The organism is Streptomyces silvisoli (genome assembly GCF_029269905.1).
Classification (GTDB): domain Bacteria; phylum Actinomycetota; class Actinomycetes; order Streptomycetales; family Streptomycetaceae; genus Streptantibioticus_A; species Streptantibioticus_A silvisoli_A.
On sequence record NZ_JARJBC010000006.1, the window covers coordinates 1 to 56753 of the forward strand.

Below are 56753 nucleotides of genomic sequence, written 5' to 3' on the forward strand. Positions count from 1 at the left end.
CGATATCCGCCGCTGGGTCAAAAACTGGAACGAGGACCCCAAGCCGTTCATCTGGACGAAGACCGCCGAGGAGATCCTCGACTCCCTCGCCCGCTTCTGCCGACGGATCTCTGGCGCAGGACACTAGCTGAGAATCGGCGGATGGCCCTGGAACCGACTCCTGCTGGCGAGTCCGAGGTCCTCGCCGCTGCCCTACGCGCGCACGGACAAGCTGCGCGACGAGGCCCTCCGCGGGCGCCCCGCGCTGTGGATCCGCTGGCACGGAGCGCCGCGTGCCGAACTCCCGGCAGGCGTCGCCCGCCTGCATCTGCCGACGCGATCCAGCCGCTCTCCGCTGCCCTCTTCCGGGTAGGGGTTCCGGCTCGGCTGACCGACAGTCTCCCTGCGCGGGCAGTCGTAACCCGACCTTCGCTTTCGGATCAGGTGGCGTGGCCGAATAACGTCAGGTGGTGGCGACCAGCAAGTCCTCTCCGCTTGACGGGCGAAGGCCGTCGGTCCGATCGGCGAAATAGCGGTCGGCCAGCGCAGTTCCCGACACGTGCTGGGCATCCTTGAAGCCGGCGTCACGGGCCAGTGCCAGCATCTCTCGCGGGGTGTAGAAGCTGATGAAAGGCGTTCCGGATGCTTGCGCCTGTGGCTTGGTCGCCTCTAGTGCGACGCGATCGGCGTCCTCGATGAGTTCGGTCGGCAGCATGAACGTCATGGCGAGCGTCGAGCCGGGGGCAAGATCGGCGAGTCGCCGCAGGGTCGCCGCGGTGGCTTCTTTGGTGAGGTACATGGTGACGCCAGTGGATACGACGACCGCCGGCCGGCCGGGATCGAAGCTGGCGTCGGACAACTGCTCCCACCAGTCCCCGCCCGCCTCGAAGTCGACCGGCACCAGTCGCAGCCAGTCGGGGATCCCGTAGCCGAGTTCGATCAGGCGCTGGCGCTTCCAGGCCTGGGTGCCCGGCTGGTCGATCTCGAAGACCCGTAGGCGGGCGGCGATCTCCGGTCTGCGCTGGGCAAAGGTGTCGAGTCCGGCCCCCAAGATGACGTACTGGGGGACACCGTGGTCGACTTGTTCGGCGACCAGGTCCTCGATGAAACGAGCGCGGGACACAATGGCCGCCCGAAACCCGCTGGTGGCGCGCGGGTCCATGTCCGGGCGGCGGCGCCATCCATCGTCAGAGACCGCCAACTGCAGGCCGACCTCGTCCTCGAACACGTGGGGCGGCGCGTCGACCTGCACATGCATCGCCCGCCAGAGGGCGACCCGCACCGCGGTGCTGTCCGGCACCTCGTTCTGCTCGTGTGCCACGATGTCCCTCTCCTTACGGTCAGTTCTTCGCGGGGGCCTGGAGGCTACACAGACGTCCGTCGGGGCACGGACGGTCATCTCCCTCGTCCCGTAATGGGTGTCCTCGAACGGCGTGACCACCTCGACGGCAGGATCGGGACGGAACGCATCCTCATCGACCGCCTTCAGCCACGATCTGCATCTGGGGCTCCCGGTCCTCGGGGACCTCGGCAATGAACATATAGGGACCGTCGCCCTGACAGGGCAGCATGTCCGCCGCTACATCCTCTGGCGAAACCGCCACGCCGACGATCAGCGGCTACGAGCGTGATCGACAGGGCGGACGTTGCCCGATGCGGCACTAGGACGCAATCCCCCCGGAAGATCACACCAGCACTGCGGCCCCGGCCTGGAACAGGCCAGGGTCCGCACCCCTGCCCGCGGATAACACTGTTTCCCCCGCCAGACCTGCCCAGGCAGTCACCGAACGTGTGTGCGCTGGCGCCCCACTGCCCGTTCCAGACTGCCGAGTCGCGGCCGGTAAAACTTCGGTCGGCAGGAAACTACCGGTCGTCAAACCTCAGTTGCAAACGGTCAAGGTTCAGTGGCACACCGGACAGTCGCCAGAGGGGCCACCTGGAGGAGCGGTGTCTGGTTTGAATCTGTGCCTTATCGACAACGGGGCATAACTGTGATTCCTCTTGCTTGTCATGCAGGGAGTTAGTCGACCGAAGGGGCCAGATGTCCTGGTACGAAACGTTCGGAGAACTCGACCTTTGCTACACAATTGATCACGACTACCGGAATGGTTTCTTCTGGTCGTCTTACCAGGTCCCGAATTGGGGCGGGAAGCCGCCGAAGCCGCGGCCGAACGGTGAGGTCAGTGTCTGGCTGTCCTCAGCAGCAGGTGATCCCAATTTTCGGCCGCTGGGGTCCTACGCACGCCATTACAGGTCGGCTCAAGACGCGGGTGACGACGTCGACTTCAGGCGCTTCGGGCGGGTGGCGCAGCTGATGATTGCTCCGGTCTCCGGGCATTCGGGGGTGGTGGCCTCTCCGGTGGACTACCGGCGGTTGTGGCACGACAGCAATACCGGAGCGCACCTCTACGGGTCGGTGTGGCGGCCGATCCCCCCGCAGGGGTACGTAGCTCTGGGGGACGTGTGGATGTCGGGCTGGGACGTCAAACCGCCGCTGAACGCGATCTGGTGCGTGAAGCAGACCGCCGTCGGGGGACACACCTACGTGCGCCGGGCGGAGCTGAGGGAGCGGGTCTGGAGCGACCAGGGGACCGGCGGCAATGCCGGGGATGTGGCCGTGTGGCGGGTCGATGTCCCCCCGATCTCGGAGGACCCCTCCGAGCGGCTGCTCCTCGCCCCCAACACGGTCACCACCGTCACGCACTACAGCACTCCGGCACCGACGGACACGACCTGGATCCTGGACGTGCCGGCCGGGGTCGAGAAGCGGCCGGAGCCGCAGGCACCGCCCCTGACCTCCTACCAGGAGCCGTCCAACCCGCAGCCGGTCACCGACCGGATCGTGCGCGTTCCGTTCACGGGCGTCAACGACGAGGGACGCGACCTGCAATGGAAGGTCCTCAACAGCCCGTTCTACCGGCTGCACCGCCGCGTCGGCTACAACCGGGCGATCTTCACGAACAACCAGCACGGCACTCAGGACGCGCGCGCCTCGGAACAGGTGGTCACCGGCGTCGTCCAGAGTGAGAGCGAGGCGTGGACGACACTGACCCGCATCGTCGTCTCCGCCTCGGCCGGCATCGCGTTCAAGGGTCTCTCGGTGGGCGCGGACGTCAACATCACCCGTGAGACCGGCTACGAGAAGCGCACCTCGCTCACCGAGTTCACCGAGAGTACGAGGACGCAGGAGATGGTCACCCCGCCGCGGGCTTCGGGGGTCCTGTGGGTCAAGTCCCACGAACTCCAGTTGTACCGGGCCGACGGCAGCGCGGTGGCCGAGGGCCTGTCATTCCAGTTCCCGTCCTACGCCATCGCCAACTACCCACCCAACGCCGTCGGCCAGCACATCGAGCCCGCCGCACCGGCCGAGCCGGAGTTCCAGCAGGCACCCGACCTCGACGGGGAGAAAGGCGGTGGCATCCCCGGCTTCGACGCCGAGGAGGTGACGAAGAAGCTGGAGCTGGCCAAGCAGGAGATGTCCAAAAAGCCTTAGCGATTCCAGTGCCCGCGCCGACCGCCGCTGCCCAACGCGGGCAAGGACCGACGCGGGCCATCATCGCGTCCGTCGCCACCGCGATGGTCCTGCCAGCATGCGTGCCCCCGCCCTGTTCCACTGGGAAGGGGGGCTCGGAACGCACACGCCGCCTCTTACAGCGCGCTTGTTCGGGGCGGGCCACCCCGGTGCGTCCGGTGGGAAGGCATGCGGCGTCGGATGACGCCGCCCTCCCGGGGTGGCCCGCCTGCGTGCCCTACTTCTCTTCGGTGACGCAGGTGGTGTGGTTGAGGATTCCGACGGTCTCCGTCCCGCAGTTGTTGCTGAATCCGGAGGTGTTGCGGGAGTCGATGTTGGAGAGCAGACCGCCGCTCGGGCCGGTCACCTGACGGTCCTTGTCGTGGCGGTTGTGGGAGTCGTACCGGACCACGCAGGTTCGGTCGTTGAGGAGGCCGACCCTGTTGGCGCCGCACAGGTTGGAGTGCGTCGAGGAGTTCTTACCACTGATGTTGGACAGCAGACCGCCCGCCCCCAGGTCGATCGTGTCGGCACTCGCGGCCCCGATGCATGCAGGGGAGGCCAGGACCGCCACGAGAACGCCGGACAGAACTGCGAATCGCTTCATTGAACCCACTGGTTCGCCTTTTCCTATTCGATGGGATACGGCACGGTGAGAAGCGCGGCCCGCGTCGTGCGGTACTACCGTCAGCTCTCATCCAGTTGGCCTAACGGAACAGCACGACCAGAGTTACGACCCGAAGAAATACAAAGCAGCAAAATTGCCGTCCAGGGCCGGGAGTCAGCTCCCGTCGGCAGCTTCTGTCAGATCGATCAGGGCCCAGAGGTTCCGCCACCACTGCTCGAGAAAGCCGTAGTGGCGAACGGTGTGCGCCACGAAGTAGAGCCCGAAGCGATTGACGGCCAGGTCCCTGAGGGCGAGGCGGTACCCGGATTCCCACTGGGCCCTGTCGATGGCGGTTTGGGCATGGGCTTCGAGCGACCTGCGGTGGACTTCCGAAAGCTCCTCGACCACCGCGGCATTGATGTCGGCGGGTTCCAGGGCGGTGCAGAGCAGTTCCGCCAGATCGTGCTGGGGAATGTGCAGGGTGGCGAGCTCCCAGTCGTACGCACACAGTCTGCCGTCCGTCCGGATGGCGAGGTTGCGGGGGTTGAAGTCGTTGTGTACGAGGGTCCTCGGCATTTCCTCGATCTGCGGCCACCAGCGGTCGATGGTTCCGATGCAGGACACCAGCCGATCGTGGTGGCGTCCGTGGACGAACTCGGGGAACTCTTGCGCCGAGTGGTCGGCCAGGGCCAGCCACAGCTCCCGCATCTCCACCATGTCCGCGGCGTTCGGAACGTGCCCGATCCACGGCATCCCGCGGAGCACGGATTCCTTGCCGTACCAGATGGAGTGGAGTTGCCCGAGGTCGCGTAGGGCGATGCCGAGATGCCGACGTGACCATCCGCGTGCGTGATCCGACGTGTCCATCAGCTCCATGTCGCCGAGGCACTCCATCACGATGACATACGCCTCCCTCCGGTCATCGCGATGGGTTCGGTACAGCTTCGGCACCAGGCTGGTGAAGCGGGTGTCGGTCTGCTCGTACAAAGCCAATTCCCGTACATCGCATCCCACGAAGCCGAGGCGTTGGTCGAACCTGCGGTAGTGGGTTGCCACCGGACCGCCGCACAGGGCGGCTGCCAGCCCGGCCATCTTGATGACTTCCCGGTCGGTGGGCTTGACCTTGACCATGACGTCAAGCTTCTGTTCCACGTCGTCGTGTTCGACCCTCAGTTGCATCGGAAAGAGTCCGACGGCTTTCTTCACGGTTCGCGATGTCAGCTCCGACAGGACGCTGGGCCCCATGGGGATGTGGGTGGTCTCGACGCTCGTGACCTTGACGCCGGGCATTTCGGAGTGGCCCAGCGCCGATTCGAAGAACTGGGCGTCGAGCTCCTCGGGTTGGAGCCAGCGGACCGGCCTGTTGCGCCCGAGGCGTTCATGGGCGCTGGCGAACTGCCCGGAAACGGCTGCCGATACCGTCGAGAGGTCCAGCGCAAGGGCGAAGCCGGCAATGATTTCCGCCAGGCGGGCCGCGCTTCCCCGGCCCGTACACCCCATCGATTCCAGGAGTTCGTGTTGCGTGGGGAGGTGGGTGCCGCCCCCGACCGTGCCGACCGCCAGGCCGGGGAGGGTGATGCTCGCATAGACGCCGTCCGGCGTCCGTTCGAGGATGAACTGCCCCACGCTCGACTCGTGCACGCAGGCGATGTCCTGGCCCGTCGCGGTGAAGATTGCCGCCACGATGTTGGCGGTGTTCGCGTTCGAGCCCAGCACTCCGCTGTGAACAGCCCCGGCCGCGATGTGCTGGTAGCCCCTGACCAGCTCGTCAGGGGTTGTCTTCAGGACCCGCTCGACAACGCCTCCTGGCAGGAGGCAGTCAGCGGACACCCTGATCCCGCGGCCTTCCGCCATGGCCTGGGACGACGCCTTCTTGTCGCCCGAGGTGTTTCCCTCGATGATGAAGGATTCGAGCTCGCCTCCCGCGATCAGGTGAGGCTGTTCCAGGATCCACTGGCAAGCGTGCCAGGTGCAGGCGGTGGTCATGTTCTGCCCTGCCGCGTCCCCGGTGGTGTACCTGAACCTCAGGTGAACGGTCCTGCCCAGCACCACGGGTTCGATCGAGATGAGTTCGGCATGGTCGGAGACGCGCCGGATGGCCGCGCGCAGGTCGCCGAGGTGCTGGAGAACCGCTGAGGCGAAACGGCCGGCGGCCGACAGCCGGGAAAAGGCGAAGACAGGTGCACGTGTCATCGCCTGTGAGACGGCACGGGTGCTGACGCCACCGGCCATGGTGACGGCCAGGGCTCCCCGCGTCGCCGACGAGACGAGGGCGCCCTCCGTAGTCGCCATAGGGACATAGATCTCACCCTGGACGTTCTCCCCGCAAAACCGCAAGGGCCCCGCCACGCCAACCGGGACCTCGACGGCACCGACGAACCCCTCGATGTTTCCGGTCAGTTTGCTGGCGTCGAGCTGTGTGTGCTGCAAGGAGCCCAGCCCCAGCCGGGTAACGGAACGAAGCCAGTCAAGCCGCTGAAGGCGCGCCGACTCCGTGTAGATACCCCTGACGGGAACGTACCGTCCGACGGGGCGGGATTGACGGGACTGGCCCGGAATTCCCCCAGGGCTCATGCAGCATCACTTTCCTTTTGCGGGCACGCGCTTGCCCGATGGGCTTCTTCGGGGACGGCGAAGCCCTGGGGCACGCCGGGGAGCGAGGCAGATCGCAGTACGAGGAGCGGGATGGCCAAGGCGAGGGTGCCGATGGCCAGGCCGTTCCACAGCCCGAGCCAGGTCCCGGCAGCGCCGGCGAGGAGGGCGGCCACCGGCTGGGAGCCGTAGACGACCCAACGGCTCGTGGCGAGCATGCGGCCCTGAAGTGCGGGGTCGCAGACGGCCTGACGGATGGTGCGTTGGGTGGAGCCCTGAACGACGGCACACCCCAGTTGGACGAACATCCCCACACCGACGGCCACCTGCCAGGCGCGCCCGGGCGTGGCGAGCAGGAGCGGCACCTCGGTGAACGGGGCCAGGGCCAGAGCGGTGAGCATGACGCGCACCGGTCCGTACCGCGCGACCACCCGGCGGACGACGAGCGCGCCGCAGAACCCGCCGAGCGCGGCCACGCTCAGCGTCGCGCCCAATGCCGCACTGGAGTAGTGGAGTTGGCGCAGCAGGTAGACGGACCACAGCGTGCTGAGGAAGGCCATGACGGCGACGTACGCGGTGGCGGCGAGCACCAACGACCGAATCGTGGAATGAGACCACACATAGCGCATTCCCTCGGCGATCTCGGCCCGGAAGGTCGTGTTCCTCGTGGATCGCGCCATGGCCGGTTCGGGGGTGCGGATACGGGTGAGGAGGAGGGCACAGGCCAGGTAGGAAGCGACGTCCAGGCAGATGGCATGGGCGGCGCCGAGGACGGTGACCAAGGCGCCGCCGAGCTGAGCGCCGGCACTGTCGGCCAGGGAATTGATGCCGCCGAGCTTGGAGTTGGCCTCCAGCAGCCGCGAACGGGGCAGCAGCGAAGGAAGGAAACTGATCCGAGCGGTGGAGCCGAACACCTCCGCAACCGCGCTCACCAGCGCCACCCCGTACAGCAGCCCCATGGACAGCCGCCCCGTGACGTCGGCAAGCGGGACGAGGAGGAACACCGCACCGCCGGCCACCGCCGCGCCCACCATCACGGGATGCTTGCGGTGCCGGTCCGCGAGCGCCCCGGCGGGGAGCGACACCAGCAGGGGCGGGAGTTTCTGGGCGAACGACAACAGCGCGACCTGCCAGACGGACGCGTGCAGCGCCACCACCGCGACCAGCGGAAGTGCCACCTGCGTGACACCACTGCCCACGAGGTCAACGGCGTTCGCGCTCCAGTAATGGAGAAAGCCCCGATGCCGCCACAGGCTGCCGTCCGCCATGGCGTCACTCACCACGCCCTGCCCTCCTACTGTCGTACTTCTACGACAACGATCTGCACGGGAAAGGGTTCGGGGGATTCCGTCACCCTGCCCTGACAGGTGGGGAGTTGGACGAAGCTGGGACCTCGCCCCCAGCCTGCGGCTGTGCGAGGGTGTGATCAAATCCAGGTTCCGCCCACGTGCGGGACGGAACCTGGCCAGGCGCTGTCGTGACGCGCAGGCAACTCACCGAGGGTCAGTGGACGTTGATCGGGTCGTACCTACCGGTGGCTCGACCTGCATCCCGGGGGCGCATCAGCGGTTCGCCCGAAGCCCCGCGATCACCGGTATTCCCACTCCGCGGTCACTGTCGCAAGGATTCCGGCAGCCACCCCCGCGCCCGCTGCGCCTCAGTGAAAGGTCGTCGTGGAAACCAGGTAAACGGATGGTTTATCCGGGTTGTCGAGGTTGACGGTGATCTGGTGCTGCGGCTTCTCACCGTGACCGGGCAGGGTGGTGCCCGCCCAGTCGTGCCCCGGCGAGAACTTCCAGCCGACCCGCTTGGACTGGTCGGCCGTGACGGTCACCGCGCCGTTCCTCAGGTCCTCGCGGCCCGCGCCCAACTGCGCCAGGAACGTGTCCAGTCCACCCGCGGTGGTGGTGAACTGCACGTAGAGCGAGCTGGTCTGCCACGAGTTGGACTCGAAGTAGGCGACCTTGGTGGCGTTGTACGGAATCGGCACCTGGTAGATGCTGCGCTGCGTCCGGGCGGGCCAGTCGTCCACCAGCCCGGCCATCTCCGCCTTCAGCGACTTGGCGCCGTCGCTGTCCCGGCTCTGCACGGCGGCGACCGCTCCGTAGCCGGACGGGATCAGGATCAGCAGGGCGACCACGATCCACTGCACCCAGCGGCGCCGCTTCTTCGGCGGGTACTCGGGGAGCATGGCGGGTGCGGTCATCGTTCGTCCTCCCGGCCGCGCGGCACCAGCCGTGTGCTGAGCCCGGCGCGCTCGTACCGTTCCACCCGCCGCCGGTTGGTTCGGCGGAAGCGGCGGGCGACCAGCCGGGCGAGGTCCGCGGCGCCCACCATGCCCGCCTCCGGGCCGAGTTCGGCCTTGACGATGCGGGCCTCCGGCCGGTAGCCGCGACCGGTCAGGGTGCGCCGGAAGGCGTCCCTGGCCGGGCCGATCAGCAGGTCGTCGGCGGCGCTCACGCCGCCGCCGATGACGAAGCAGGACGGGTCGAGCGCGGCGGCCAGGTTGGCGATGCCGACGCCCAGCCACTGTCCGATGTCCTGGAACAGCTCGACGCACATCGCGTCGCCCTCGCGGGCCAGCTCGGTGATCAGCGGTCCGGTGATCTCGGCGATGTTGCCGCCGACCCGGTCGATGATCCCGTACGCCACCGGTGACTCGGCGGCGGCCAGTTCGCGGGCCTCGCGGACCAGGGCGTTGCCCGAGCTGTACTGCTCCCAGCAGCCGCGGTTGCCGCACGGGCAGCGGTGCCCGCCGGGCACCACCTGCATATGGCCGAACTCGCCCGCGACCCCGTACCGGCCGCGCTTGACCTGGCCGTCCTCCAGGATCGCGCCGCCGATGCCGGTGCCCAGCGTGATCATCACCAGGTCGTCCGCGCCCCGCCCGGCACCGAACCGCCACTCGGCCCAGGCCGCGGTGTTGGCGTCGTTGTCCACCATGACCGGCACCAGCAGCCGCTCGGCGAGCTTGTCCCGCAACGGTTCGTCACGCCACGACAGGTGCGGGGCGAACAGCACCCGGGAGCGGTCGGCGTCCACCCAGCCCGCGGCGCCGATGCCCACGGCGTGCACGTCGTGCCGCTCGGACAGGTCCAGTACCAGCTCGACGATGGTGTCCTCGACCACCTTGGGGCTCTTGGACTTGTCCGGGGTCTCGGTACGCACCTTCTCCAGGATGTTGCCGTCGGCGTCCACGACGCCCGCCATCACCTTGGTGCCGCCGATGTCGATGCCCACCGTGGGCACCCGGGGCGCGGTGAGATGGGAGCGGCGTTCGCGGCGGCCGACGGTCTGCAGGACGGTGGCTCGCGCCGCGCCCGTACGGTGGACGCGTTCGCGGTAGGCGCTCAAGGGGCTTCTCCGGGTCGGGGGCTCTACTGGCCGATTCTGCCTCATCACGCGTTCCGGGGGCCAAGCCCGTCCGCCGCGACGCCCGGTCTGCTCAGCTCATGGCTGAGCTGTTCCAGCTCGCTGCCGCCCGCCATCTGGCGGGTCAGCTCGTCCAGGGTGATCTGCGACCTGGTGTGGCTGCCCGCCATCGCACCGCGCTTGAGCAGTACGAAGCGGTCGCCGACCAGGTACGCGTGGTGCGGGTTGTGCGTGATGAGGACCACACCGAGTCCCGCGTCACGTGCCGCGGCCACATATTTGAGCACCACGCCGGACTGCTTGACGCCCAGCGCGGCAGTCGGCTCGTCCAGCACCAGGACCTTCGCGCCGAAGTGCACCGCGCGGGCGATCGCCACGCACTGCCGCTCGCCGCCCGACAGCGTGCCGATGGGCTGGTCGACGTCGCGCAGGTCGATGCCCATCCGCAGCAGTTCGGCGCGGGTGGTCTCGCGCATCGTGCGCACGTCGAGGCGCTTGAAGGGACCGCGGCCCCTGCGCGGCTCGGAGCCGAGGAAGAAGTTCCGCCACACCGGCATCAACGGGACGACCGCGAGGTCCTGGTAGACGGTGGCGATGCCACGGTCCAGGGCCTCCCGCGGCGAGTCGTGCCGGACCTCCTCTCCCTCGATCCGGTAGCTGCCGCCGTCGTGCTGGTGCAGTCCGGCGACGATCTTGATGAGGGTGGACTTGCCGGCGCCGTTGTCGCCCAGCACGCAGGTGATCTCGCCCGCGCGCACTTCGAGCGAGACGCCTTCGAGCGCCTTGATGTTCCCGTAGAACTTGCTGACGTCGGCCAGCTCCACCAGTGGTGCCGTCATGTCGCGGCCTCCGCGCGCTTGCGTACCCAGTGGTTGAGCAGGGTGGCGAGCAGCAGCATCGCCCCGAGGAAGAACTTGAACCAGTCGGGGTTCCACTGCGCGTACACGATGCCCTTGCTGGTCATGCCGAAGATGAACGCGCCGACCGCCGCGCCGATCGCGGAGCCGTAGCCACCGGTCATCAGGCAGCCGCCGATGACGGCCGCGATGATGTAGAGCAGCTCGTTGCCGACGCCCTCACCGGACTGCACCACGTCGAACGAGAGCAGCAGGTGCTGTCCGGAGATCCAGGCGCACAGCGCCACGGCCATGTAGAGGCCGATCTTGGTGCGCGCCACCGGAACGCCGACCGCGCGGGCCGCGTCCGCGCTGCCGCCCACCGCGAACACCCAGTTGCCCGCCCTGGTACGCAGCAGCACCCAGGTGGCCACCGCCACCAGGCCCAGCCACCACAAGATGGTGACCTGGAGGTCGACGGAGCCGATGGTCAGGTGCGAGGCGAAGACCGCGCGGGCCGAGTCGAAGCCCTGCATGTCGGAGATGCTCTTGGTGGCGACCGTACCGCTGATGAGTTTGGTGCAGCCCAGGTTGAGTCCGGTGAGCATCAGGAACGTGCCGAGCGTGATGATGAAGCTCGGCAGCCTGGTACGGGTCAGCACGAAGCCGTTGAAGAATCCGACGGCCAGCGTGACCAGCAGCGAGACGCCCACGCCCACCCAGACGTTGGCGGTCATCTGGTAGCTGAACATCGAGGAGCACAGCGCGGAGGTGGTGACCATCACCCCGGCCGACAGGTCGAACTCGCCGCCGATCATCAGCAGCGCCACCGGAACCGCCATGATCCCGATGGTCGACGAGGCGTACAGCACGGTGCCGAGGCTGGACGGCTGGAGGAAGGCGTCGGCGACGAGGGAGAAGAAGAGGAACACCGCGGTGGCGCCGACCACCGAACCCAGTTCGGGGCGGCCCAGCAGGCGGCGCGGCAGTGAGCGCCCCGTCAGGCGCTCGTCGAGGGTGGCTTCGGTCATCGGGTCCCCCGCTGGGTGTACTGGCGCAGCGCCTCCGCGTCGTCCTTGGTGACGATCTGCGGACCGGTGAGCACCGGCTTGCCGCCACCGAGGGCGTCCCGGTTGTACCGGTACAGCCACATCAGGTCCACCGCCTCGTACCCCTGGAGGTACGGCTGCTGGTCCACGGCGAAGCCGAGACTGCCGTCGGACAGGCCCTGGGCGACCTGGGTGTTGAGGTCGAAGGTGTCGATCTCCGCGCCGCTGCCCGCCTGCTGCTTGGCCTTGACCGCGGTCGCGGCGAACGGCGCGCCCAGGGTGACCACGGCGTCGATCGACTTGTCGGACTGGAGCTTGGCCTGGAGCGCGGACTGGACGTCGGGCATGTTGGTGCCGTTGACGTAGAGGTTGTCCACGGTGCCGTGGAAGGACTGCTTCACTCCGGCGCAGCGCTGCTCGTGGCCGATGTTGCCCTGCTCGTGCAGTACGCACAGGGCGTGCTTCCTGCCGCGCTTGTTGAGCTCGTCGCCGACCGCCTGCCCGGCGATGGTCTCGTCCTGGCCGATGTGGGTGAGGGCGCCGAACGCCTTGGACTCCTCGGCCCCGGAGTTGATGGTGATCACCGGTATTCCGGCCCGCTCCGCCTTGTCGACCACGTCCTTCATCGCGTCCGGCTTGGCGAGGGTGACGATCAGCCCGTCGACGTGCTGGTCGATGGCGGCCTGGACCAGCTGCGCCTGCTGGTCGCTCTGGTCGCTGGCGGAGTACAGGAAGTTGATGTTGTCCTTGACGGCGGCCTGCTTGGCGCCGTTCTGGACGATGTCCCAGAAGGTGTCGCCTGCTCCCGAGTGGGTGACCATGGCCACCGTCCACCGCGGGGTGGTGACCACCTTGCCGTTCGCCGCGGCCTGCTTGGCCCGTTCCTCCGCGCGCAGGCCCCCGGTGCTGCTGCACCCCGCCACGGTCGCGGCCACCACGGCCGCCATGATCGCGCCGAGCGCGCGCAGCCGCCTTTCTACCCTCGCCACTGGTTCCTTTGCCTTCCTCGGGGACCCGCCAGCCGTCCATTGTCCCTGACGGCGGCGGGAACCCGAGATCAGGGGCGGACCAGCAGCTGGAACTCGAACGCGTAGCGGGAGGCGCGGTAGATGTGGGTGCCGTACTCGACCGCGCGGCCGGTGTCGTCGTACGTGGTGCGCTGCATGGTCAGCAGGGCGGCGCCCTCCGGCTCGGTGAGCTGCTCGCCCTCCTGCGCGGAGGCGTTGCGGGCGCCGACCGCCTGGCGGGCGCTGTGCAGGGTGATGCCCGCGGCCCGCATCAGCCGGTACAGGCCGGTCTGCTCAAGGCGTTCGCTGTCCAGGTCCAGCAGTTCGGCGGGCAGGTAGTTGCACAGGTACGCCATCGGCTCGCCGTGGGTGAGCCGGAGCCGCTCGATCGCCTGGACCTCGTCGCCCTCGGCGATGCCGAGGGCGGCGGCGACCTCCGCGGAGGCGGGCTCGGTCTCGTTGCGCAGCACCCGGGTGGCCGGGCTCTGTCCGGCGGCCTGGAGGTCGTCGTAGAGGCTGCTCAGTTCCAGCGGGCGCTTGACCTGGCTGTGCACCACCTGGGTGCCGATGCCGCGGCGGCGGACCAGCAGGCCCTTGTCGACCAGGGACTGGATGGCCTGGCGGACGGTCGGCCGGGACAGGCCGAGCCGTCCGGCCAGTTCGATCTCGTTGCCCAGCAGACTGCCCGGGGCGAGCCGGCCGTGCTCGATGGCGCTCTCCAACTGCTGGGCGAGTTGGTAGTAGAGCGGCACGGGGCTCGACCGGTCCACCGCGAAGTCGAGGCTTGCAGGCTCAGGCTTGGGCACGGGCCGAGAATATCCGCCGGTAAGCCTGACAGGAAAGTCAGACATCACATTGTCCTGACATGCGACCGCCGGGTGGGGCCTCCGATCAGGGAATCGGAGGCCCGGCCCTCACCGGGGCTCACAGGTGGTGGCGCCGGGACGCCCGCTGCCGCTCGTACTCCTCGCGCGCCTTGACGGCGGCGGGCCGGGTCGCGGTCTCGGCCACCGGTACGTCCCACCACGCCTCGGCGCCGGGGGCGGTGGGCGTGGTGTCCGTTTCGACGTACACGCAGGTCGGCCGGGCCGAGGCGCGGGCGCCCGCCAGCGCGGCGCGCAGTTCGCGGACGGTCGCCGCGCGGATCACGTCCATGCCGAGGCTGGCGGCGTTGGCGGCCAGGTCGACGGGCAGCGGATCGCCGTCGTAGGAGCCGTCCGCGGACCTGAACCGGTAGGCGGTGCCGAAGCGTTCGGCGCCGATCTGCTCGGACAGCCCGCCGATGGAGGCGTAGCCGTGGTTCTGGATCAGCACGATGTTGACGTTGACGCCTTCCTGGACGGCGGTGACGATCTCGGTGGGCATCATCAGGTACGTGCCGTCGCCGACCAGCGACCACACCGGCCGGTCCGGCGCCGCCAGCCGTACTCCGATGGCGGCCGGGATCTCGTAGCCCATGCAGGAGTAGCCGTACTCCAGGTGGTACTGGCGAGGGGAGCGGGCGCGCCACAGCTTGTGCAGGTCGCCCGGGAGCGAACCGGCCGCGTTGATGATCACGTCGTCGTCGCCGACCACCGAGTCCAGCACGCCCAGCACCTGGGTCTGGGTGGGCCGGGAGTCCTCGTCGTCGGCCGCGTAGGCGGCGTCCACGACCAGTTCCCAACGGGCCTTGCCGGTACGGTATTCGGCCTCGTACGCCGCGTCGACGCGGTGGCCGCCGAGGGCCTCGGTGAGCGCCTGGAGTCCGGCCCGGGCGTCGGCGACAAGTGTGGTGCCGCTCAGCTTGTGGGCGTCGAAGGCCGCGACGTTGAGGTTGACGAAGCGCACCGCGTCCGCGGCGAACAGGGTGCGGGAGGCGGTGGTGAAGTCGGTGTACCGGGTGCCCACGCCGATCACCAGGTCGGCGCTTCGGGCCAGTTCGTCGGCGACCGCGGTGCCGGTGTGGCCGATGCCGCCCACGTCGGCCGGGTGGTCGTGGCGCAGCGAGCCCTTGCCGGCCTGGGTGGACGCCACAGGGATGCCGGTGGCGTCCACCAGCGCCCGCAACGCCTCCTCCGCCTCGCTGTGGTGGACGCCGCCGCCCGCCACGATCAACGGCCGCCGGGCGCCGCGGATTTCGGTGACCGCCGCCGCCAACTCCACCGGATCGGGGGCCGCTCGGCGCACCCGCCACACCCGGTCGGCGAGGAACTCCTCGGGCCAGTCGAACGCCTCGGCCTGTACGTCCTGCGGCAGCGCCAGGGTGACCGCGCCGGTCTCGGCCGGGTCGGTGAGCACCCGCATCGCCTCAAGCGCCGCCGGGACCAGCGCCTCCGGGCGGGTCACCCGGTCGAAGTAGCGGGACACCGGCCGCAGCGTGTCGTTGACCGAGACGTCCCCCGCGTACGGCACCTCGAGTTGCTGGAGCACCGGGTCGACGGCGCGGGTGGCGAAGACGTCGCCGGGCAGCAGCAGTACCGGGATGCGGTTGACGGTGGCCAGTGCCGCGCCGGTGACCAGGTTGGTGGCGCCCGGGCCGATGGAGGTGGTGACCGCCTGGGTGGACAGCCGGTTGGACTGCCGGGCGTAGCCGACCGCCGCGTGCACCATGGCCTGCTCGTTGCGGCCCTGGAGGTACGGCATGGCCGAGCGGCCGGACTCCAGCAGCGCCTGGCCGAGTCCTGCCACGTTGCCGTGCCCGAAGATGCCCCAACAGGCGTTGATGAGACGGGACTTGCGGCCGTCGCGCTCGGTGTACTGGTGGGCCAGGAACTCCACCAGGGCCTGGGCGACGGTGAGCCGTCGTGTGGTCATCGCTCTTGCGCTCCTTCGGAAGCGGCGGTGTAGAGGGGTAGCCGGGAGTCGACGGGCCGGCCTTCCCAACTGCCGCGGATCCAGGCGTGGTCGGGGTGGTCGCAGATCAGCCACTCCCGCTCGGCGCCGGGTCCGGCCATCACGTTGAGGTAGTACATGTGGTGGCCGGGTGCGGCGATCGAGGGCCCGTGCCAGCCGTCGGGGATCAGTACCGTGTCGCCGTCGCGGACCTCGGCGAGCACATCGGGGCCGCGGCCGTGTCCGGAGGGGGTCACCCGCTGGTAGCCGACTCCTTCCGTGCCGTGTGCGGCGGCGATCTCGAAGTAGTAGATCTCCTCCAGTCGCGACTCCTCACCCGGTCGGCACTCGTCGTGCTTGTGCGGCGGGTACGAGGACCAGTTGCCGCCGGGGGTGAGCACCTCGACGGCGATGAGCCTGTCGCACTCGAAGACACCGGCCGCGGCGAAGTTGTTGACCTGGCGGGAGCAGTTGCCGGTGCCGCGCAGTTCCACCGGCACGTCCGAGGCGGGGCCGTAGCGGGCTGGGAGCCTGCGCTCGCAGCGGGCGCCGGTGAGGGCGAAGCGGCCGCCCGCGCCGCTGGCGATCCGGGCGTGCGCGTCGCGCGGCAGATAGGCGAAGTCGGTGACGGAGCCGAAGACGCTGCCCCTGCCGTGCAGTTCGAAGTCGCGCCCCTCGGTCACCACGGTGCAGCCGCCGCTGAGCGGCAGCACGATCCACTCGCTGTCACCGGTGACCAGCGAGTGCGAACCGCCCGGCGGCAGTTCGAGCACCCGTAGCGAGGAGTAGCCCCAACCGGCCCGCTTGGGGTCGATGTCCACCGTGTACGGGCCGTCGGCGGCGGATCCGGCGGGGAGGTGGAATTCCTGGGAGTACGAGGTCATGGTCTCAAGTCTCCTGACCGCTGGGCGGATTCACAGCAGGCCGACGGCGGTGTCGACGGCGGACTCCACACTGCCCCGCGCCGGGTAGAGCAGTGAGCGGCCTACGACCAGGCCCTGCACGGTGGGCAGCCGCAGGGCCTTGCGCCACTTCTCGTACAACCCTTCCTGGTCCCCGCCCACCTCGCCACCGAGCAGTACGGCGGGCAGCGTCGAGGTCTCCATGACGGCGGCCATGTCGTCCACGTTCTCGGTGACCGGCACCTTCAGCCAGGTGTAGGCGGAGGTCCCGGCGAGGCCCGAGGCGATGGCGATGGATCTGGTGACGGCCGCCGCGCTCAGGTCGTTGGCGACCCTGCCGCCCACCCGGCGGGAGATGAACGGCTCCACGAAGACCGGCAGCCGCCGCTCCGCCATCTCGTCGATGGCCCGGGCGGTGGAGTGCAGGGTGCTCAGCGACCCGGCGTCGGCGTAGTCGATGCGCAGCAGCAGCTTGCCCGCGTCGAAGCCCAACCGGGCGATGTCCTGGGCGCGGTGGCCGGTGAACCGGTCGTCCAGTTCGAACGAGGCGCCGGCCAGGCCGCCGCGGTTCATCGAGCCCATGACGACCTTGCCGTCGAGCGCGCCGAGCAGCAGCAGGTCCTCCAGGATGTCGGCGGTGCCGAGCACCCCGTCCACTCCTGGCCTGGCGAGCGCGGTGCACAACCGCTCCAGCAGGTCGACCCGGTTGGCCATGGCCAGCTCGCGCTCACCGATGGCGAGCGCGCCGCGCGCCGGATGGTCGGCGGCGACGATCATCAGCCGGCCGCCGGGCCCGATCAGAGGCCGTCGGACTCGGCGCGCGGCGGCCTCGGCGATGGCCTCGGGATGCTGGGCCCGCACCTTGACGAGGTCGCTGATGCTGATGCTCAAGGGGTGCTCTCCTTCACCGGGATCTCACCGGAGTTCACGGGGCGGCGGTAGGTCAGCCATGCGCGAGGAGGTCCTCGACCTCGGACTCGGTGGGCATGGCGGAGGAGCAGGCGAGCCGGGCGGCGACCAGTGCTCCGGCGGCGTTGGCGTACCGCGTCACACGGTCCAACTCCCAACCGGCGAGCAGCCCGTGGCACAGCGCGCCGCCGAACGCGTCGCCCGCGCCAAGGCCGTTGACCACTTCCACCCGCACCGGTGGCACCTCGGCGGACCGGCCGTCGCGGTGCACGGCCAGCACGCCCTCGGGGCCCCGCTTGACCACCGCCAGTTCGACCCCGGCCGCCAGCAGGGCGCGGGCGCAGGCCCACGGCTCGCGCACGCCGGTGGCGATCTCGCACTCGTCGAGGTTGCCCACGGCGACGGTGGCGTGCGCCAGCGCCTCGGTGTAGTGCGGCCGGGCTGTTTCCGCGGCGTCCGGGCCGTCCCAGAACATCGGCCGCCAGTCGAGGTCGAAGACCGTGGTACCGCTCTTGCCGCGGGCGCGCAGCGCGGTGAGCGTGGCCGAGCGGCTGGGTTCGGCGCACAGCCCGGTGCCGGTCATCCAGAAGATCCGGGCCTCGCGCACGGCGTCCAGGTCGAGTTCGGCCGGGTGGATCTCCAGGTCGGGGGCCTTGGGCTGGCGGTAGAAGTACAGCGGGAAGTCGTCGGGCGGGAAGATCTCGCAGAAGGTGACCGGGGTCGGGTACCGCTCCACCGGGGTCACCCAGCGGTCGTCCACCCCGAACTCCTTCAGCGCCTGGTGGATGTACGTGCCGAACGGGTCCTGCCCGGTGCGGCTGATCACCGCGCTGCTGCGGCCGAGCCGGGCGGCGGCCACCGCCACGTTGGTCGCCGAGCCGCCCAGGAACTTGCCGAAGGTCTCGACCTGCGGCAGCGGCACGCCGACCTGCAGTGGATAGATGTCCACTCCGACCCGGCCCATCGTGATCAGGTCGTACGGCTCGGTCATGGGCATGGCTCCTTGGGGTCCGTCATGCGCCGGTCCGAACGCCCGGCCGAGACAGGTCTAACGGCTGCGCACGGACATTGTCAACGCTTTGTCCTTACATTCGAACGTCCTAACCCGCGGGGAGGTGTGGAGATCCGGGGCGACCCTCCGGGCCCCATGCGACGGGGGTTTCGGGGACTCACCCCCGGCCCCCGATCCCTCCGCGCGCTCCGCGCGGCCCATCACGGTGGCGTTATCGCGTCGTTACGTCGAGATGAACTGATGTCATAACAAACCCTTGACAGGGCTGTCGGCAAGAGGTTGGCTCCGCTGTGCAACAGGCCGCGTTGCCCCGATCCGCCTCCCCTCCCCGCAGCTCCCCATTCCCCGCAGCGAGGTATCAGGACCGATGGAAAGTTCCGCCAAACCCCGCAGAGCAGCCGCAGTCGCCGTGCTCACGGCGAGCAGCCTCCTCCTCGCCGGATGTGCCAGCGGCTCCGGCGGCAAGAAGGCCGCCGAAGCCGCCAACGGCATATCGGCGGGCCACGCCGACACCCCCCGGATGAAGGTCGCGATGATCACCCATCAGGCCCCGGGCGACACCTTTTGGGATCTGGTGCGCAAGGGCGCCCAGGCCGCCGCCGCCAAGGACAACGTCCAGCTCGTCTACTCCGCCGACCCCAGCGCCGCCAACCAGGCCAACCTGGTGCAGAACGCGATCGACCAGAAGGTGGACGGCATCGCGGTCACCCTGGCCAAGCCCGACGCGCTGAAGAACGTGGTCGCCAAGGCCGAGCAGAGCGGCATCCCGGTGGTCGGACTGAACGCGGGGATCGACGTCTGGAAGCAGCAGGGCCTGCTGGAGTACTTCGGGCAGGATGAGACCATCGCGGGCCAGGCGGTCGGCGACAAGCTCAACCAGCTCGGCGCCCACCACGCGGTGTGCGTCGTCCACGAGCAGGGCAACGTCTCGCTTGAGGACCGCTGCGCGGGAGTGAAGAAGGACTTCAAGGGCACCACCGACCTGCTGTACGTCAACGGCCAGGACATGCCGTCGGTGAAGGCGACCATCACCGCCAAGCTCCAGCAGGACCACTCGATCGACGAGGTCGTCACCCTCGGCGCGCCGTTCGCGCTCACCGCCACCCAGTCGGTGTCCGACGCGGGCAGCAAGGCCAAGGTGGCCACCTTCGACCTCAACAAGGACCTGGTCGGCGCCGTGCAGGACGGCAAGGTCCAGTTCGCCGTCGACCAGCAGCCGTACCTGCAGGGCTACCTGGCCGTCGACGGGCTGTGGCTGTACAAGAACAACGGCAACTTCAGCGGTGGCGGCGCCTCCCCGGTGCTGACCGGCCCGGCGTTCGTGGACAAGGGCAACGTCGCGGCCATCGCCAAGTTCGCGCAGAACGGGACCCGGTGATGACGATGACCGAGCAGGCCGCGTCGGCGGCCGACCCGCAGTCGGCCCCCGTTCCGCCCGGTACCGACGGCCGAACGGCCCAGCGCTCACCGGCCCGCAGGCTGCTGGCCCGGCCGGAGGTCGGCGTGGCGGTCGGCGCCATCGCCGTGTTCCTCTTCTTCTTCGCCGTCGCGCCCACCTTCCGGCAGGCCGACTCGCTGGCCACGGTGCTCTACCAGGCCTCGACCATCGGCATCATGGCGCTGCCCGTGGCGCTGCTGATGATCGGCGGCGAGTTCGACCTCTCGGCCGGGGTCGGGGTGGTCAGCTCGGCGCTGACCGCCAGCATGGTCAGCTACCAACTCACCCAGAACGTCTGGGTGGGCGTGGTCGTGGCGCTGGTGTTCTCGCTGGCGGTCGGCGCGTTCAACGGCTACCTGCTGGTGAAGACCGGACTGCCGAGCTTCCTCGTCACGTTGGGCACCTTCCTGATGCTCCAGGGCCTCAATCTGGCGGTCACCAAAATGATCACCGGCAACGTAGCGACCGACTCGATCAGCGACATGGACGGCTTCAACCAGGCCAAGGCGGTCTTCTCCTCCGACATCACCGTCGCGGGGGTGTCGGTCAAGATCACCGTGTTGTGGTGGCTGGTCTTCGCCGCCCTCGCCACCTGGGTGCTGCTGCGCACCAGGTACGGCAACTGGGTGTTCGCCGTCGGAGGCGACAAGGAGAGCGCGCGGGCGGTCGGCGTACCGGTGACGTTCACGAAGATCACGCTGTTCATGGCGGTGGGCTTCGGCGCCTGGTTCGTCGGCATGCACCAGTTGTTCGCCTTCGACACCGTGCAGTCCGGTGAGGGCGTCGGCAACGAACTGCTCTACATCGCCGCGGCGGTGATCGGCGGCTGTCTGCTCACCGGCGGCTACGGTTCGGCGATCGGCACGGTCATCGGCGCGTTCATGTTCGGCATGGTCACCCAGGGCATCGTCTACGCCGACTGGAACCCCGACTGGTTCAAGCTGTTCCTGGGGGTCATGCTCCTGGGCGCCACCCTCATCAACCTGTGGATCCGCCGTCAGGCAACCCGGAAGTGATCACCATGGCAACCAAGGAAACCTCCGGCACTTCGGGGCCCGTCGTCGAGCTGAGCGGCGTCGGCAAGTCGTACGGCAACATCCGCGCCCTGCACGGGGTGGACCTGGCGGTCAGCCCCGGCCAGGTGACCTGCGTGCTGGGCGACAACGGCGCGGGCAAGTCCACCCTCATCAAGATCATCTCCGGGCTGCACCAGCACACCGAGGGCGAGTTCCGCATCGACGGCGAACCGGTACGGCTGGGCTCCCCGCGCGACGCGCTGGACCGCGGCATCGCCACCGTCTACCAGGACCTGGCCACCGTGCCGCTGATGCCGGTGTGGCGGAACTTCTTCCTCGGCTCGGAACTGACCCGGGGGCGCTGGCCGCTGCGCCGGTTGGACATCGCCCTGATGAAGAAGACCGCCGACGAGGAACTGCGCGCGATGGGCATCGTCCTGGACGACCTGGAGCAGCCCATCGGCAGTCTGTCCGGCGGCCAGCGCCAGTCCGTGGCGATCGCCCGCGCGGTGCACTTCGGAGCCCGGGTGTTGATCCTGGACGAGCCGACCGCCGCGCTCGGCGTCAAGCAGTCCGGCGTCGTCCTCAAGTACATCGCCGCCGCCCGGGAACGTGGCCTGGGCGTCATCTTCATCACCCACAATCCGCACCACGCCTACATGGTCGGCGACCACTTCACCGTGCTGCGGCTGGGCACGCTGGAGCTGAGCGCGGCCCGTGCCGAGGTCAGCCTTGAGGAGCTGACCAACCACATGGCGGGCGGCGCCGAACTGGCCGCGCTCAAGCACGAGTTGGCCCAGGTACGCGGCGTCGACACCGACGTGCTGCCGTCCGCCTCCCGCGGGGCGGGTGAATCATCGGGGGACCTCGTCCCCTGACGTGTGCCCCGGGGCCGTGCCGCCGGCCCCCGCGTCCTGAACGCCCTTCACCACCGGCCACCTCCACAACCGGCAAGGAGACCACCGCAGATGACCACCAGCTCCGCCCCCGTACTGGACCGCATCCGGGTCGGTTCGGCACCAGACTCCTGGGGGGTGTGGTTCCCCGACGACCCGCAGCAGGTTCCCTGGGCCCGCTTCCTGGACGAGGTCAGCCAAGCCGGTTACGAATGGATCGAGTTGGGGCCGTACGGCTATCTGCCGACCGATCCGAAGCGGCTCACCGACGAACTCGCCCGCCGCTCACTGAAGGTCTCCGCCGGAACCGTCTTCACCGCACTGCACCGCGGCCCGGCGGTCTGGGACGCCACCTGGGCGCATGTCGCGCAGGTGGCCGAGCTGACCAGGGCGATGGGCGCACGGCACCTGGTGGTCATCCCGTCCTTCTGGCGGGACGACAAGACCGCCGAGCTGATCGAGAGCAGCGAGCTGACCGGCGCGCAGTGGGGCCATCTGGCCAGCGGCATGCAGCGGCTCGCCCATGAGGTGCGGGAGCGCTACGGGCTGGACATCGTGGTCCACCCGCACGCCGACACCCACATCGACACCGAGGAGCACGTCGTCCGCTTCCTCGACTCCACCGACTCCGACCTGGTCAACCTCTGCCTGGACACCGGCCACTACGCCTACTGCGGCGGCGACAGCGTCAAGCTGATCAGGACCTACGGCGAGCGGATCGGCTATCTGCACCTGAAGCAGGTGGACCCGGAGATCCTCGCCGATGTCGTCGCCAACGAGGTGCCGTTCGGCCCCGCGGTCCGGCGCGGGGTGATGTGCGAGCCGCCGCGCGGGGTGCCGGATCTGCCGCCGGTACTGGCGGCGGCGCAGGATCTCGGCGTGGATCTGTTCGCGATCGTGGAGCAGGACATGTATCCGTGTCCCGCGGACCAGCCGCTGCCGATCGCCCAGCGCACCCGGCGCTTCCTGCGCGGCTGCGGAGCGTAGGCCTCGCCGGCCGGGCCGGAGCGGAGGTGGATGTTTTCCCGGGGGCAAGCCCCCGAACCCCCACTGACGCCTAGACCTCGCCAGCCGGGCCGAAGCGGAGGTGGATGTTTTCCCGGGGGCAAGCCCCCGAACCCCCGCTGACGCCTAGACCTCGCCGGCCGGGCCGGGGCGGAGGTGGGTGTTCTCCCGGGGGCAAGCCCCCGAACCCCCACTGACGCCTAGACCTCGCCAGCCGGGCCGAAGCGGAGGTGGATGTTTTCCCGGGGGCAAGCCCCCGAACCCCCACTGACGCCTAGACCTCGCCGGCCGGGCCGAAGCGGAGGTGAATGATTTCCCGGGGGCAAGCCCCCGAACCCCCACTGACGCCTAGACCTCGCCAGCCGGGCCGAAGCGGAGGTGAATGATTTCCCGGGGGCAAGCCCCCGAACCCCCACTGACGCCTAGACCTCGCCAGCCGGGCCGAAGCGGAGGTGGGTGTTCTCCCGGGGGCAAGCCCCCGAATCCCCACGGGCCGGAGTGGCGGCAAGGTCGCTTCCGGGGGGCGGGCCCAGGATCTGTCAACGAGCTTGCCGGGGTGAGGCCCCGGTCCAGGAAGGGACGAGACAGCGATGCACGAGACACTCGGCGTAGCCGTGATCGGCACCGGGCGGATGGGGGCCGACCACGTACGCCGCATCCACGAAATGATCAGCGGAGCGCGGGTCGCCGCCGTGGTGGACATCGACGCCGAACGCGCCAAGCGGATCGCCGACGGCATCGAGGGGTGTACCGCCTACACCGATCCGGCCACCGCCATGGCCGCTCCCACCGTCGACGCGGTGCTGATCGCCTCGCCCGGACCGGCGCACGAGGCCGCGCTGCTGACCGCGTTCGACCGCGATCTGCCCGTCCTGTGCGAGAAGCCGCTGACCCCGGACGCCGCCTCCGCACTGCGGGTGCTGGAGGCCGAGCAGCGGCTGGGCCACCGCAGGGTGCAGGTCGGCTTCATGCGCCGCTACGACGCGGAGTACCTGCGGCTGAAGTCGCTGCTGGCCGATGGTGGACTCGGCCGCCCGCTGATGCTGCACAACCGGCACCGCAACGCCTCCACCCCGCCCGGCTTCACCAACGCCATGCTGATCAACGACTCGGTCGTCCATGAGATGGACGTGACGCGCTGGCTGCTCGACCAGGAGATCACCGCGGTCACCGTGCTGCGCCCCACCCCGTCCGGCAACGCCCCGGAGGGCCTGGACGACCCGCAGTTCGTCATCTTCGAGACCGACGGCGGGGCACTGGTGGACGTGGAGATCAACGTCAACTGCCGCTTCGGCTACCAGGTTCAGGCCGAGGTGGTCTGTGAGCGGGGCACCGCCCGGATCGGCGAGGCGCACTCCCTGCTCACCAACGCCGAGGGCCGCTGGGGAGGCACCATCGCCCGGGACTTCGTGGAGCGGTTCGAGGAGGCGTACGACCGCGAAGTGCAGAGCTGGGTCAACGCCACCCGGCGCGGCGAGGTCGAGGGCCCCAGCGCCTGGGACGGCTATGCCGCGGCGGCGGTATGCGAGGCCGGGGTGAGGGCGCAGAGCGAGGGCCGCAGGGTGGCGGTGGAGATGATCGAACGCCCGGCCCTGTACCGCTGAACTCCGCCTTCCAGAGAACCTATTGAGCCAGAGAACTGATTGAGGACCGCCATGCGAATCGGACTTGTGGGTGCCGGCCGTATCGGCTCGTTCCACGCCGAAGCCCTGCAAGCGCTGCCCACCGTGGGCGAGTTGGTGGTGGCCGACGTCGATCCGGCCCGGGCCGTCGAAGTCGCCGCGCGCATTGGCGCCCGGGCGACCGGGTCGGTGGACGGCCTGTTCGCCTCCGGCGTGGACGCGGTGGTGATCGCCTCGGCCACCTCGGCGCACGCCGACCTGATCACCCGCGCCGCCCGCGCCGGGCTGCCCGCGTACTGCGAGAAGCCCATCGCACTGGACCTGGCGGGCACACTGCGCGCGCTGCGCGAGGTCGAGGCCGCCGGAACCATGTTGCAGATGGGCTTCCAGCGGCGCTTCGACGCCGGGTATCTGGCCGCCCGGGAAGCCTATAGGGACGGTCGGCTGGGCCGGGTGCACACCATCCGGGCCATCACCTCGGACCCCGCTCCGCCGCCGCCGGAGTTCCTGCCGCTGTCCGGTGGGCTGATCAGGGACTGCCTGGTCCATGACTTCGACGCGGTGCGTTGGCTGACCGGGCGCGAGGTGGTGGAGGTCTTCGCCCGCGGCTCCGCCGGAGGCGCGGCGTTCTTCCGGGAGGCGGGCGATGTGGACACCGCCGCCGCGCTGCTCACCCTGGACGACGGCACCCTGGTCACGGCGACGGCCACCCGCTACAACGGCGCGGGCTACGACGTACGGATGGAACTGTCCGGGGAACGGGACCAGTTGGTCGTCGGCCTGGACCACCGCACCCCTTTCACCTCCGCGGAACCCGGCGGTCCGCAGGGGCCCGAACGGCCCTGGACCGGCTTCCTGGAGCGCTTCGACAGCGCGTACCGGGCCGAGCTGGCCGCGTTCGTCGAGGCCGCCCAGGGCAGGGCCGCGAATCCCTGCTCGGGCCGCGAGGCACTGCACGCCCTGCTCGTGGCGGAGGCGTGTGAACTGTCCCGGGCGGAAGGCCGCCCGGTGTGGCTGGAGGAGATCGCCAAGGACATGTGAGCAGTCGGCCACCTCGCCGCCCTAGCGAGGAAGCAACTCCTCGATCGCCGCCACGAGTTCCGCGGCCTCCGGCTCGGTACGCGGCCGGAAGCGGCCGGACACCGTGCCGTCAGGAGCGATGAGGAACTTCTCGAAGTTCCACTGGATGGGACCCGCTTCGCCCTGCGCATCGCCGAACCGGGTCAGTTCGGCGTACAGCGGCTGCTGGTCCGCGCCGTTGACGTCGGCCTTGGCGTAGAGCGGGAAGCTCACACCGTAGGTGGTGGAGCAGAAGGTCTCGATCTCCTCGGCGGTACCCGGCTCCTGGCCGCCGAACTGGTTGCAGGGAAAGCCGAGGACCGTGAAACCACGCTCGGCGTAACGCTCCTGCAAGCGCTCAAGGCCCGCGTACTGCGGAGTGAGCCCGCACTTCGAGGCGACGTTGACGATGAGCAGCGCCTTGCCCCGGTGGTCGGCGAGCGAACCGGCTTCGCCGCCGAGGGTCCGCAGCGGAATGTCGTAGAGGTTGGCCATGTCGCGATCCTAGGACCTTTCCGCAGGTGTGAAGCGGACCAGCAACTGGTGCGGGCCGCGGATCAGCATGCCCTCGCGCCAGGTGAGGGCCGCCGGGTCGGCGTCCAGCGCCAGGTCGGGGCAGCGTTCCAGCAGCGTACGGATGGCGATCCGGGCCTCAAGCCGGGCCAGCGGCGCCCCCAGGCAGTAGTGGATGCCATGGCCGAAGGCCACATGGCCACCGGCGGGCCGGCGGATGTCGAAGCGGTTCGGCTCGGGGAAGCGGTCCGGGTCGCGGTCGGCGTCGGCGAGCGCCACCAGCACGAGTTCCCCGCCACCCGGGATGACCGTGCCACCCACCTCGTACGGCTCGGTGGTGAAACGATACGTCGGAGTCTCCACCGGGCCGTCCCAGCGCAGCATCTCCTCCACCGCGTTGTCGATCAGTGTGAAGTCGGCGCGCAGCGCGGCCAGTTGCTCGGGATGGGTGACCAGGGCCAGTACGCCGTTGGAGATGAGGTTGACCGTGGTCTCGTGCCCGGCGACCAGCAACAGCCAGGCGGTGCCGCGCAGTTCGTCGGCGGAGAGCCGGTCGCCGTCCTCGTCGGTGGTGCGGATCAGCGCGCTCATCAGGTCGTCGCCGGGGTGCCGCCGCTTGTCGTCCAGCAACCGGTCGAGGTAGCCGCTGACCTCCTGGACGGCCGCGTAGCGTACGGCGGGGTCGGTGGCCGACAGCGCGTTGTTGGACCAGTCGCGGAACGCCGCCCGGTCGAGCATCGGCACACCGAGCAGTTCGCAGATCACCGCGATCGGCAGCGGGAAGGACAGTGCCTCCACCAGGTTGGCCCTGCCGTCCGGCGCGGCCAGCATGGCGTCCAGCAGGCCGTCGGTGATCTCCTGGACGCGCGGGGCGAGGCCCTGGACCCGGCGCGCGGTGAACTCCCTGACCACCAGGTTGCGCAGCCGGGCGTGGTCCGGCGGGTCGGAGTTGAGCATATGAGGTCCGGCCGACGGGCTGGTGAGCGGGAAGTCGGCGGCGGCCTTCTTCCACTGCTTGGACAGCCGCGGGTCGGTCAGCGCCGCGCGCCCCGCCTCGTAGCCGACGACCAGCCAGGCCTCGGCGCCCTCGGGTATTCGCACGCGGTGTACCGGCCCGCGTGCGCGTAGCGCCGCGTAGACGGGATAGGGATCGCGGACGAAGTCCGCACCCAGCGCGGTCAGATCGATCACTTCGTGTTCCCCCACCACACGCCCTCTCATCCGGAACTTACGACACGCTATCGGGCAACGCCGCTGCGGCGAACAGGAGTTCCGGCCGAATCCAGATCATGGGCAGCGGTCCGACGCGCTACTCCCCGTGGTCGGCGATGCGGTCGAGCAGATCGGCTACCCGCTTGGCGACGGTCTCACGGTCGCCCTCGACCAGCGGTGCGCCCAGGCCGCAGGCCACCGCACCGGCGGCGAGCCAGCGCGGCGCGCTGTCCGGGGTGATGCCCGCTGTGGGCAGCAGCGGCGCCTGCGGCAGCGCGGTACGGACGTCTTCCAGCCACTCGGGACCCACGGCGGAGGCGGGGAACAGCATGACCGCGTCGGCACCGAGTTCGAGGGAACGCACGATCTCGTTCACCGTCGCCGCGCCGGGGAAGACCGGTATGCCGTAGCGGTGGCCGGTGGATATCACCTCGGCGTCGAGGTTCGGCGCGGCCAGGAAGCGGGCCCCGGCGTCCACCGCCATCCGGGCCGAGGCGGCGTCCAGCACCGTACCGGCGCCGATGATCGCGTCGTCGCCCACCTCCCGCACCAGCGTGGTGACCGCCTCCAGCGCGAAGGGGGTGGTCAGGGAGATCTCCAGGGTGGTGATCCCGGCGGAGAGCAGGGTGTCGGCCATCCCGGCGGCCTGGTCGTAGCTGTCGGTGCGGATGGTGGCGAAGACCCGCTGGGCCAGCGCGGCCCGGGTGATCTCCCAGCGGTACACGGCGGTTCGCCGTCCTTTCCTGTTCGGCCCAAGGGCTGGTGGTCGCCAAGAACCGGCCCCCGTACGCGGGACCGCCTCGTCAAGAAGGCTATCGGTCGCCACCGACAGCGCCCCGGCCGGAAGCGGCCCGCGGCAGCCTGGCCGGGCGGACGCGGGGGGCGCCCCCGTCGTACTCCCCAACGGACCTCGCCCGCACCGGAGTTCCCGGTACCGGCGGCCGTCCGCCGTGGTCCAGGAAGCGGGCCAGCGGCAGGGTCGCCGCACCTACGGTGACCGCGTCGGCACCGAGTCGGCCGAGGTCGATCGCGGCGTGCCCACCGGGGTGCCGCAGCGCGTACTCGGCGGCGGCGGCGCGGACGGCGGGCAGCAGCCGGGGGCCGAGCAGCAGGCCCGCCCAGCCGCCGATGACGATGCGTTCGGGGTTGAACAGGTTGACCAGATCGGCGATGCCCGCGCCGAGGTACTCGGCGGTCTCGTCCAACAGGGCCGCCGCCTCCCGGTCGTGCTTCGCGCGCTCCAACAGGGCGGCCAGCGCCGCCTCCTCGCCGACTCCGGCCGGCGCGCCGCCCCACCGCTCAAGCAGCGACGCGGCGCCGACGTACGCCTCAAGACAGCCGCGGGAGCCGCAGCGGCAGCGGCGGCCACCCACCCGCATCGTGGTGTGCCCCCACTCGCCCGCACTGGAGGTGGTTCCCCGGTACGGTTTGCCGTCGGCCACCACACAGGCGCCGACGCCGGAGCCGATCAGCGCGATCACCGCGTCCCGCGCGCCACGGCCCGCGCCGAACCACATCTCGGCCTGACCGAGGGTCTTGGCGCCGTTCTCTATGTACAGCGGAAGGCTGGTTCCGGCGCGCAGCAGCCTGCCCAGCGGCACGGCCTCCCAGCCGATGGTCTGGCCGTGCACGACAGCGCTGTCCCAGCCCTGTTCGACGATGCCGGGCACGCCCACGCCGACGCCCAGGACACGGGACGGATCGACGCCGGACTCGGCGATCACGGTGCGCAGCCCGTCCAGGACCAGGTGGACGAGGTGCGCCACATCCCGTGCGCTGTCGGCCAACGGGTGCTCGGCGAATGCGAGTTCGGTCAGGTCGAGGTCGAACAGCCCCACCCGGACCCGGGTCTCGCCGATGTCCACGCCGATCAGACGGCCGTAGTCGGCGGCCACCTTCAGCAGGATGCGCGGGCGCCCGCCGTCGGAGTCGGCCACCCCGGCGCGCTCGACCAGGCCGTCCGCGATGAGTTCGGCCATGACGTTGCTCACCGAACCGGCGCTCAGCCCGGTGTCCCGTCCCAACTCCAGGCGGCTGAGCGGCCCTTCGAAGTACAGATGCCGCAGCAGCGCGGAGCGGTTGCCCCGACGCAGGTCACGTACGGTCCGCTGGGTCCTGTCCGGCATGCCGTGCCAACTCCCCTCCCCCGACACGCCGAACCTATCGCTGCGTGAAGCCTTGACGCCGGGTTTTCACACAGTTTAAATCACGACTTGAATTAAGGCGTAAAGGTGTTCATTTCCCGAACAGGGGTAACCGTGCCGAACCGTAGGGGCCTCGCGGCCCTCACCGCCGCCGTCAGCCTCACCGCCAGCGCCTGCGGGGGCGGTGCCGCGATCGGCGCCGACGGCGGCAACGCACACCCCAGGACACTCACTTACTGGGCCAGCAACCAGGGCGCAAGCCTGGCCGACGACCGCCGCGTACTGGCCCCGGAACTGGCGAGGTTCCAGCGGCGGACCGGCATCAAGGTCAAGCTCGAAGTCATCGGCTGGCCCGACCTGTTGAACCGCGTGCTCGCCGCCACCATTTCCGGCCAGGGCCCGGACGTGCTCAACATCGGGAACACCTGGTCCGCCTCGCTCCAGGCGACCGGCGCCCTGCTCCCGTTCGACGCCCGGCTGCTCACGGCCATCGGCGGCCGGAACCGCTTCGCCCCCGCCGCACTGGCGGCCACCGGCGCGGCCGGCCGGGACCCGGCGGCCGTACCGCTGTACTCCCTGTCGTACGGCCTGTACTGGAACCGCGCGCTGTTCCGCCGGGCGGGCATCCCCCGGCCGCCCACCACCTGGGCCGAGTTGACCGCCGACGGCAGGCGGCTGACCGGCGGCGGCCACTACGGCCTGGCCATCGAGGGCGGCAACTACGCGGAGAACGCCCACCACGCCTTCATCCTCGGCCGACAGCACGGCGCCGACTTCTTCACCGCCGACGGCAGGCCGCGCTTCAACACCCCGCAGGCCGTCGCCGCCGTCAAGCAGTACGTCGACTTCATGGCGAAGGACAGGATCACCGCGCCCGATGACGCCGAGTACGCCGCCCAGCAGTCCCTACAGGACTTCGCGACCGGCAGGGCCGCCATGCTGATGTGGCAGTCGGCCGCATCCTCCCTGAAGGCCCACGGGATGCCCGGCGACGCGTACGGCGTGGCTCCGATACCGTTCCAGACCGCCAACGCCTCGGGTCCCGCCCGGGTGGACTCCATGGTCGCCGGGATCAACCTCGCGGTCTTCCGGAACAGCCAGAACCATGACGGCGCGGTGAAGTTCGTCCGGTTCATGACCAGCACCGCGGAGCAGAAGACGCTCAACGCCGCCTTCGGCTCCATTCCGCCGGTCAAGGACGCCCAGGACGATCCCGCCTTCGCCACACCGGACCTGACCACCCTGCGCCAGGTGCTGGCGCACGGCGCCGCACCGCTCCCCCAGGTTCCCGACGAGAGCCAGTTCGAGACGCTGGTCGGCACCGCCATGAAGGACCTGTTCGCCGACGCGGCGGCGGGCCGTCCGGTCACCGACGCGAGCGTGCGCGCCGCCCTCACCAAGGCCCAGCAGCAACTCCCGACGAGTTGAGGTGACGTCAGATGACGGTCACGGCCTCCACCACACCGCCCCCGGCCGCCGAAGTGCCCGCGACGACCAGCCTCCGCCCCCGGAGACGTTCGCGCGGTGCCGCGCTGCCGTATCTCCTGCTGCTGCCCGCGCTCCTGCTCGAACTGCTGGTCCATCTGGTGCCGATGGTCATCGGCGTGGTGATGAGCTTCAAGGAACTGACCCAGTTCTTCGTCCGCGACTGGGGATCGGCGCCCTGGACGGGGCTGGGCAACTACCGGGTGGCGGTGCGGTTCGACGCGCCCGTCGGGCAGGCGCTGCTCCACTCGTTCCTGATCACCTGCGGCTTCACGGCGCTGTCGGTCGGGCTGTCCTGGCTGCTGGGCACGGCGGCGGCGATCCTGACGCAGCAGGGCTTCCGCGGCCGGGCACTGCTGCGCGGGGTCTTCCTCGTCCCGTACGCGCTGCCCGTCTACGCGGCGGTCATCACCTGGTCGTTCGTGTTCCAGCGGGACAACGGCCTGGTGAACCATGTCCTCCACGACCAGTTGCGCCTCGCCTCGGGACACCCGTTCTGGCTGATCGGCGGCAACAGCTTCGCGGCACTGGTCACGGTGTCGGTGTGGCGCTCCTGGCCGTTCGCCTTCCTGTGCCTGACCGCCGGGCTGCAGAACATCCCGCGGGAACTGTACGAGGCGGCGGCGATGGACGGCGCGGGGACCTGGCAGCAGGTCCGGCGGATCACCCTGCCGTCGCTGCGGCCGGTCAACCAGGTGCTGGTGCTGGTGCTGTTCCTGTGGACGTTCAACGACTTCAACACGCCGTACGTGCTGTTCGGCAAGTCGGCACCGGCCGCCGCCGACGTGATCTCTATCCACATCTACCAGTCGTCGTTCATCACCTGGAACTTCGGTTCCGGCGCGGCGATGTCCGTGCTCCTGCTGCTGTTCCTGCTGTTGGTGACGGTCGGCTACCTGGTCGCCACCGCACGTGGAAGGGATGCCGATGCGTGAGACCCCCGGTTTCGTGTGGACCCGGCGGATCGTGCTCACGGCGCTCGCCGCCTTCGCCCTCGCGCCGGTCTACGTGATGCTCAGTTCCTCGCTCAAACCGCTGGCCGAGGTGCAGGACGCCTTCCACTGGCTGCCGGGCAGGCTGACGCTGCGGCCGTACGCCGACATCTGGCACACGGTCCCGCTCGCGCACTACTTCGTCAACTCACTCATCGTCGCGGCGAGTTCGACGGTGGCGTCGGTGCTGGTCGCGGTCTTCGCGGCGTACGGGGTGAGCCGCTTCAGGTTCCGGGGCCGGCGGCTGTTCACGGTGACCGTGCTGTCCACGCAGATGTTCCCGGGGATCCTGTTCCTGCTGCCGCTGTTCCTGATCTTCGTGGACATCGGGAACGCGACCGGCGTCGCCCTGTACGGCAGCCGCGGCGGTCTCGTCCTGACCTACCTCACGTTCTCGCTGCCGTTCTCGATCTGGATGCTGGTCGGCTACTTCGACTCCATCCCGCGCGAGTTGGACGAGGCGGCGCTCACCGACGGCTGCGGGCCGTTGGGGGCACTGCTGCGGGTGGTGGTCCCGGCCGCCGTGCCGGGCATCGTCGCGGTGGGGGTCTACGCGTTCATGACCGCGTGGGGCGAGGTGCTGTTCGCCTCCGTGATGACCAACGACACCACCCGCACCCTGGCCGTGGGACTCCAGGGATACGCCAGCCAGACCGATGTCTACTGGAACCAGGTCATGGCGGCCGCGCTGGTGGTCAGCGTGCCCGTCGTCGCCGGGTTCCTGCTGTTGCAGCGCTATCTCGTCGCCGGCCTGACCGCCGGGGCCGTCAAGTGAGCTTTCCGGAAGGGATGTTGTGACCGAACACCGAGTGGACGACCTCGCCGCCTTCCCCGCCGACTTCCTGTGGGGCGTCGCGACCTCCGCGTACCAGATCGAGGGCGCGGCGGGGGACGAGGGGCGGGCGCCGTCGATCTGGGACACCTTCTGCCGCACACCCGGCAAGGTGGCGAACGGCGACACCGGCGACGTGGCCTGCGACCACTACCACCGCTGGCGCGAGGACATCGCGCTGATGCGGGAGCTGGGCGTCACCGCGTACCGCTTCTCCGTCGCCTGGCCGCGGGTGGTGCCGCTCGGTGACGGTCGGGTCAACCGGGCGGGGCTCGACTTCTACGACCGGCTGGTCGACGCGCTGCTCGAAGTGGGCGTCACGCCTTTTCCGACGCTCTACCACTGGGACCTGCCGCAGGCGCTCCAGGACCGGGGCGGCTGGCCGAGCCGGGACACCGCGGAGCGGTTCGGCGAGTACGCGGCCGTGGTGGCGGGGGCGCTCGGTGACCGGGTGCGGGACTGGGCGACACTCAACGAGCCGTTGTGCTCGGCCTGGATCGGGCACCTGCAAGGAGACATGGCGCCGGGCCTCACCGATCTGACGGCGGCGGTGCGCGCCTCGTACCACCTGCATCTGGGGCACGGGCGGGCGGTCGCCGCGATCCGGGCGGCAGCGCCCGAGGCGCGGGTGGGCATCGTCAACAACCTGAGCCCCTGCGAGCCCGCCACCGACCGCGAGGCGGACCGGGCGGCGGCGGTACGCGCCGACGGGCACGGCAACCGCTGGTGGCTGGATCCGCTGCACGGCCGCGGCTATCCGCAGGACATGGTCGAGCTGTACGGGGTGGAACTGCCCACCCGGACGGGGGACTTGGCGGCGATCGCGGCGCCACTGGACTGGCTGGGGCTCAACTACTACTTCCGGACCGTGGTCGCCGACGATCCGACCGGAGCACCGCCGTACGCCCGCCAGGTGTACCTGCCCGGGGTGCCGCGCACCGCCATGGACTGGGAGGTGCACCCGGGCGGCCTTGAGACGATGCTGATGCGGTTGACCGAGGAGTACGGCGCCCGCCGCATCCTGGTGACGGAGAACGGATCCGCGTACCCGGACACCGTCGGCCCGGACGACCAGGTCGACGACCCCGAGCGCGCGGCCTATCTGAGCGCCCACCTGGCGGCCTGCGCCCGGGCGGTGCGGCGCGGCGCACCGCTCGCGGGGTACTTCGCCTGGTCGTTGCTGGACAACTTCGAGTGGGCGTACGGCTACGAGAAGCGGTTCGGACTGGTGCATGTGGACTACGGCACGCAGCGGCGGACGGTGAAGGCCTCCGGGCGGCGGTACGCCGAGACGGTCGCCGCGCACCAACGGCGTGCGCAACGGGTGTTGCGGTGAGCTCGCCACCGCGGGCGGGGCGGCCGGAGGACACCTCACGCCGACCGCCCCTGAGTCGGCGCCCCTTACAGTCGCGCGGTGCGCTCGCGCAATCGCTGGGCGCCGGTCTCGGTGAGGGATCCGTACAGGTGCAGCCGGGCGATGCCGCCGTCCGGGAAGGTGTCCAGGCGGACGTGCGTGGTGGCCGGTGCGGTCACCAGGAACCGGTGCACGGTGTCCGGCTGGAGCCGTGTGCGCGGCAGGATCTCGAACCACTCGTCGCGGCCGGCCGTCGCGTCCAGCCCGTAAAGCGCCACCCAGCCGGCCGAGTTGCCCTTGTAGCAGCCGGTGTCGATCTCCACGGCCCGGATCTCCGCGTGCTCGGTGAGCCGGTAGCGGACCCAGTCGTGGCCCTTGTCGCGCCGCCGCCGGGTCTCCCAGCCGTCGTCCATCTTGCGGGAGCGGCCGGGCAGGATGGTGTTGGCGGGCGGTGAGTAGAAGCGGTCGGAGGCGTCCTCGGCGAGGCCGCCGTTCTCCAGCGCGACCACGTCGAACGTGCCGAGCGCGGCAAGCCATTCCGGGTCGGGCGCCACCTCGCCGTACACCCGCAGCCGGGCGATGCCGCCGTCCGGATGCTGGTTCAACCGCAGGTGGGTGAAGCGGCGTTCGACGTCCACCTCGAAGACGTTGGCGGCATGGCCGCCGACGGGAGTGCGCGCGACGATCTCGGTCCACCGGGTGGACGGCGCCAGCAGTTCCTCGGGCGACGCGGACAGCGGCGCGGAGGTGGCCTCGACGCTGACGCTCTGCGGGTAGTTGCCGCGGAAGTGCGCGGTGTCCACGACGAGCCCGCGGATCACACCGGGGGCGCCCAGGCGGATCAGCGCCCAGTCGTGGTCGGCGTCCACCGGATGCGGGGAGTCCGCGCCGGCGCCCCGGCGGCGCCGGGTCTCCCAGCCGTCCATGACCTTGCCCTTGTGCCCGAAGTGCTCGGGGTCGAACACGGGGCGCTCGGGGACCAGCAGGTTCTCCCGCTCGGCGAAGAACTCGTCGCTGGCGGCGATGACTCCGGCGCCGAGGCGGCGGTCCGCGAGGTCGACCAGGTGGTCGAAGGGAACCTCGGCACCGCGGTAGTCGGCATACGGATCGCCGCCACCGTACGGCTTGGCGTCGCCGGTGAAGCGAGTGACCTGCGTCATGCATGCTCCTCGTGTCGTTCGCGTGCGATGAGCCGGCCCCGGGGCCGGGTGGTCACCCCGCGGTCGGCGATGAGTTGTCCGCGCAGCCAGGTGGCGCGTACCACGCCGTGCAGGGTGCGGCCCGCGTAGGCGGTGACCTGGTTGCGGTGGTGCAGGGCGGCCGGGTCGACGGTGAAGGTCTCCTCGGGGGCGAGCACCGCGAAGTCGGCGTCCCGGCCGGGCGCGATGGCACCCTTGCCGCTGAGCCCGACGAGCCGGGCGGGTCCGGTGGACATCCAGCGGGCCACATCGCTGAGGCTGTGGCCGCGCCTTCTGGCCTCGGTCCAGATCGCGGGCAGTCCGAGCTGGAGCGAGGAGATGCCGCCCCACGCCTGGCCGAAGTCGCCGGTGTCCAGGCGCTTGAGGTCGACGGTGGACGGCGAGTGGTCGGAGACCACGCAGTCGATCGTGCCGTCGGCCAGCCCCCGCCAGAGCGCGTCCTGGTTGCCCGCCTCGCGGATCGGCGGACAGCACTTGAACTCCGTCGCCCCGTCCGGGACCTCCTCCGCCGTCAGGGTCAGGTAGTGCGGGCACGACTCGACGGTCAGCCGTACCCCGTCGCGCCTCGCCGCGGCGATCAGCGGCAGCGCGTCACTGGACGACAGGTGCAGTACGTGGACCCGCGCGTCGAGCCGTTTGGCGAGGGCGATCAGCTGCCCGATGGCGGTGTCCTCGGCGGCGCGCGGCCGGGAGGCCAGGAAGTCCGCGTACTTGCGCCCGTGCGGGCGCGGGGCCGAGTCGATCAGCTGCGGATCCTCGGCATGCACGATCAGCAGGCCGCCGAACGAGGCGATCTCCCCCATCGCCGCTTCCAGTTCGGCCGGGGACAGTTGCGGGAACTCGTCCACGCCGGAGTGCAGTAGGAAGCACTTGAACCCGAACACGCCCGCGTCGTGGAGGGGTTGGAGGTCCTTGACGTTGCCGGGTACGGCGCCGCCCCAGAAGCCGACGTCGACATGGACCTTGTCGAAGGCGGTGTTCCGCTTGATGTCCAGCGCTGCCACCGTGGTGGTGGGCGGGATGCTGTTGAGCGGCATGTCGACCAGGGTGGTGACGCCACCGGCCGCGGCGGCGCGGGTGGCCGTCTCGAAGCCCTCCCACTCGGTGCGGCCCGGGTCGTTGACATGGACGTGGGTGTCCACCAGCCCGGGCAGCAGCGCGTCGTCGCCGATGTCCACCAGGCGTGCGCCCGCGGGCACCTCCGCCTCGTACGGCAGGACGTCGGCGATCCGGCCGCCGCTGACCGCGACCGCGGCCGGGCGCTCCCCCTCGGGCGTGACGACCCGCGTCGAACGCAGCACCAGCTCCACGTCGGCCACGCGTTCCCCTCCTCTTCCGCCCACCGGACTTCAACGTTCTGTTGAACGCACTGTTGGACGAATCTTCATCCGCCGAGCAGGGAGCGTCAAGGGTTCACCGGAGGGGTGGCGGAGGTAGTGCGGAAGTTTCAGCTGATTCCACAAAATGGAATCAGCTTTCCGTAGAGTAGAATGTAGCAATGCCCAGTCACGGGCCACCGGCAGCGATCGAAGCGTCGGCGCCCGGTAGGCTGCGGTACTGCCGACGGGCTGCCACCCGGCGGCCCAGCGGCTTCGAGAGGACCGGACGTGCCGTCGATCAGCTCCAGCAGCTCCGCCAACACCCCGAGCGCGACCAGGGCCGCCAACGGGGGCGCCGGAGGCGTGCAGTCACTGGAGCGCGCCTTCGACCTGCTGGAGCGGATGGCCGACGCGGGCGGCGAGGTGGGGCTCAGCGAGCTGTCCGCCAGCAGCGGGCTGCCGCTGCCGACCATCCACCGGTTGATGCGCACCCTGGTCTCCTGCGGCTACGTCCGCCAGCAGCCCAACCGCCGCTATGCGCTGGGTCCCCGGCTGATCCGGCTCGGCGAGAGCGCCTCACGACTGCTCGGCACCTGGGCCAGGCCGTATCTGGCGGAGCTGGTGGAGGCCACCGGCGAGACCGCGAACATGGCGCTGCTCGACGGCGACGAGGTCGTCTATGTGGCGCAGGTGCCCTCACGGCACTCGATGCGGATGTTCACCGAGGTCGGCCGGCGGGTGCTGCCGCACTCCACGGGCGTGGGCAAGGCGCTGCTCGCCGACGTACCGGCGGACGAGGTGCGGGCGCTGCTGGCCCGCACCGGGATGCCCGCGGCGACCGAGAAGACGATCACCGATCCGGACGCGTTCGTCGCGGAGCTGGAGCGGATCCGGGCCGCCGGGTACGCGGTGGACGACAGCGAGCAGGAGATCGGCGTGCGGTGCCTGGCGGTGACGGTGCCGGACTCACCCACGGCTGCCGCCATCTCGATCTCCGGTCCGGCGGGGCGGGTGACCGAGGCGGCACAGGAGCGGATCATTCCGGTACTGCGGGACATCGCCCGGCAGTTGTCGGTCGCCCTGGCCCGACCGGCCTGACACAACGGGTTCGCTAGGGGGCGACACCCCATGGCGGCACCGTCGGGCGGGGAGCCAACGGGCCGAAGAGGTCTATCGCGTTGCGCAGTTCGCGCAGCGCGGGGGAGAGCGCGCTCACCGAGCCCAGCGCACCCGTGATGAGCAGCAGTGAGTAGCGCAGCCGGTCCGCCGCGGGTGCGCCGGTGGAGGTCTGACCGTCGAGCGCGGTCAGTTCCTCCTCGGCTATCTCGCGGTCGGACAAGTGGCCGCGGTAGCCCGCCAGTTCGCGACGCAGCCGGGTGACGGCGGTGCGCAGTTCCGCCACCCGCGGGTCCTCGGGGCCCACCCCGGTCCGGTGGTTCGACACTAGGCACTCCCCTTCGAGCGCAGTAGGCCGGACCAGTAAAGGCGACGCTCCGCACACCGCGCCACACAGAGCGCTAAATACGTCCTAAAAACCTTTGCGTGCGGGGTGATTCGCGGCCTTGTGCACCGCGAATCTCACGCAGGGTCGCATTTTCCGGCGCTGTGCTCACTCGCCGTCACGTCGTGTGATCGTCCATCAAATCCCTGTTCCCCACACCGCACAGAGGTCTCCCGTTTTCACCCCGGGCCGGAAGGGGGTATGCAGGGGGCATGGTGGAACATAACGGCGCCGCTTCCCCGGTGCCCGGTCTGGTACTGGCCGCCGGGACCGGCCGGCGGTTGGGCGGCCGCCCCAAGGCCCTGCTGGCGTACCGCGGCGGCCTGCTGGTGGAGCACGCGGCACGGGTCCTGCGGGACGGCGGCTGCGATCCGGTCCATGTGGTGCTGGGCGCGGCGGCGCGGGAGGTACGGGACCGGGCGAGGGGTCTTGAGCGGTGCGTCCTGGTGGACAACCCCTCCTGGCCGGAGGGCATGGGCTCCTCACTGCGCGTCGGGCTGGAGTCCCTGGCCCCGCTGGGCGCGCCCGCGGCGCTGGTCTCACTGGTGGACCAGCCGGGCATCGGCTCCGATGCCGTCGCCCGGGTCCTCGCCGGGGCGGCGCCGGCGTCACCGGGCACGCTGGCCGCCGCCGCGTACGGCGGCCGGCGCGGCCATCCGGTACTGTTCGGCGCCGATCACTGGCCCGCGATCACCGCCTCCGCGACCGGCGACCAGGGCGCCCGGGCCTATCTAAAAGCCCACGAGAGCGGCATCACACTCGTCGAGTGCGGGGACATCGCCGCGCCCTACGACATCGACACCCCCGCCGACCTGCGGCTCCTCTTGGACGATCTTCCCGGCGCCGAGCGGACCTGACGCCCCCCCCTGCACTCGGTGCCACAAACCGTTGATCTTCCACTATGCAGAAACTATGCTCCACCCAGCAGAAGCCTCGGCCGGGCCGCACACCTCGCCGCGGCCGCACTGCCGCCGTACCCACGATGCACGGCACCCCGTGCCGCCACCGCGCCACCGCCGCACACGGTCCGCGCGGGAAGGAGTGACCGCCATGTCCGCAGCAGCGCCACAGGAACCGGCCGTCGTCGTCGCCGCCGGAACCGTCCCGCGATCCGAGGAGGTGCTGACCGACGAGGCGCTGACGTTCGTCGCCGCCTTGCACCGCCGGTTCACGCCGCGCCGGTCCGAACTGCTGGCCCGCCGCAGGGAGCGCCGCGACGAGATCGCCCGCACCGCCCGCCTGGACTTCCTTCCGGAGACCGCCGCGATCCGCGACGGCGACTGGCGGGTGGCCCCCGCACCGGAGGCGCTGAACGACCGTCGGGTGGAGATCACCGGCCCCACCGACCGCAAGATGACGATCAACGCGCTGAACTCCGGCGCCAGGGTGTGGCTCGCGGACTTCGAGGACGCGTCCGCGCCCACCTGGGAGAACGTCGTACTGGGCCAGCTCAACCTGATCGACGCCTACGAGCGGCGGATCGACTTCACCACCCCCGAGGGCAAGTCCTACGCGCTGCGCCCCGACGAGGAGCTGGCCACCGTGGTCATGCGCCCGCGCGGCTGGCACCTGGACGAGCGCCACCTGGTGGTGGACGGCGAGCCGGTGCCGGGCGCGTTCGTGGACTTCGGCCTGTACTTCTTCCACAACGCCCAGCGGCTGCTGGCCAAGGGCAAGGGGCCCTACTTCTACCTGCCGAAGACCGAGTCGCACCTGGAAGCCCGGCTGTGGAACGACGTCTTCGTCTTCGCCCAGGACTACCTGGGCGTTCCGCAGGGCACCATCCGGGCCACCGTGCTGATCGAGACCATCACCGCGGCGTTCGAGATGGAGGAGATCCTCTACGAACTGCGCGACCACGCCAGCGGGTTGAACGCGGGGCGCTGGGACTACCTGTTCTCGATCGTGAAGAACTTCCGTGACGGCGGGGAGAAGTTCGTCCTCCCGGACCGCAACGCGGTCACCATGACCGCGCCGTTCATGCGCGCCTACACCGAACTGCTGGTCCGCACCTGCCACAAGCGCGGCGCGCACGCCATCGGCGGCATGGCCGCGTTCATCCCCTCGCGCCGCGATCCGGAGGTCAACGCCAAGGCGCTGGAGAAGGTCAAGGCCGACAAGGACCGTGAGGCGGCCGACGGCTTCGACGGTTCCTGGGTCGCCCACCCCGACCTGGTGCCGGTGGCCCGCGCCAGCTTCGACGCGGTGCTCGGCGACCGGCCCAACCAGAAGGACCGGCTGCGCGAGGACGTCCATGTCACCGCCGGTCAGCTGCTCGCCATCGACTCGCTGGACGCCAGGCCGACGTACGAGGGGCTGCGCAACGCGGTGCAGGTCGGCATCCGCTACATCGAGGCCTGGCTGCGCGGGCTCGGCGCGGTGGCCATCTTCAACCTGATGGAGGACGCGGCGACCGCCGAGATCTCCCGCTCGCAGATCTGGCAGTGGATCAACGCGGGCGTCGTCCTCGACAACGGCGAGAAGGCCACCGCCGAGCTGGCCCGCCGGGTCGCCGCCGAGGAACTGGCCGCGATCCGCGCGGAGATCGGCGACGAGTCGTTCGCCGCCGGCAGCTGGCAGCAGGCCCACGACCTGCTGCTGCAGGTCGCCCTGGACGAACGGTACGTGGACTTCCTGACCCTTCCCGCCTACGAGTTGCTCGGCTGACGCTCGGCGGCGGCGGGGTTACGGAACATCAGTCCCGCAGCCGTACGACGCGGTGCATACCGAGGAAGGCGTGCGGCGCGCCGCCGCCGTCGTCGGGGACGAAGCACAGCAACGCGTAGGTGCCGCGCCGCAGATGGCGCGGATGGACCAGGACGGTACGGCCGGGCGCGATGGCGCCGAGTCCGGACGGCTCGCCGGTGAACGGTGACCGTCCGGACACCGGGCCGTGCGCCAGCGCGTTGAAGTACCTGGCCAGTTCGGCGTCGGTGGTGCCGTACCGGACGCGCTGGATCTGCATCTCGTGGATCTCGGTCGAGATGTTGCGCACCAGGAACGTGCCGTGCGCGTTGTCCACGTCCTGCGGGCGGAAGCGCGGACCGGCGTCGGTGTCCACGGCGAGCACCCGTCCGGTCGGGGTGCGCCGCAGCTGCCCATAGCGGCAGGGGCCGTGCAGCCGCAGTGCCTCCACCTCGGCGTCGGGGCCGGGGTGGCGGCGGAAGGCGGTGAGGTCCAGCAGGTAGACCCAGCCCGCGGTGATCGACTCGGTGAACTCCACCGGCACCCCCCGGGTGACGAAGGCGCCGCCCAGCGGCTCGGCGTCGCCCCGTACCGCGTGGATACCGGCGGCCGCGGTCCGCGGATCGCTGCTGACCGCGTTCACCAGGTCCTCCAGCACCCGCCGGGGCCGCACCCCGCGCTTGGGCCGGAACAGTTGGAGCTGCCGCCCGCGCCGGTCGCTGGTGTGCGCCTGGAACGTGACGTTTCCGCACTGGTGGTGCCGGGGCGCCCGGATGCCCGAACGGCTGATCCGTACGTCGATCCCGTGGTGCCGGAGCTGGGGGCGCGCGCCGACCGGGTGGGCCCCGGCGACGGTGGCGGCGAGCGCCACAGCGGTGACGGCGGCGGCTCTGGCGCCGCGCCGCAACGGTTCGATGCCCATGACAGCCCCTTCTGGTGTGGCTCGCGTCACATCAGAACACCGACCAGGGCGGATGCCAATCGACCATGCGGGCGGATCTTCGCGGGCGGCGGCCTCAGGACGGCACCGGCTCACTGACCGGGTCCACCGGGTCCACCGGCTCCACCGGCTGCGCCGGTGTGCGGCCCAGATGGTGGAAGACCACGTTGAGCACGACGGCCACCAGACAGCCCATGCTGACACCGGAGTTGAGCACGATCCGCAGATGCGGATCCACCCCGTCGTAGAAGTCGGGGGCGACGATCGGGATGATGCCGATGCCCAGGGCGACGGCCATGATCAGCAGATTGTCGCCGTTGTCCAGGTCCGCCTCGGCGAGCGTCTTGACACCACTGGCCGCGACCGTGCCGAACAGCACGACGCCCGCACCGCCCAGCACCGGCCCCGGCACCAGGGCGATCAGCGAGGCCAGCACCGGGCACAGTCCCATCAGGAGCAGGATGAGGCCGCCGGCGGCGACCACGAACCGACTGCGCACCCGGGTGATCGCCACCAGGCCGATGTTCTGCGCGAAGGCGCTGTTGGCGAAGCCGTTGAAGAGCGGGCTGATGGCGCTGCCGAGCGTGTCGGCACGCAAGCCCGCCGCCAACACCGCCTCGTCCGCGGGCTTTTCCACCACCTTGCCCAACGCCAGGATGTCCGCCGTCGACTCGGTCAGGCAGACAAGCATGACCACGCACATCGAGACGATGGCCGGAAGCTGGAACTGCGGCGCACCGAAGTGGAACGGGGTGGGGAAGCCGATGAGGCCCGCCCTGCCGAGCGGGCTGAAGTCGGTGGCGCCGAACGGAATCGCGATCAGGGTTCCGGCGACCAGCCCGATGAGCACCGCGATCTGCCGGAGGAAGCCGGTCAGCGTCCGCCGCAGCACGAGCACGATGGCCAGGGTGATGACGGCCAGCGCGATGTCGGAGACGCTGGCCGCGGGGTGCGCCGGATCGTTTCCTGCGGCCCATCCGATGGCGACCGGCAGCAGCGAGACGCCTATCAGGGTGATCACCGAGCCGGTGACCACGGGCGGGAAGAACCGGACGAGCCTGCTGAAGTACGGGGCGACGAAGAAGCCGAGGACTCCGGCGACCATCACCGCGCCGAACATCACCGGCAGGCTGTCACGGTGCGGTGTGGTGTTGGCGATCGCCACCAGCGGTGCCACACCGGCGAACGAGACACCGTTGACGAACGGCAGCCTGGCACCGACCTTCCAGAAGCCGAGGGTCTGCAACAGCGTGGCGATGCCCGCCGTGAACAGGCTGGCGCCGACCAGGAAGGTCAACTGGGCGCCCGACAGTCCACACGCCTTGCCGACCACCAACGGTGGCGCGACCACCCCGGCGTACATGGCGGCGACATGCTGCAGACCGCTGGTGACGAGCTTGAGTGGGGGGAGGGTCTGATCGACCGGATGTTTGCGCTCTGCGATTGCTGGAGCCGGGTTGGCGACCACGGTGCTCCTCCTGTCGGTTACACGCTCTCGCGCGGGTTTCAGGGAGGTGGTGCGGGTCGAGGGGTTGGGGGTAGAAATGCGCCGCCCCCTGCCGTGACCATCCGGCACGGGGGCGGCGCGGCCGACCGGGGACCGTCCTCCTCAGTCGGTGTCGTGGCGGGCGTCAGTCGGTGAGCCCGGCGATCCTCGCCAGGCGTTGGGCCTCGGCGCGGGTGGTGCGGGCGATGGCGTCCTCGTCGACGGTCACGAGTCGACCGTGCTCCACCACCGGCTTGCCGTCGGTGAGCAGCAGGGTCAGTGGTGCGGCGGCGCCGAAGACCAGCGCCGCGACCGGGTCGGCGATGGACGAGTGGAGCACTCCGTCGAGCTTCCACAGCGCCAGGTCCGCGAGCTTGCCCGGTTCGATGGAGCCGATCTCCCGCTCCCGGCCCAGCACCCGGGCGCCGCCCATGGTGCCAAGCCGCAGCGCCTGGCGGGCGTTGAGCGCCTTCTCGCGGTGCTCGCCGAGCCGGTTGACCAGCAGGGCGTTGCGCAGTTCGGTGCCCAGTTCGCCGGACTCGTTGGAGGCGGTGCCGTCCACGCCGAGGCCGACCGGCACTCCGGCTGCCAGCATGTCGGGCACCCTGGCGATCCCGGCGGCCAGCCGGGCGTTGGAGGACGGGCAGTGGGCGACACCGGTACCGGTCTCGGCGAACTTGGCGATGTCGGAGTCGTTCATGTGCACGCAGTGCGCCATCCACACGTCCTCCCCCAACCACCCGGTGGACTCCAGGTAGTCGGTGGGCCCCATGCCGAACAGCTCGTGGCAGAACTTCTCCTCCTCCACCGTCTCGCTGCCGTGGGTGTGCAGCCGCACGCCCTTGGCACGGGCCAACACGGCGGCCTCGCGCAGCAGTTCGGTGGAGACCGAGAACGGCGAGCAGGGCGCCACGCCGATCCGCAGCATCGAGTCGAAGGACGCGTCGTGCCAGCGGTCGATCGCCTCCTCGGTCGCGGCCAGCGCGGCCTCGGTGGACTCCACGGCGAAGTCCGGGGGCAGGCCGCCGTCCGAGATGCCGCGGTCCATCGAGCCTCGGGTCGGCGAGAACCGCACTCCCATCTCGGCGGCGGCGCGGATCTCGGCACCGAGCAGATCGCCGGCGCCGCGCGGGAAGACGTAGTGGTGGTCCATCGCGGTGGTGGTGCCGGACAGTGCCAGCGCGGCCAGTGAGCCCTGGGCCGCCGCGTGGACCATCGGCTCGTCGATCCGCGCCCAGACGGGGTAGAGGGTGACCAGCCAGTCGAACAGGTTGCAGTCCTGGGCCAGGCCGCGGGTGATCCACTGGTAGAAGTGGTGGTGGGTGTTGACCAGGCCGGGGGTGAGCAGATGGCCTTCGCCGTCGACGCGCCGTACCACGTCGCCCAGACCGGCCGGGGCGGGTCCCGCGCCGACCGACTCGATGCGGTTGCCCGCGATGACCACATGGCCTCGGGCGTACTCGCTGCCGTGCTGGTCGACGGTGGCGATGGCGCAGTTCTCGATGACGATGCGCGCCGTCGCGCCGCCTTGGGCTGCCGGTGCTGCCATGGTGCTTCCTCGTTCTGTTCGTTGGCGGTCGGGCACGGCATGGCCCTGGGGATTTGAGTGCCGGAGCCGGGCGGGGCGGTCGAGGAGGCCGCCCCACCCGTCGGGTGCTCCGGGTGCCGAGTGTGCGGAGGGTCTGTCAGAGGTTGGTCATGTCCATCGGTATCCGGGCTTCGACGCCGTCACGCAGCACGGTCGCCTCGATCAGGCCGTACGGGCGGTCCGCGGCGAAGTACACCTCGTTGTCGTTCTTGAGGCCGAACGGCGCCAAGTCCACCAGGAAATGGTGGTTGTTGGGCAGCGAGAAGCGGATCTCGTCCACCTCCGAGCGGCTGTTGATCACGCGCGAGCCCATCTGGTACAGCGTCTGCTGCAGCGAGAGGCTGTAGGTCTCGGCGAAGGCCTGGAGTATGTGCTTCCTTGCCTGGGCGTACGAACGCTCCCAGTTGGGCGCGCGGTCCTCGTCGCTGGTCCAGTTGTAGCGCCACCAGGCGCTGACGTCGGTGGCCAGGATGCGGTCGTTGGTCTCTTTGAGCGTGGTGTACTTGTCCTTCACATAGCCCCAGAACTCCGAGTGGGTGGAGTTCAGCACGGTGAGGTCCTTGAGTCCGGCCAGCACCTCCCACCGCTCGCCGTCGAAGGTGATCTGGGCGGTGCGGACCTCCTGGCCCTTGCGGACGAAGGAATGCTTCACCTCGTCGGCGCCGATGAAACGCGAGTTGCCGTCCGCGGTCTCGATCCGCTCCCAGGCGTACTCCTCTATCCGGATGCGCGCCCGCCTGATCGGCTGCTGGCTGGTGACGAAGTGCCGGGCGAGGTGGATGCCGAACTGCTCGGCGGAGTCGATCCCGTACTCCTTCGCGAAGGCGAAGACCGTGTTCTTGGTGGTGTCCGTGGGCAGTACGTTGGCGTTGCTGCCCGAGTAGTGGACCTCCTCCATGTCACCGGACAGGGCGACGGAGACGTTGAGGTCCTTGATGTGGTGGGTGTCGCCGTCCCGCGTGATCCTTACGACGCGGTTCTCCGCTTTGCCGTACTGGTTCTGGCCGAGAATCGTGGGCATTGTCTGCTAGCTCCCTCGGTAAACGGAGTAGCCGAACGGGTTGAGCAGCAGCGGTACGTGATGGTGCTCGCCCGGTCGTACGGCGAAGGTGACCGTCACTTCGGGGAAGAACGGACCGCTGTCCCGATTCGCGGGGGCGTCCTGCTGCACATCGGCTTGCTTCTTCTCGAAGTACGGCTCGACCTCGAAGAGGAGCCGTACATGGGTGGTGCCCTCGGGGAGGGCGGGCAGGTCCTTGCAGCGCCCGTCGGCGTCCGTGCTGGAGGCGCCGTGCACGGTCCAGTCGGCGTGGGCGCCGCCGCGGACCGACAGCCGCACGGGTACGCCCTCGGCCGGGCGGCCGACGCTGGTGTCCAGGACGTGCGTGGACACGGAGGTGTCCGTCATGACGGGTCTCCTTCCGCCGATGCCAGGCGGGTCAGCCGGATACGGTTGATCTTCCCCAGTTCGCCGCGGACGATCTCCCGCTCCTGTTCCGAAGTGTTGCCGATCCGGGCCCTGGCCGCGTCCCTCATCTGCTCGCCGGTAAGCCCGGTGGCGCAGATCAGGAAGACATGCCCGAACCGCTCCTGGTAGGCCAGGTTGAGTTCGAGCAGTTCGGCCCTCAGCCGGTCCGACGCCCCGGCCATACCGCGCTGTTCACGCGCCGAGGCGGGGTCGCCGGGCTTGGGGCGGCCGATCGGCGGATGGCCGGCCATCGCCTCGCCGAGGTCCTCGGCGGTCATCTCGCGCAGCGCGGAGTCGCTCGCCGCGAACAACGCCTCCGCGTCGGGGTACGGGCGCTCGGCGAGTACCGCGGCCGCCCAGGCGGTGGAGGCGCAGACCTCGCGCAGCAGTCGGGCGGCGGTCTCGTCGTCGACGGCGTTGAGGCGGGCGAGGCCCGCGGTGGAACGAGAAGTCATCTGCGGCCTCCAGGGCCTGCTGGACCGGGCTTGCCGGAAAGCTAGATCCAGCCGACACGCGCCGTCAACACTTTGTTGAACTTTCTGCGACAGAAAGAGCCGCCACCCGGGACAAAACCGGGCGGCGGCTCCAGAATCGCTGGTCACGCGGCGTGTACGGGCGGTTACTCGCCGCCCTTCGCGGCGTTCTCGCGGTTGAGGTAGTTGTACACGGTGAAGCGGCTGACCCCGAGCGCGGAGGCCACCGTCTCCACTCCGTGCCGCACCGAGAAGGCGCCGCGCTCCTCCAGGATCCGCACCACCGTCTGCTTCTCCTTGCGGTCCAGTGCGGCGAGCGGGCGGCCCTGGCGGCGCTCCAGGTCGGCCAGGATGTGATCGAGCGAGTCGGCTATGTGCGGCAGCCGCACGGCGACCACCTGCTCACCCTCCCAGCTGAGCACCACGTCGTCACCCCGCGCGGCGTCCGGCGGGACCATCTCGCCACCCATGGCGTCGACCAGCGGCTTGACGGCGTCGACCAGCGGGTGGGAACCGGGCGCGGTCATGCTCACCCCTCCCCCTCGTCCACCACGTTGAGCTGGAGGGACACCCGGGTCGCGCCCGCGTCCAGACTGCGCTCCAGCAGGTCGCGGACGGCGGCCAGCACCGCCTCGGCCGATCCCTCCGCGGTGTTGCCGAACGGACCGACGTCCACCCGGTCCAGATCGGCCGCCTGCACCACCTCGCGCGCCACCACCGCATGTCGCGGGGCCTCGTCGAGGTCGAACGGCTCCGTTGTGAACTCAACCCTCAATCGCACGCCCTCAACCTAACCGGTTCCGTGCGCGGCTCGACGCCGGCACTTGACACTCGCCGCACCCATCCCCCACTCTTCCAATACGCAGAAACTAACTTCCGCGATACGAAATAGATCGCAATGGAAGACAGTGCGATTCCGGAAAGGGGCGCATCCCGGTGGGTTTCCCTGACACGCGCTTCGATGTGAACCTGTCGATCCTCTTCACCGAACTCCCGTTGCTGGAGCGCCCCGCGGCCGCGGCGGCGGCCGGGTTCACCGCGGTGGAGCTGTGGTGGCCGTGGGTCGACGCGCCCACTCCCGACCAGGCGCAACTCGACGCCCTGCGGGACGCGTTGCGCACCGCGGGCACCCGGTTGGTCGGCCTGAACTTCTACGCCGGACAGCTTCCCGGCCCGGACCGCGGAGCGCTGTCGATCCCCGGCGCCGAGTCGGACCGCTTCCGCGACAACGTCGACGTGGCCGCCGAGTTCGCGCGGTCGGTCGGCTGCACGGCGCTCAACGCGCTCTACGGCAACCGGATGGACGGCGTCGATCCGGCCGTCCAGGACGAACTCGCCCTGGAGAACCTGGTGTTGGCGGCCCGCGCCGCCGACCGGGTGGGCGCGGTGCTGCTGATCGAGGCGCTCAACGCCCCCGAGTCCCCGCGCTGCCCGATCGTCAGCGCACCGCGGGCGATCGAGGTGGTGGACCGGGTCAACGCCGCCACCGGCCTGGGGAACGCCAGGTTCCTGATGGACCTGTACCACCTGTCGATGAACGGCGAGGACCTGCACGAGGTCATCGACCGCTACACCGACAAGACCGGTCACGTACAGATCGCCGACAACCCGGGCCGAGGCTTCCCCGGCACCGGCGAACTCGACTTCGACGACCTGCTGGGCCGTCTGCGCAAGGCCGGATACGACGGCTGGGTCGGCCTTGAGTACAAGCCGGGCGACGGCCCGAGCGCGGACGCGTTCGAGTGGCTGCCCAGGTCGCGGCGCGCCGCACACCACTGACTTCCCGTAACACCCGAAGGGCACCCCCAAATGACCAACGCACTCGCGGCCTCCGCCCGACCGACCCGCCCGACGATCGGCTGGATCGGGCTGGGCATCATGGGCTCCCCCATGGCCGAGAACCTCATCAAGGCCGGGTACCAGGTGACCGGCTACACGCTGGAGCAGGCCAAGCTGGAACGGCTGGCGGCGAACGGCGGCACCGCCGCCGCCTCGATCGCCGAGGCGGTCCGGGAGGCCGACGTCATCATCACCATGGTCCCGGCCTCCCCGCAGGTGGAGGCGATCGCCTACGGCGAGCACGGGATCCTGGAGAACGCCAGGCCCGGAGCGCTGCTGATCGACATGTCGTCGATCACCCCGCAGACCTCCGTCGACCTGGCCGAGAAGGCCGCCGAGAAGGGCATCCGGGTGCTGGACGCCCCGGTCTCCGGCGGTGAGGCCGGGGCCATCGAGGCGGTGCTGTCCATCATGGTCGGCGGCGAGCAGGCCGACTTCGAGCAGGCCAAGCCCATCTTCGAGGCGCTCGGCAAGACGATCGTGCTGTGCGGTCCGCACGGCGCCGGCCAGACGGTCAAGGCCGCCAACCAGCTCATCGTCGCCGTCAACATCCAGGCGTGCGCCGAGGCGGTGGTCTTCCTGGAGAAGTCGGGAGTGGACCTCGCGGCCGCGCTCGACGTGCTCAACGGCGGCCTGGCGGGCTCGACCGTACTGACCCGCAAGAAGGGCAACTTCCTCAACCGGGACTTCAAGCCGGGCTTCCGGATCGACCTGCACCACAAGGACATGGGCATCGTCACCGACGCCGCCCGCAACGTGGGCGCCGCGCTGCCGGTCGGCGCGGTCGTCGCCCAGCTGATCGCCTCGCTGCGCACCCAGGGCGACGGCGGCCTGGACCACTCCGCGCTGCTGCGCTGCGTGGAGCGGCTGTCCGGCCAGAAGGTGGAGGGCTGACCGCCATGGTTGCCAAGAAGATCCCCGCCATGCAGGCGGCCGTCCAGATCATGAAGGACGAGGGTGTCGACATCGCCTTCGGCTGCCCCGGCGCCGCGATCCTCCCGCTGTACAAGGCGATGGAGGTGGTGGGCGGTATCGACCACCTGACGGTCCGCCACGAAGAGGGCGCGACCCACATGGCGGACGGCTGGGCGCGCACCAACGGCAGGGTCGGGGTGGCGATCGCCACTTCGGGCCCCGGCGCCACCAACCTGATCACCGGTCTGTACACCGCGCAGGCCGACTCGATCCCGATGGTCTGCATCACCGGCCAGGCGGTCTCCCCCAAGCTGCACCAGGAGGCCTTCCAGGCGGTCGACATCGTGGAGATCGCCAAGCCGGTCACCAAGTGGGCGGTGCAGGTCAAGGAGGCGGCGCAGATCCCGTGGATCTTCCGCGAGGCCTTCCGGACCGCCCGTGAGGGCCGTCCCGGGCCGGTGCTGATCGACATCCCGCTGGACAAGGGCCGGCAGGAGATCTGGTACGACGCCGAGATCGACGCACCGCTGCCGGTCACGGCCGTCGCGCCCCACGCGCCGCGCGTCGAGGCCGCGTTGGACCTGCTGCTGGCCGCCGAGCGGCCGCTGATCCTGGCGGGCGGCGGCGTGATCCTGTCCGAAGCGTGCGAAGTGCTAAGGGAGTTGGTGGAGCACCTGCGGGTGCCGTTCCAGGTGACCCTGATGGGCAAGGGTGCCATCGCGGACGACCACGAGCTGAACCTGGGCACCACCGGCATCCAGACCTCGCAGAAGTACGCCAACGCGTCCTTCCTGGAAGCGGACTTCGTGCTCGCTGTCGGCGCCCGGTTCGGCGACCGGCACACCGGCGCGAACATCGACACCTACAAGGGCGACCGCACGTTCGTCCATGTGGACATCGAACCGGGCCAGTTGGGCCGGGTCATCGAACCGGACCTTGGCATCGTCTCGGACGCCCGGCTGTTCCTCGAAGCGCTGCTGGCCACCGCGAAGCGGCGGGCCGCCAAGGCCGACGTGGAGCCGTGGATCGAGCGGTGCCAGGAGCTCAAGCGCACCCTGGTGCGCCGGGAGGACTTCGACACCACCCCGATCAAGGCGCCCCGGGTCTACAAGGAGATCAACGAGATCTTCGACGAGGACACCTACTTCGTCACCGCCATCGGCCTGTACCAGATCTGGGGCGGCCAGCACCAGAAGGCCCACCGCCCGCGGCACTACCAGGTCTGCGGCCAGGCGGGACCGCTGGGCTGGGAGATTCCGGCCGCGATCGGCGTCAAGAAGGCGCTGCTGAGCGAGGGCCGGGACAACGAGGTGGTCGGCATCGTCGGCGACTACGGCTTCCAGTACATGGTCGAGGAACTCGCGGTCGCCGCCCAGTACAACGTGCCGTACGTGCTGATCATGCTCAACAACGAGTACCTGGGCCTGATCCGCCAGGCGTCGATCGGTTACGACATGAACTACCAGGTCGACATCCACTACGACGAGTACGGCTCCGACAACGTCAAGCTCATGGAGGCGTACGGCTGTTCCGGACGCCGGGTCTGGGAGCCCGGTGACATCCGCTCGGCCATCGAGTGGGCCCGCAAGGAGGCCGTCTCGACCTCCCGGCCGGTGCTGGTCGAGATCATGATCGAGCGCGAGGCCAACACCCCGCACGGCCCGAACATCGACTCCGTCAAGGAGTTCGAGCCCGCGCCGTAGTGCGCACAGAGCTCCGTCCGGCGGCGCGCCGACCTGTCCTGTCGCGCCCAAGCGCGCCGCCGGGCGGAACCATTGACATTTTGTTGAAGCCGTTCGTAATGTCCCGGGACACCTGACCCACGGACCCCCATCGGAAGGTCCCCATGCCCAAGCCCACACTCACCACCGAGTCCGGCGCCCCGGTCGCCGACAACCAGAACTCCGCCACCGCGGGCGTCGGCGGACCGCTGCTCCTCCAGGACCAGCACCTGCTGGAGAAGCTCGCCCGCTTCAACCGCGAGCGGATACCGGAGCGAGTCGTACACGCCCGAGGCTCGGGCGCGCACGGCCACTTCGAGGTGACCGACGACGTCACCGGCTTCACCCGGGCCGCGTTCCTGTCCGAGGTCGGCAAGCGCACCGACATCTTCATCCGCTTCTCCACGGTCGCGGGCAACCTCGGCGCCGCGGACGCGGTACGCGACCCGCGCGGTTTCGCCGTGAAGTTCTACACCGAGGAGGGCAACTACGACCTCGTCGGCAACAACACCCCGGTGTTCTTCATCAAGGACCCGGTGAAGTTCCCCGACTTCATCCACTCGCAGAAGCGCGACCCGTTCACCGGCATCCAGGAGCCGGACAACGTGTGGGACTTCTGGGCGCACGCCCCCGAGGCGACGCACCAGGTGACCTGGCTGTTCGGGGACCGCGGCATCCCGGCCTCGTACCGGCACATGAACGGCTACGGCTCGCACACCTACCAGTGGGTCAACGAGGCGGGTGCGGCGTTCTGGGTGAAGTACCACTTCAAGACCAACCAGGGCATCCGCTGCCTGTCCGGCGAGCAGGCCGCCGAATTGGCCGGAAAGGACCCGGACAGCCACCAGCGCGACCTGGTGCAGGCGATCGAACGCGGCGTCAAGCCGTCCTGGACGCTCTACGTGCAGATCATGCCGGTGGCCGAGGCGGCCGACTACCGCTTCAACCCGTTCGACCTGACCAAGGTCTGGCCGCACGCCGACTACCCACTGCACCGCGTCGGCCGCCTGGTGCTGGACCGCAACCCGGACAACGTTTTCGCCGAGGTCGAGCAGTCGGCGTTCTCCCCGAACAACTTCGTGCCCGGCATCGGCCCGTCCCCGGACAAGATGCTCCAGGGACGGCTGTTCGCCTACGCCGACGCGCACCGCTACCGACTGGGCGTCAACCACACCCAACTGCCCGTCAACGCACCGAGGAACCCGGCGCTCAACTACGGCCGGGACGGCTTCATGGCGACCAACCCGCAGGGGCGGCGGGCCAAGAACTACGAGCCCAACTCCTATGACGGCCCGGTGCAGACCGACCAGCCGCTGGCCGCCGCCCTCGCCGTGTCCGGCCACACCGGTACGCACCCGGCACCCGAGCACACCAAGGACGACCACTTCTTCCAGGCCGGCGAGCTGTACCGGCTGATGTCGCCGGAGGAGCGGTCCCGGCTGGTGGCCAACATCGCCGGAAGCCTCTCCCAGGTCAGCCGGGACGATGTGATCGAGGCCAACCTCGCCCACTTCCACGCCGCCGACCCGGAGTACGGCAAGCGGGTCGAGGCCGCCGTGCGCGAACTGCGCGAAGGCTGATCCCCGAGGGGGACCAGATAGAGGGGGGCACCAACTCGCCCGCGCCGTCGGCCTCTTCTGAGGGGTGGAGGACCGGCGGTGCGGGCGTACCGCTCCGCCCCCGACCAGAAGCCGCCCTGGCGGCCGGCGTCTGTGCGGGCGTCAGCCGCCGGGGCCGCCTGCCGGGACCGCGAGCGCGGCCCCGGATATGGTGGTAACACGACCGCCCTCCGGATCGGATCCGCCTGGAGCTCCGCAATGGCCGAAAGCGTGCCCGTCCGCTGCCCCGCCTGCCGCCGTGAACACGGGTTCACCCCGCCGACCTACCCGTGTCCGTGCGGCGCCCCGGTGAACATCGCCGTGCTGCGCGGCGGCGTGCCCACCCTGGTGCTGCACCGGACCTGGAAGGACTCCTGGGTGACGCTGCGCTGCCCGTCGTGCGGGCGGGACGACGACTGGCCGCAGCCCGAACTCGGGTGCTCCTGCGGCGCCGTGATCCGGCTCCCGATCGACCGGGGCCCGTCCGACCTGGCGTCCGGCGAGTCGCAGCCGGCCGCCCTCCAGCACACCGGCACCTCCGGCGCCGCGCACACCGGCGTACCGCAGCCGGTGCGGCGGCCTCCGTTCCGCCCGGTGACCATCCGCACCGGCGGTGACGCGGTCACCGCCGCGTCGCAGTACCTGAAGTGGCTTGGCTTCGCCGATGTGGCCGTGGCCGCCGACCGTTCGGCGACCGGGATCGACCTGCGCGGCGACGGTGTGGTGGCGCAGATCGATCCGGCCACCCGGCCGACTCCGCTGCGGGACGTCGAGACGCTCTGGCTCAACTCGCTGAACGAGGACCGCGCCGGGGCGTTCTTCTCGTTGGCCGGTTACGCGCACGACGCCCGGCTGCGCGCCGACCAGCTCGGGGTTCCGCTGTTCGTGATGGACCTGACCGGCACCCCGCAACCGGTCAACGACGCCGCCGACCACCTGATCCGCACCGCGCCCGGCGGCAGACCGGCGTGAGCGGACCGGCCCGAGCGGGCCGGTACAAGCGGACCGGCCTGGCACGGTGGGCCGCTCCCCACCGTGCCAGGCCGGTGTCTGTCCGCGCCGGTCAGTCACCGGTGTTGGTGGCCCAGATCGGCGATCCCGCCTTGTCGTAGACGACCGCGTTGCCGTCGTCCTGCACGGCCAGGTACGCACCGTCGTTGCCGTCGGTGTTGGACGCCCACACCGGGCGCTCGCTCTCGTCGTACAGCACGACGTTGCCGTCGCCCTGCACCTTCAGGATGTTCCCGTGCGACCAGGCGTTCTCCGCCTGCCACGCGGGCTTGTTGTCCTTGTAGAGCACCAGGTTGCGGTCCTCCTGTAGCCGCAGCAGGGTCCGGCCGTTGCCCGAGGTCAGCGCTTCGTTCAGGGTGATCTGCGTGCCCGCGTGGAAGATGGCGTCGCTCATCGTCTCCCCCTTCGACTCGGCTTGCCCGATGGCCCGTGTGGGCCGCGGTGGAAACGTACGCGGGCCGAACGCGCCACCGACAGACAGGAATCCGTCACCTCACCATGAACAGGTGCCAACGGCGCACTTCGGGCGCGGTGTTGGCCCGTGCGCGCCGGGGGCGCTCAGCGCAGGTCCTGTTCACGGAACTCGCGGTCCGACACCACCCCGCCCGCCGCCCGTTCGCGCAGCTCGATCCGGCGGATCTTGCCGGAAACGGTCTTCGGCAGCTCGGCGAACTCCAGCACCCGGATCCGCTTGTACGGCGCCAGCACCGCCCGCGAGTGGGCGAAGACGGCCTTCGCCGTCGCCGCGTCCGGCGCCCAGCCCTCGGCCAGCACCACATACGCCTTCGGCACGGCGAGCCGCACCGGGTCCGGTGACGGCACGACGGCGGCCTCGGCCACCGCCTCGTGCTCCAGCAGCGCACTCTCCAGCTCGAACGGGCTGATCTTGTAGTCGGACGCCTTGAACACGTCGTCGGCGCGCCCGATGTAGGTGATGTAGCCGTCGGCGTCCCGGGATCCGATGTCACCGGTGCGGTAGTAGCCTCCCTCGGTGGCCGCCGCGGTGCGCTCCTCGTCGCCCGCGTAGCCGGTCATCAGGCCGACCGGCCGCCGGGTCGACAGGTCCAGGCAGATCTCGCCCTCCTCGCCCGGCTCGCCGCTGACCGGATCGACCAGCGCCACCGCGTAGCCGGGTACCGGGCGGCCCATCGAGCCCGGCTTGAGCGGCTGACCGGGGGTGTTGCCGATCTGCAGGGTGGTCTCGGTCTGCCCGAAGCCGTCCCGGACCGTCACTCCCCATACCCGCCTCACATGCTCGATCACCTCGGGGTTGAGCGGCTCACCGGCGGCCACCACCTCCCGTGGCGGCGTGCCCAACTGCCGCAGGTCGGCCTGGATCAGCATCCGCCACACGGTGGGCGGGGCGCAGAAGCCGGTCACCCCCGCGCGGTCCATCTCGGCCATCAGCCGGGCCGGGTCGAAGCGGGTGTAGTTGTGCACGAACACCGTCGCCTCGGCGTTCCACGGCGCGAACAGGCTGCTCCAGGCGTGCTTGGCCCAGCCCGGCGAGGAGATGTTCAGATGCACGTCGCCCGGCCGCAGTCCGATCCAGTACATCGTCGTCAGGTGACCCACGGGATAGGACACATGGCTGTGCTCGACCAGCTTGGGCAGTGCGGTGGTGCCCGAGGTGAAGTAGAGCATCAGGGTGTCGTCGGCACTGGTCGGCCCGTCCGGCCGGAACGCGCGGTCGGCGCCGTACGCGTCCTCGTAGGCGAGCCACCCGGCGGGCGCGCCGCCGACCGCGATACGGGTGTAGTCGCCGGGCACACCGTCGAACTTCCCGGTGTCCGCGGCGCGTACCAGCACATGGCGGGCGGCGCCGCGCACGACGCGGTCGGTGAGGTCGGCCGGGCCGAGCAGCGGGGTGGCCGGGATGACGACCGCGCGCAGCTTCATCGCGGCCAGCACGGTCTCCCACAACTCGGTCTGGTTGCCGAGCATCACCACGATCCGGTCACCGGCCCGGACGCCCACCGACCGCAGCCAGTTGGCGACCTGGTTGGAGCGTTCGGCCAACTCCCTGAACGTGTGGCGTACTTCGCCGCCGTCCTCCTCCACGATCCACAGCGCGGTGCGCTCGCCCGTCTCCCCTTCGGCCAGCCGGTCGAACCAGTCGAGCGCCCAGTTGAAGTGCTCCGCCTTGGGCCAGCGGAAGCCGTCGTAGGCCGCGCGGTAGTCGTCCCTGTGCCGCAGCAGGAAGTCCCGGGCCGCCCGGAACTCCTCCGTCGCCGCGCTGTCCGCCATGTGTTCCCTCCCTGGGATCGGTGCCGGTCCGGATCACATGGTGGCACCAGGCGCGCCCGGCCGCGTCCCGCGGTGTGCGGCGATCAGCTCCCGGTACCAGCGGTAGGAGGTCCTCGGGGTGCGGGTCTGGGTGGTGTGGTCGACGTGGACCAGACCGAAGCGCTGGGTGTAGCCCTCGGCCCACTCGAAGTTGTCGATCAGCGTCCACACGAAGTAGCCGCGTACGTCGATGCCCTCGGCGACCGCGTCGGCCACGGCGCGGATGTGCCCGTCGAGGAAGTCGACGCGCTCGGTGTCGTCGAGGGCGGGGTACGAGCAGCCGTTCTCGGTGATGGTGATGGGGACCAGCGCCTGGCCGTAGCGACGGCCCAGTCGTAGCAGCAGTTCGCGCAGGCCGTCGGGGACGACCGGCCACCCGAAGGCGGTGCGCGGCACACCCTCGATCGGGACCAGGTCGAAGGGCAGGCCGCCGGCGTCGGCCGGGGCGCTGACGTGGGTGGGGTTGTAGTAGTTGACGCCCAGGCCGTCGACGCTTTGGTGGATCAGCGCGAGGTCGCCGTCGAGCACCGCGCCGCCGAGTTCCTCGTCCACGGCGTAGCCGGACAGAT

51 protein-coding genes and 1 pseudogene (1 of these 52 running past the window's edge) are annotated in these 56753 nt (G+C 70.1%); 19 read left to right on the top strand and 33 right to left on the bottom strand.

Features of this window, described 5'->3' with window-relative positions:
- Positions 1–442: 442 nt before the first annotated feature.
- Together P3G67_RS11710 and P3G67_RS11715 are read right to left on the bottom strand one after the other, a co-directional pair.
- Complete coding sequence (locus P3G67_RS11710) at positions 443–1300, bottom strand: class I SAM-dependent methyltransferase (RefSeq protein ID WP_276093400.1); 858 nt, start codon at positions 1298–1300, stop codon at positions 443–445.
- A gap of 19 nt (positions 1301–1319) precedes the next feature.
- Positions 1320–1535 (bottom strand): annotated as a pseudogene (locus P3G67_RS11715) (VOC family protein); the annotation flags it as partial.
- 746 nt (positions 1536–2281) lie between these two features.
- Between P3G67_RS11715 and P3G67_RS11720 the strand changes: the two are divergent.
- Positions 2282–3472, top strand: coding sequence for a Vps62-related protein (locus P3G67_RS11720; RefSeq protein WP_276093401.1), 1191 nt, complete (start codon positions 2282–2284; stop codon positions 3470–3472).
- A gap of 256 nt (positions 3473–3728) precedes the next feature.
- Here P3G67_RS11720 and P3G67_RS11725 read toward each other — a convergent pair whose 3' ends face one another.
- The 13 genes from P3G67_RS11725 to iolC form a co-directional block, all read right to left on the bottom strand.
- Complete coding sequence (locus P3G67_RS11725; RefSeq protein ID WP_276093402.1) at positions 3729–4097, bottom strand: hypothetical protein; 369 nt, start codon at positions 4095–4097, stop codon at positions 3729–3731.
- A 174-nt stretch (positions 4098–4271) separates the two neighbouring features.
- Entirely contained in the window at positions 4272–6671 is a 2400-nt protein-coding gene (locus P3G67_RS11730) for a phosphotransferase (protein ID WP_276093403.1), read from the bottom strand.
- The gene (locus tag P3G67_RS11735) at positions 6668–7969 is read right to left on the bottom strand and encodes an MFS transporter (RefSeq protein ID WP_276093404.1); all 1302 of its coding nucleotides are present in this window, start codon (positions 7967–7969) and stop codon (positions 6668–6670) included. The genes P3G67_RS11730 and P3G67_RS11735 overlap by 4 nt, the downstream gene beginning before the upstream one ends.
- Positions 7970–8346: 377 nt before the next feature.
- Entirely contained in the window at positions 8347–8895 is a 549-nt protein-coding gene (locus P3G67_RS11740; protein WP_269858811.1) for a hypothetical protein, read from the bottom strand.
- Positions 8892–10043: an ROK family glucokinase gene (locus P3G67_RS11745; RefSeq protein ID WP_269858812.1), complete on the bottom strand. Its 1152-nt coding sequence runs from the start codon at positions 10041–10043 to the stop codon at positions 8892–8894. The genes P3G67_RS11740 and P3G67_RS11745 overlap by 4 nt, the downstream gene beginning before the upstream one ends.
- A 44-nt stretch (positions 10044–10087) precedes the next feature.
- Positions 10088–10900 carry an ATP-binding cassette domain-containing protein gene (locus P3G67_RS11750; RefSeq protein WP_276093405.1) on the bottom strand — a complete coding sequence of 271 codons (813 nt, stop codon included), beginning with the start codon at positions 10898–10900 and terminating at the stop codon, positions 10088–10090.
- Entirely contained in the window at positions 10897–11928 is a 1032-nt protein-coding gene (locus tag P3G67_RS11755) for an ABC transporter permease (protein ID WP_276093406.1), read from the bottom strand. The genes P3G67_RS11750 and P3G67_RS11755 overlap by 4 nt, the downstream gene beginning before the upstream one ends.
- A complete protein-coding gene (locus P3G67_RS11760) occupies positions 11925–12893 on the bottom strand; it encodes a sugar ABC transporter substrate-binding protein (protein WP_276093628.1) in 969 nt (322 codons plus the stop codon). The genes P3G67_RS11755 and P3G67_RS11760 overlap by 4 nt, the downstream gene beginning before the upstream one ends.
- Before the next feature lie 110 nt (positions 12894–13003).
- Complete coding sequence (locus P3G67_RS11765; protein ID WP_276093407.1) at positions 13004–13759, bottom strand: GntR family transcriptional regulator; 756 nt, start codon at positions 13757–13759, stop codon at positions 13004–13006.
- A 118-nt stretch (positions 13760–13877) separates the two neighbouring features.
- Complete coding sequence (gene iolD / locus P3G67_RS11770) at positions 13878–15746, bottom strand: 3D-(3,5/4)-trihydroxycyclohexane-1,2-dione acylhydrolase (decyclizing) (RefSeq protein ID WP_276093408.1); 1869 nt, start codon at positions 15744–15746, stop codon at positions 13878–13880.
- The gene (gene iolB, locus P3G67_RS11775; RefSeq protein WP_276093409.1) at positions 15743–16648 is read right to left on the bottom strand and encodes a 5-deoxy-glucuronate isomerase; all 906 of its coding nucleotides are present in this window, start codon (positions 16646–16648) and stop codon (positions 15743–15745) included. The genes iolD and iolB overlap by 4 nt, the downstream gene beginning before the upstream one ends.
- Before the next feature lie 30 nt (positions 16649–16678).
- Complete coding sequence (locus tag P3G67_RS11780) at positions 16679–17557, bottom strand: Cgl0159 family (beta/alpha)8-fold protein (RefSeq protein WP_269858818.1); 879 nt, start codon at positions 17555–17557, stop codon at positions 16679–16681.
- 52 nt (positions 17558–17609) lie between these two features.
- Positions 17610–18566: a 5-dehydro-2-deoxygluconokinase gene (gene iolC, locus P3G67_RS11785; protein WP_276093410.1), complete on the bottom strand. Its 957-nt coding sequence runs from the start codon at positions 18564–18566 to the stop codon at positions 17610–17612.
- A gap of 388 nt (positions 18567–18954) precedes the next feature.
- Here iolC and P3G67_RS11790 point away from each other — a divergent pair, with 388 nt between their 5' ends.
- The 6 genes from P3G67_RS11790 to P3G67_RS11815 all read left to right on the top strand — a co-directional run bounded on the left by P3G67_RS11790 (position 18955) and on the right by P3G67_RS11815 (position 25605).
- Entirely contained in the window at positions 18955–19965 is a 1011-nt protein-coding gene (locus P3G67_RS11790) for a substrate-binding domain-containing protein (RefSeq protein WP_276093411.1), read from the top strand.
- Positions 19965–21041, top strand: a complete 1077-nt coding sequence (locus tag P3G67_RS11795; protein WP_276093412.1) for an ABC transporter permease — start codon at positions 19965–19967, stop codon at positions 21039–21041. Before P3G67_RS11790 ends, P3G67_RS11795 begins: the two co-directional genes overlap by 1 nt.
- Before the next feature lie 5 nt (positions 21042–21046).
- Entirely contained in the window at positions 21047–21919 is an 873-nt protein-coding gene (locus P3G67_RS11800; RefSeq protein ID WP_276093413.1) for an ATP-binding cassette domain-containing protein, read from the top strand.
- 90 nt (positions 21920–22009) lie between these two features.
- On the top strand, positions 22010–22924 hold the full coding sequence (locus tag P3G67_RS11805; protein ID WP_269858823.1) for a sugar phosphate isomerase/epimerase family protein: 915 nt from the start codon (positions 22010–22012) through the stop codon (positions 22922–22924).
- A gap of 608 nt (positions 22925–23532) precedes the next feature.
- On the top strand, positions 23533–24546 hold the full coding sequence (locus P3G67_RS11810) for a Gfo/Idh/MocA family protein (protein WP_276093414.1): 1014 nt from the start codon (positions 23533–23535) through the stop codon (positions 24544–24546).
- A gap of 51 nt (positions 24547–24597) precedes the next feature.
- Positions 24598–25605: a Gfo/Idh/MocA family protein gene (locus tag P3G67_RS11815; RefSeq protein WP_276093415.1), complete on the top strand. Its 1008-nt coding sequence runs from the start codon at positions 24598–24600 to the stop codon at positions 25603–25605.
- A gap of 21 nt (positions 25606–25626) precedes the next feature.
- Here P3G67_RS11815 and P3G67_RS11820 read toward each other — a convergent pair whose 3' ends face one another.
- From P3G67_RS11820 to P3G67_RS11835, 4 genes are all read right to left on the bottom strand, one after another.
- On the bottom strand, positions 25627–26118 hold the full coding sequence (locus tag P3G67_RS11820) for a glutathione peroxidase (RefSeq protein WP_269856421.1): 492 nt from the start codon (positions 26116–26118) through the stop codon (positions 25627–25629).
- Positions 26119–26127: 9 nt separating this feature from the next.
- On the bottom strand, positions 26128–27357 hold the full coding sequence (locus P3G67_RS11825; protein ID WP_276093416.1) for a cytochrome P450 family protein: 1230 nt from the start codon (positions 27355–27357) through the stop codon (positions 26128–26130).
- Between the two features lie 88 nt (positions 27358–27445).
- Positions 27446–28072 (bottom strand): bifunctional 4-hydroxy-2-oxoglutarate aldolase/2-dehydro-3-deoxy-phosphogluconate aldolase, encoded by a 627-nt coding sequence (locus P3G67_RS11830; RefSeq protein ID WP_269856423.1) that lies wholly within the window; start codon positions 28070–28072, stop codon positions 27446–27448.
- A gap of 88 nt (positions 28073–28160) precedes the next feature.
- Positions 28161–29474, bottom strand: coding sequence for an ROK family transcriptional regulator (locus P3G67_RS11835; protein WP_276093417.1), 1314 nt, complete (start codon positions 29472–29474; stop codon positions 28161–28163).
- 132 nt (positions 29475–29606) lie between these two features.
- On the opposite strand from P3G67_RS11835, the gene P3G67_RS11840 reads away from it, so the two are divergent.
- From P3G67_RS11840 to P3G67_RS11855, 4 genes are read left to right on the top strand one after another with little or no spacing between them, the layout of a single operon-like run.
- Positions 29607–30920 carry an ABC transporter substrate-binding protein gene (locus P3G67_RS11840; protein WP_276093418.1) on the top strand — a complete coding sequence of 438 codons (1314 nt, stop codon included), beginning with the start codon at positions 29607–29609 and terminating at the stop codon, positions 30918–30920.
- Between the two features lie 11 nt (positions 30921–30931).
- Entirely contained in the window at positions 30932–31912 is a 981-nt protein-coding gene (locus tag P3G67_RS11845) for a carbohydrate ABC transporter permease (RefSeq protein ID WP_276093419.1), read from the top strand.
- Positions 31905–32744, top strand: a complete 840-nt coding sequence (locus tag P3G67_RS11850; protein ID WP_276093420.1) for a carbohydrate ABC transporter permease — start codon at positions 31905–31907, stop codon at positions 32742–32744. The genes P3G67_RS11845 and P3G67_RS11850 overlap by 8 nt, the downstream gene beginning before the upstream one ends.
- Before the next feature lie 34 nt (positions 32745–32778).
- Entirely contained in the window at positions 32779–34137 is a 1359-nt protein-coding gene (locus P3G67_RS11855; RefSeq protein WP_391858248.1) for a GH1 family beta-glucosidase, read from the top strand.
- A 65-nt stretch (positions 34138–34202) separates the two neighbouring features.
- Here P3G67_RS11855 and alc read toward each other — a convergent pair whose 3' ends face one another.
- A complete protein-coding gene (gene alc / locus P3G67_RS11860) occupies positions 34203–35315 on the bottom strand; it encodes an allantoicase (RefSeq protein ID WP_276093422.1) in 1113 nt (370 codons plus the stop codon).
- Positions 35312–36673, bottom strand: a complete 1362-nt coding sequence (allB, locus tag P3G67_RS11865) for an allantoinase AllB (protein ID WP_276093423.1) — start codon at positions 36671–36673, stop codon at positions 35312–35314. The genes alc and allB overlap by 4 nt, the downstream gene beginning before the upstream one ends.
- A gap of 297 nt (positions 36674–36970) precedes the next feature.
- Here allB and P3G67_RS11870 point away from each other — a divergent pair, with 297 nt between their 5' ends.
- The gene (locus P3G67_RS11870) at positions 36971–37771 is read left to right on the top strand and encodes an IclR family transcriptional regulator (RefSeq protein ID WP_276093629.1); all 801 of its coding nucleotides are present in this window, start codon (positions 36971–36973) and stop codon (positions 37769–37771) included.
- Between the two features lie 13 nt (positions 37772–37784).
- On the opposite strand, the gene P3G67_RS11875 is transcribed toward P3G67_RS11870, so the two are convergent.
- On the bottom strand, positions 37785–38117 hold the full coding sequence (locus P3G67_RS11875) for a DUF5955 family protein (RefSeq protein ID WP_269856431.1): 333 nt from the start codon (positions 38115–38117) through the stop codon (positions 37785–37787).
- Between the two features lie 269 nt (positions 38118–38386).
- On the opposite strand from P3G67_RS11875, the gene P3G67_RS11880 reads away from it, so the two are divergent.
- Positions 38387–39031 carry a nucleotidyltransferase family protein gene (locus P3G67_RS11880; RefSeq protein WP_276093424.1) on the top strand — a complete coding sequence of 215 codons (645 nt, stop codon included), beginning with the start codon at positions 38387–38389 and terminating at the stop codon, positions 39029–39031.
- A gap of 193 nt (positions 39032–39224) precedes the next feature.
- Complete coding sequence (gene aceB, locus P3G67_RS11885) at positions 39225–40841, top strand: malate synthase A (RefSeq protein WP_276093425.1); 1617 nt, start codon at positions 39225–39227, stop codon at positions 40839–40841.
- A gap of 28 nt (positions 40842–40869) precedes the next feature.
- Here the strand turns inward: aceB and P3G67_RS11890 are convergent, their stop codons facing one another.
- From P3G67_RS11890 to P3G67_RS11925, 8 genes are all read right to left on the bottom strand, one after another.
- Positions 40870–41781 carry a hypothetical protein gene (locus P3G67_RS11890; protein WP_276093426.1) on the bottom strand — a complete coding sequence of 304 codons (912 nt, stop codon included), beginning with the start codon at positions 41779–41781 and terminating at the stop codon, positions 40870–40872.
- 94 nt (positions 41782–41875) lie between these two features.
- Positions 41876–43267 (bottom strand): nucleobase:cation symporter-2 family protein, encoded by a 1392-nt coding sequence (locus P3G67_RS11895; RefSeq protein WP_276093427.1) that lies wholly within the window; start codon positions 43265–43267, stop codon positions 41876–41878.
- A gap of 163 nt (positions 43268–43430) precedes the next feature.
- Positions 43431–44834: an 8-oxoguanine deaminase gene (locus tag P3G67_RS11900; RefSeq protein WP_276093428.1), complete on the bottom strand. Its 1404-nt coding sequence runs from the start codon at positions 44832–44834 to the stop codon at positions 43431–43433.
- A 136-nt stretch (positions 44835–44970) separates the two neighbouring features.
- Complete coding sequence (gene pucL, locus P3G67_RS11905; protein WP_276093429.1) at positions 44971–45894, bottom strand: factor-independent urate hydroxylase; 924 nt, start codon at positions 45892–45894, stop codon at positions 44971–44973.
- A gap of 6 nt (positions 45895–45900) precedes the next feature.
- Positions 45901–46281 (bottom strand): hydroxyisourate hydrolase, encoded by a 381-nt coding sequence (gene uraH / locus P3G67_RS11910; RefSeq protein WP_276093430.1) that lies wholly within the window; start codon positions 46279–46281, stop codon positions 45901–45903.
- Positions 46278–46796 (bottom strand): 2-oxo-4-hydroxy-4-carboxy-5-ureidoimidazoline decarboxylase, encoded by a 519-nt coding sequence (gene uraD / locus P3G67_RS11915; RefSeq protein WP_276093431.1) that lies wholly within the window; start codon positions 46794–46796, stop codon positions 46278–46280. Before uraD ends, uraH begins: the two co-directional genes overlap by 4 nt.
- A gap of 164 nt (positions 46797–46960) precedes the next feature.
- The gene (locus P3G67_RS11920) at positions 46961–47341 is read right to left on the bottom strand and encodes a helix-turn-helix domain-containing protein (protein ID WP_276093432.1); all 381 of its coding nucleotides are present in this window, start codon (positions 47339–47341) and stop codon (positions 46961–46963) included.
- A 2-nt stretch (positions 47342–47343) separates the two neighbouring features.
- Positions 47344–47595, bottom strand: coding sequence for a thiamine-binding protein (locus tag P3G67_RS11925; protein ID WP_269856441.1), 252 nt, complete (start codon positions 47593–47595; stop codon positions 47344–47346).
- 155 nt (positions 47596–47750) lie between these two features.
- Between P3G67_RS11925 and P3G67_RS11930 the strand changes: the two genes are divergently transcribed.
- The 5 genes from P3G67_RS11930 (at position 47751) to P3G67_RS11950 (ending at position 53859) form a co-directional block, all read left to right on the top strand.
- A complete protein-coding gene (locus P3G67_RS11930; protein ID WP_269856442.1) occupies positions 47751–48593 on the top strand; it encodes a TIM barrel protein in 843 nt (280 codons plus the stop codon).
- Between the two features lie 30 nt (positions 48594–48623).
- Positions 48624–49547: a 2-hydroxy-3-oxopropionate reductase gene (locus tag P3G67_RS11935; RefSeq protein ID WP_276093433.1), complete on the top strand. Its 924-nt coding sequence runs from the start codon at positions 48624–48626 to the stop codon at positions 49545–49547.
- 5 nt (positions 49548–49552) lie between these two features.
- A complete protein-coding gene (gcl, locus tag P3G67_RS11940) occupies positions 49553–51271 on the top strand; it encodes a glyoxylate carboligase (RefSeq protein WP_276093434.1) in 1719 nt (572 codons plus the stop codon).
- 143 nt (positions 51272–51414) lie between these two features.
- On the top strand, positions 51415–52869 hold the full coding sequence (locus P3G67_RS11945; protein ID WP_269856445.1) for a catalase: 1455 nt from the start codon (positions 51415–51417) through the stop codon (positions 52867–52869).
- 237 nt (positions 52870–53106) lie between these two features.
- Positions 53107–53859 (top strand): hypothetical protein, encoded by a 753-nt coding sequence (locus P3G67_RS11950; protein ID WP_276093435.1) that lies wholly within the window; start codon positions 53107–53109, stop codon positions 53857–53859.
- Positions 53860–53950: 91 nt separating this feature from the next.
- Here P3G67_RS11950 and P3G67_RS11955 read toward each other — a convergent pair whose 3' ends face one another.
- From P3G67_RS11955 to P3G67_RS11965, 3 genes are all read right to left on the bottom strand, one after another.
- On the bottom strand, positions 53951–54292 hold the full coding sequence (locus P3G67_RS11955) for a hypothetical protein (RefSeq protein ID WP_269856447.1): 342 nt from the start codon (positions 54290–54292) through the stop codon (positions 53951–53953).
- A 164-nt stretch (positions 54293–54456) separates the two neighbouring features.
- The gene (locus tag P3G67_RS11960; protein WP_276093436.1) at positions 54457–56145 is read right to left on the bottom strand and encodes an AMP-binding protein; all 1689 of its coding nucleotides are present in this window, start codon (positions 56143–56145) and stop codon (positions 54457–54459) included.
- Positions 56146–56178: 33 nt separating this feature from the next.
- On the bottom strand, positions 56179–56753 hold the 3' portion of the coding sequence (locus P3G67_RS11965) for a GH1 family beta-glucosidase (RefSeq protein ID WP_276093437.1). Its footprint extends 778 nt past the window's final position; the window shows 575 of its 1353 coding nt (coding positions 779–1353); its start codon lies beyond the right edge, outside the window; it ends in the stop codon at positions 56179–56181.

Coding starts and splice junctions, on each gene's coding strand:
- P3G67_RS11725 (WP_276093402.1), bottom strand. CDS start 4,097: ATGAAGCGATTCGCAGTTCTGTCCGGCGTTCTCGTGGCGGTCCTGGCC.
- P3G67_RS11730 (WP_276093403.1), bottom strand. CDS start 6,671: ATGAGCCCTGGGGGAATTCCGGGCCAGTCCCGTCAATCCCGCCCCGTC.
- P3G67_RS11740 (WP_269858811.1), bottom strand. CDS start 8,895: ATGACCGCACCCGCCATGCTCCCCGAGTACCCGCCGAAGAAGCGGCGC.
- P3G67_RS11750 (WP_276093405.1), bottom strand. CDS start 10,900: ATGACGGCACCACTGGTGGAGCTGGCCGACGTCAGCAAGTTCTACGGG.
- P3G67_RS11755 (WP_276093406.1), bottom strand. CDS start 11,928: ATGACCGAAGCCACCCTCGACGAGCGCCTGACGGGGCGCTCACTGCCG.
- P3G67_RS11760 (WP_276093628.1), bottom strand. CDS start 12,893: ATGGCGGCCGTGGTGGCCGCGACCGTGGCGGGGTGCAGCAGCACCGGG.
- iolD (WP_276093408.1), bottom strand. CDS start 15,746: ATGACCACACGACGGCTCACCGTCGCCCAGGCCCTGGTGGAGTTCCTG.
- iolB (WP_276093409.1), bottom strand. CDS start 16,648: ATGACCTCGTACTCCCAGGAATTCCACCTCCCCGCCGGATCCGCCGCC.
- iolC (WP_276093410.1), bottom strand. CDS start 18,566: ATGACCGAGCCGTACGACCTGATCACGATGGGCCGGGTCGGAGTGGAC.
- P3G67_RS11790 (WP_276093411.1), top strand. CDS start 18,955: ATGGAAAGTTCCGCCAAACCCCGCAGAGCAGCCGCAGTCGCCGTGCTC.
- P3G67_RS11795 (WP_276093412.1), top strand. CDS start 19,965: ATGACGATGACCGAGCAGGCCGCGTCGGCGGCCGACCCGCAGTCGGCC.
- P3G67_RS11800 (WP_276093413.1), top strand. CDS start 21,047: ATGGCAACCAAGGAAACCTCCGGCACTTCGGGGCCCGTCGTCGAGCTG.
- P3G67_RS11805 (WP_269858823.1), top strand. CDS start 22,010: ATGACCACCAGCTCCGCCCCCGTACTGGACCGCATCCGGGTCGGTTCG.
- P3G67_RS11810 (WP_276093414.1), top strand. CDS start 23,533: ATGCACGAGACACTCGGCGTAGCCGTGATCGGCACCGGGCGGATGGGG.
- P3G67_RS11815 (WP_276093415.1), top strand. CDS start 24,598: ATGCGAATCGGACTTGTGGGTGCCGGCCGTATCGGCTCGTTCCACGCC.
- P3G67_RS11820 (WP_269856421.1), bottom strand. CDS start 26,118: ATGGCCAACCTCTACGACATTCCGCTGCGGACCCTCGGCGGCGAAGCC.
- P3G67_RS11825 (WP_276093416.1), bottom strand. CDS start 27,357: ATGAGAGGGCGTGTGGTGGGGGAACACGAAGTGATCGATCTGACCGCG.
- P3G67_RS11835 (WP_276093417.1), bottom strand. CDS start 29,474: ATGCCGGACAGGACCCAGCGGACCGTACGTGACCTGCGTCGGGGCAAC.
- P3G67_RS11845 (WP_276093419.1), top strand. CDS start 30,932: ATGACGGTCACGGCCTCCACCACACCGCCCCCGGCCGCCGAAGTGCCC.
- P3G67_RS11850 (WP_276093420.1), top strand. CDS start 31,905: ATGCGTGAGACCCCCGGTTTCGTGTGGACCCGGCGGATCGTGCTCACG.
- alc (WP_276093422.1), bottom strand. CDS start 35,315: ATGACGCAGGTCACTCGCTTCACCGGCGACGCCAAGCCGTACGGTGGC.
- P3G67_RS11880 (WP_276093424.1), top strand. CDS start 38,387: ATGGTGGAACATAACGGCGCCGCTTCCCCGGTGCCCGGTCTGGTACTG.
- aceB (WP_276093425.1), top strand. CDS start 39,225: ATGTCCGCAGCAGCGCCACAGGAACCGGCCGTCGTCGTCGCCGCCGGA.
- P3G67_RS11890 (WP_276093426.1), bottom strand. CDS start 41,781: ATGGGCATCGAACCGTTGCGGCGCGGCGCCAGAGCCGCCGCCGTCACC.
- P3G67_RS11900 (WP_276093428.1), bottom strand. CDS start 44,834: ATGGCAGCACCGGCAGCCCAAGGCGGCGCGACGGCGCGCATCGTCATC.
- pucL (WP_276093429.1), bottom strand. CDS start 45,894: ATGCCCACGATTCTCGGCCAGAACCAGTACGGCAAAGCGGAGAACCGC.
- uraH (WP_276093430.1), bottom strand. CDS start 46,281: ATGACGGACACCTCCGTGTCCACGCACGTCCTGGACACCAGCGTCGGC.
- uraD (WP_276093431.1), bottom strand. CDS start 46,796: ATGACTTCTCGTTCCACCGCGGGCCTCGCCCGCCTCAACGCCGTCGAC.
- P3G67_RS11920 (WP_276093432.1), bottom strand. CDS start 47,341: ATGACCGCGCCCGGTTCCCACCCGCTGGTCGACGCCGTCAAGCCGCTG.
- P3G67_RS11935 (WP_276093433.1), top strand. CDS start 48,624: ATGACCAACGCACTCGCGGCCTCCGCCCGACCGACCCGCCCGACGATC.
- gcl (WP_276093434.1), top strand. CDS start 49,553: ATGGTTGCCAAGAAGATCCCCGCCATGCAGGCGGCCGTCCAGATCATG.
- P3G67_RS11945 (WP_269856445.1), top strand. CDS start 51,415: ATGCCCAAGCCCACACTCACCACCGAGTCCGGCGCCCCGGTCGCCGAC.
- P3G67_RS11950 (WP_276093435.1), top strand. CDS start 53,107: ATGGCCGAAAGCGTGCCCGTCCGCTGCCCCGCCTGCCGCCGTGAACAC.
- P3G67_RS11955 (WP_269856447.1), bottom strand. CDS start 54,292: ATGAGCGACGCCATCTTCCACGCGGGCACGCAGATCACCCTGAACGAA.
- P3G67_RS11960 (WP_276093436.1), bottom strand. CDS start 56,145: ATGGCGGACAGCGCGGCGACGGAGGAGTTCCGGGCGGCCCGGGACTTC.